The organism is Phyllobacterium sp. 01N428 (assembly GCF_056399405.1).
In genome coordinates, this window is sequence record NZ_JBFTRH010000003.1 from 57672 (window position 1) to 114138 (window position 56467).

Sequence of the window (56467 nt, forward strand, 5' to 3'; positions counted from 1 at the left end):
CGAAGGCATTGGGAACGCCCGGCATCGGCCCGATCAGCGGATTGCCATCCGGCGCATAGGGGATGGGGCCGTTGATGATCTTGGAAAGGCCGGCAGTGCCGAGGATCGGCACCCGGGCAATGGCATCGTTCAAATACCAGTCGAGACGTTCAAGATCGTCCGGAAAGAGCTGGAACGAGAAATCGTCAGGCATCGGATCATCCGGCGTCGCCCAATGCGCGCGGCAGTTTCGCTCATAGGGCCCGAGATTCATGCCGTTCTTTTCCTGGCGCAGATAATAGGACGAATCGACGTCGCGCAGCAGCGGCAGCTTGTGGCCATTCTCGCGCGTCCAGGCGGCGATCTCGGGAATTTCGTCGAATAGCAGATATTGATGGCTCATGACCATCATCGGCACGTCACGGCCAAACAGCTTGCCGATTTCCTGCGCGCGGTAGCCGGCGGCGTTGACGACATATTCGCAGCGGATCTCACCCTGCGGTGTCGCGATCACCCACTCGTCCTTGTCGCGGCGCGCACCCGTCACGGGGCAGAAGCGGATGATCTTCGCGCCCATGTCACGCGCGCCCTTTGCAAGCGCTTGCGTCAGCTGCGCCGGATCGATGTCACCGTCGTTCGGATCGTAGAGTGCGCCGGCAAGTTCATGCGTCGCGATGAACGGATAGCGACCGTTGATCTCATCGACGCCGAGCACATCGATATCCATGCCCTGATAACGGCCCATGCTCTTGACGCGTTCGAACTCGCGCATGCGCTCCTTGCTATGGGCAAGGCGCAGAGAGCCGGTCACATGATAGTTCATGGGATAATCGACTTCGGCGGCCAGATTGCGATAAAGCTGCGCCGAATAGCGCTGCATGTTCATGACCGACCACGAAGCCGAGAAGGTTGGAACGTTGCCGGCGGCATGCCATGTCGAACCCGAGGTCAATTCATTCTTTTCGAGCAGGACGCAATCGGTCCAGCCGGCCTTGGCGAGGTGATAAAGCGCGGAAACGCCGACCGCTCCGCCACCGATGATGACGACGCGCGCCGACGTTGGAAACTCAGACATGTAAATTCTCCCGTGGTCTCATGCCATTTTCGGGGCCGGGTTCAAGCCCGGCCGATTTCATCGAGGTACCACTGGATGTACCGCAACTCGTTATATTCCATTGGCGCGATCGGGCCCGACACGAAATAGTTCGACCGCACGCCCCGCGCCGTATGTTCGATGATGGTCTTGTCCTCGGCTGTCGTCACTTTCCACAGCCAGGTCAGCTTTTCGAGATCGTAGTCCTTGCCTTCCTCGGCGTCGCCGCGCACCAGCCAGATCAGTTCCATCTCGCAGGTATCGACCGTCTTCGGGATGAAGCGGTAAATCATTCCATGATCGGGATAGCAGACGAGGAAGCTGGTGCCGCCGAGGTGAATGGAGGTCACGCCGCCATCGAACTCGGTGAAGCGGCCCATGAGCGGCGCAACGGGTGATCCGTCTTCGCTGCCGCTCTTGACGCCGTCGTAGAGCGCATAGCGGAACGTGTGGATCGCTTCCTTGCCCTGCGCGGAATTCTGCCAGTTGTCACCGGTCGCAATGTCTATACCGAGCGCGCAGGTGCGCTGCTCCATCTTGGCATTGAGTTCGACGATCTTCTCCGCCGGCTGTTCGAGCGCATGGGTCTGCGAGTATTCCGGATGCGCCGGACCGCAGTGGTAGCATTCCACATAGTTCTCGACTGCAAGCTTCCAGTTGGCATCGACGGTATAGGTTTCGCGATACGCCACCTTGGCGTCGCCCCAGCCATATTGACCGCAGGTGGTGCGCAGCGACTGCTCGATGATCGAGAAGTCCAGAGGTTCGTCGGCAAAGCAGATGAAAATCAGGCCATCCGCAACGCGGACATGCAGCTTCTTGAGACCGTGCGCCGTCCGGTCGAAGTCGCGCGGCATCAGGCGCGCGGCGCGAAGGCTGCCGTCATTGGCATAGGTCCAGGCATGATAGGGGCAGACGAAGAATCGGGCGTTGCCCTTCTGCTTGGTGCAAACCTCCGCCCCGCGATGGCGGCAGACATTCAGGAACGCATGGATTGAACCATCTTCGGTGCGCGAAACGATGATCGCTTCGGCGTCGATCTTGAACAATTCGAAATCACCCGGGTTCGGAATGATGCTGGCATGGCCGATGCAATGCCAATGACGCCGAAAGACCCTCTCCATATCACGGACATAGACGTCCGGATCCATGTAGAAGGCGCGCACGAGGCCATGCCCTGGTCGATGATCGGCCACCAGACGATCAATCTTGTCCAGAGCCGGTGCAAGTTCTGCAAAAGCCTGTTCCGCCGCCATTTCATTCTCCGAAAAAGATTGTTTCTGGACGCTTATTGTTTCTCAGGTGCGTCGCAGTTTAGAATGATTCCGCATTGAGCGGCATTCAAGCGATGGTTGCTCATAAAGACATGAATTATTCTCACGCATCTGAGTTCGACAAGGTTTCTCCGCCATGATGTCCAAACCCCGGATACCCCCGCTCGGCTCCTTGCGGGCATTCGAGGCATCGGCGCGGCTGCTGAGCTTCCGTCTGGCAGGCGATGAACTTGGGGTCACGCAGTCGGCGATAAGCCACCGCATCTCGGAACTCGAGACGATCCTCGGGGTCAAGCTTTTCGAGCGGCTGCCGCGGGGCGTTTCGCTTACCGACGCCGGTACGCTCTACTACCCCTACATGCGCGATGCCTTCGAGAAGATCGCGCGTGGCAGCGCGCTGATCAATCGGCTCGGCACGACGGACGATCTTGCGATCGAAACCTACTCGACCTTCGCCATACGCTGGCTCATCCCGCGCCTTTCCGATTTCCGCAAGGTCAATTCCAATCTGGCCATCCGCATCGGCACCAGCCAGCTCGATTGGGAGCTCAACATCGACAGTTCCGATATCGGCATCATCCATACGACGCGGCCGGAGCGGCTCAATCTGCACTACCGGTTGCTGGCCAAGGCGGAGATGTTTCCGGTCTGCAATCCGCAGGTGGCGGCGCGCATGGGTGGAGGAGACGCCAAGGCATTGAGCAATGTACCGCGCCTTGCACTCTATACCTCGCCGGAAGATTGGGGGACATGGCTCGAGGCTGCGAACATCGCCGATACGGGCCGCGCTGTCACATTGAAATTCGACACCTACCTCGCCGCCTTGCAATCGGCCCTAGACGGCCAGGGCGTGTGCGTTGCACCGGATTTCCTGGTCGCTGACGACCTCAAGGCCGGGCGCCTCGTCGCGCCGTTCGCGCTGAGGGTGCCGCAGCCCGGCGCATGGTACATGATCTGCCGCAAGGAGCGGGTCGGCGAGGCCAGAATCCGACAATTCGAACGCTGGCTCGTCGAACAATTCGGCGGCGAACCTATTTCTTCTTGATGCCGATCGCCCGGCCGACGCGATCCGGCACCGGCAGCTGGGCGTGTTCCTTCATATAAAACTCAAGCTTGGGCAGCACGTCTTCCGGAAACGGCGTCACTTTCGGTCCGCTCATGTCGACATGCAGCGAGAGCACCTCGCACGTTGCCGCAACCCAGCCATCCTTATGGATGATTTCGAGATAAGTGTGCAGTCGCTTGCTGTCATAATCGATAAGCTGGTTGGTTACAGTCACGACATCATCAAGGTGGAGCTCCTGCACGTAGCAGATGTGCACCTCGGCCGTGTAGATCGTCAGCTTCCGCTCGGCCGCGTATGTCGGGCCAAAACCGAGCTCAGAAAGGAATTCGTCGCCGCCCCTGTCAAAGACGACATTGTAATAAGCCATGTTGAGATGGCCGTTATAGTCGATCCATTCCTTCTCGATCGGGATGGGCGCCGAATGATAGAGTTCAGCGTCTCGATTGGTTGCTAACATGTTATGGTCCTCGTTCTTGGCGAGCCGACGCCTGTCGATCGCTGGATTTGAAACATGGGTGCCTCGCCTTCCGCTGTGCCAAAAGCGACGAGCCATGGCGGTTCCCGCATCAATGGTTCGGCCGGAAAGCGCTTGGCGGCTTACCCTCGAAACGCCTGAATGTCCGTGTGAATGCAGCAGCCGAGGAAAATCCTGTCCGCGCAGCGATATCCGCCAGCGGCGATTTCGTGTCGGTAATGAGCCGCCGCGCCACCTTGAGCCGCAAGCGCAGATAGTATCGTCCGGGCCCCTCGCCGACCGCTTTTGCGAAGATTTTCTCAAGGCTGCGCGCGCTGAGCCCACAACGCCGGGCGATGGCGCCGACTGTCAGGGGCGCATCGATATGAGCTTCCATGAGGCGGATCGCGCCCGCAAGCTTAGGATGAACATCGTCGAGCCGTCCAAGCGAAACCAGCGGCTGCGCATCGCTCGACGTATGCGCCTCGTCATAGATGAAGACGCTGGCGACATCGAGAGCGACCGACATGCCATAGCGCGAGCGAATCAAATGCAGCATCAGGTCGAAGGTCGGCGAGGCGCCGCCACTGGTGAAGACAGGACCGTCGATGACATAGCGGTCGGGCTTGATATCGGATTCCGGGAACTCCGCCGTAAACTCCTCCATGTCCTCCCAGTGGGTGGTCGCCTTGCGCCCGGCGAGAAGACCGGCACGGCCAAGCAGCCAGGACCCTGCCTCGATGCCGCCGATCATCTGATAGTGATGGACGGCACGCCGCAGGTTGGCGGTAAAGGTCGTGCGCGCAATGTCAGAGGTACCAAAACCACCGATAACCAATAACATATCGCCTTTTACGGAAGCATCGAATGAACCAGAAACCGCAATCGGCAAACCGCATGTCATCATGGCCGGCTCGCCGTCCAGCGAGACGATTCGCCATTTGAAGAGTATGCTTCCGGAGACGCGGTTGGCCGCGCGCATCGGATCGATTGTCGATGCAACACACATAAGCGAAGCGCCGCTGAAAACGAGGACGGTCACATCCAGCGGTTTGGTGTCGGGCAAAAAGACTGGCGAAGTTTCGCTTTTCATCAATTTCAATTCGTATATCGCAAAGCATCGCTTGGCAATCGGGGCATGATCACGGCAACGAAAAATATGGGAGCAGAGCTATGGGACTTACCCCCAATCGCGAAGTATTCATCACCTGTGCCGTGACCGGCGCGGGCGATACGACAGGTCGTTCCGACAAGGTGCCGGTCACGCCGCGCCAGATCGCCGACGAGTGCATTGCCGCAGCCAATGCCGGCGCTGCAATCGCTCACATCCATGTGCGAGATCCGAAGACCGGCAAGGGTTCTCGCGATGTCGCGCTCTATACCGAGGTCGTCGAGCACATCAAGGCGTCGGGCGTCGACATGGTCTTGAACCTGACCGCCGGCATGGGGGGCGACCTGACGCTCGGCAGCGTCGAGCAGCCAATGCCGCCCTCCGCGATCGGCACCGACATGGCGGGCGCGACCGAGCGCCTCGAACACGTCGCCAAGCTTCGTCCGGAAATCTGCACGCTCGACTGCGGCACGATGAACTTCGGCGAAGGCGACTACGTCATGACCAATACGCCGGCGATGCTGAAGGCAATGGCGGCGCAGATAACGGCACTCGGCGTTCGCCCCGAGGTTGAAATCTTCGATACCGGCCACCTGCTTCTCGCCAAGTGGCTCTATGACCAGAAGCTGCTTGAAGATCCGGTCATGGTCCAGCTCTGCATGGGCATTCCATGGGGCGCCCCCGACGATATCAATACGCTTTTGGCCCTCACCAACAATCTGCCAAAAAACTGGACCTTCTCCGCTTTCTCGATCGGCCGCAACCAGATGCCCTATGCGGCGATGGCCATGCTTGCCGGCGGCAATATCCGTGTCGGTCTTGAAGACAATATCTGGCTCGACAAGGGCGTGCTTGCCACCAACGGCCCGCTGGTCGAGCGGGCAGTAAAGGTTGCCGAAGGCATCGGCGCAAAGATTCTTGGACCGAACGACGTCCGCGAGCGCATGAAACTCACAAAGGGCTGGTGATAGAATGGCTGGAATTCGCAAGGCTGCGGCGGTTGGCGGCGGCGTAATTGGTGCGGGCTGGGTGGCGCGCCTTCTTCTCAACGGCATCGACGTTTCGATCTACGATCCGGATCCCGAGGCTGAGCGCAAAGTCAGCGAGGTGATGAAGAATTCTCGCCGCGCCTATAAGACCATGGTGCCGGACGGCTTGCCGAAGGAAGGAAAGCTGACATTCGCCAAATCCATAAAGGAAGCCGTCGACGGCGCTGACTTCATTCAGGAAAGCGTTCCCGAACGGCTCGAACTGAAGCACAAGGTACTTGCCGAGATCGACAAGCATGCCGCGACGGATGCTATTGTCGGTTCATCCACCTCGGGCATTCTCCCGTCCGACATGCAGACCGCGATGAAGCACCCGGAGCGTCTTGTCGTCGGGCATCCCTATAACCCGGTCTATCTGCTGCCGCTCGTCGAAATCGTCGGCGGCAAGCTGACCTCTCCAGACGCTATCGAAAAAGCGCGCGAACTCTATGCCTCCATCGGCATGAAGCCTGTGGTCATCCGCAAGGAGATCGAGGCTTTCGTCGGCGATCGCCTGCTCGAGGCGGTCTGGCGCGAGTCGCTTTGGCTGATCAAGGACGACATTACCACCGTCGAGGAACTCGACGATATCATGCGCTATTCATTCGGCATTCGCTGGGCGCAGATGGGCATGTTCCAGGTCTATCGCGTCGCCGGCGGCGAAGCGGGCATGCGCCACTTCATCGCCCAGTTCGGTCCGTGCCTGTCCTGGCCGTGGACCAAGCTCATGGACGTGCCCGAACTTACCGAAGAACTTGTGGACAAGATCGCCAACCAGTCGGATGAGCAGGCGCACGGCCTTTCGATCCGCGAACTCGAACGCATCCGCGACGACAATCTCGTGGCGATCATGGAAGCGCTGTCGCGCCAGAACAAGGGCAAGGGCTGGGGCGCGGGCGCCCTCTACAAGGATTATACGAAGCGCCTCTCGAAGCTCGCCCAGAAGCCGGCGACCTCCAAGGCCGCCGAGAAGGCCAGAGCCAACAAGCCCAAGAAAAAGAAGGACTAACGCACATGGATTTCGGTCTTTCGGAGGAGCAAAGGCTGATCGTCGAAACGACGCGCGCCTTTGTCGAGAACGAACTCTACCCGCACGAAGCGGAGGTGGAACGCACGGGCGTCTTGCGCAAGGAACTCGCTGACGAGCTCAAGCAGAAGGCGATGGAAGCCGGACTTTATGCAGCCAACATGCCCGCGGAAGTCGGCGGCGCGGGGCTCGATACCGTCACCTGGCTGCTCTACGAAAAGGAACTCGGCCGCGCCAATTATGCGCTGCACTGGACCTGCGTCGGGCGCCCGTCGAATATCCTGCTTGCAGGCACCGATGCGCAGAAAGAGAAATACCTCTACCCCTGCATTCGCGGCGAAAAGTCCGACTGCCTGGCCATGACCGAACCCGGCGCGGGCTCGGACTTGCGCGGCATGAAGGCGACCGCTGTCGAAAAGGGCGGCGACTGGGTCGTCAATGGCACCAAACATTTCATCAGCCATGCGCTCGAAGCTGATTTCGTCATACTCTTTGTTGCATCGGGCGAAGAAGAGACGCCGCGCGGCAAAAAGAAGAAAATCACCGCCTTCTTCGTGGACAAGGGCCATCCCGGCATGACGATCCGCGAAGGCTACCGCAATGTCTCGCATCGCGGCTATACCAATGCCATCGTTGAATTCGACGATTGCCGCCTGCCGCAGGATGCGATCCTCGGCGAAGTTCACAAAGGCTTCGAGGTCGCCAACACCTGGCTTGGCGCAACCCGCTTGCAGGTTGCGGCGACGTGCCTTGGCCGCGCTGAACGTGCGCTCGGCCACGCCATTGAATATGCTGCCCAGCGCCAACAGTTCGGCCAGCAGATCGGCAAGTTCCAGGGCGTTTCGTTCAAGCTCGCCGACATGGCGACGGAGCTCAAGGCGGCGGACCTTCTAACCTTCGAAGCCGGCTGGAAATTCGACCAGGGTACAGTGACCGACCAGGACATGGCGATGGCCAAGCTGAAGGCGACCGAGACGCTTGCCTTCGTCGCCGACGAGGCGATCCAGATTCACGGCGGCATGGGCCTTATGGATGACCTGCCGCTCGAACGCATCTGGCGCGATGCCCGCGTTGAGCGCATCTGGGAAGGCACGTCCGAGATCCAGCGGCACATCATCTCGCGTGCCCTGCTCCGCCCGCATGGCGCATAACGGAGCATTGCATGGCATCGCATAAGCTCGACCGGCTGCTTCGGCCAAAATCCATTGCTGTCTTCGGTGGCCTCCAGGCCATCGAAGTCATCAAGCAATCACAGAAAATGGGGTTTACCGGCGAGATTTGGCCGGTCCATCCCAAGCATGACGAGATCCTCGGCCTCAAGGTCTATCGCTCGGTAGCCGATCTTCCCGGAAGTCCTGATGCCGCCTTTGTTGGCGTCAACCGTTTCGTCACGCTCGATATCGTGCGGCAGTTGCGCGACGCCGGCGCTGGCGTCGCGGTCTGCTATGCCTCGGGCTTCCTTGAAGCCGGCGCGGATGATGCCGATGGCGCACGCTTGCAAGAGGAGCTCGTTGAAGCGGCAGGCGACATGCCGATCATCGGACCGAACTGCTACGGCCTTATCAATTATTGCGACGGCGCCCTGCTGTGGCCGGACCAGCACGGCGGCCGCCGGCTTGGTTCTAACGAGCGCGGCGTTGCGATCATCACGCAATCGTCCAACATCGCCATCAACATGACGATGCAGAACCGCGGATTGCCGATCGCCCACGTCATGACCGCGGGCAACCAGGCGCAGACCGGCCTTCCCGACATGGCGATCGCACTTCTCGAAGACGACCGCGTGACTGCGCTCGGTCTGCATATCGAAGCATTCCAGTCGGCGCCGAAATTCGAGGCTCTGGCAAAACGGGCGCGCGAACTCGGCAAGCCGATTGTCGCCATGAAGGTCGGCCGGTCGGCGCAGGCACGCGCGGCGACGGTCTCGCACACGGCATCGCTAGCAGGGTCGGACGCTGCATCCGACGCGTTCCTGAAACGGCTCGGCATAGCCCGCGTCAACTCGATCGCCTCGTTCCTCGAAACGTTGAAGTTCCTCCACGTCCATGGCCCTCTCGATGGCAACACACTGTGCTCGATGAGCTGTTCAGGCGGCGAGGCATCGGTGATGGCAGACAGCGCCGAGGGCCGCTCGGTGGAATTTCCGGCGCTCACGCCGGAACACAGGGCGCGCGTCAAGGCAACGCTCGGGCCACTCGTCGCCGTGGCGAACCCGCTCGACTATCATACTTTCATCTGGAACAACGAACCGGCCCTGACAGAGACCTTCACCGCCATGGTTTCCGGCGGCTTCGCCTTAAGCTGCCTCGTTCTTGATTTTCCGCGCAAGGATCGCTGCTCGGACGTGGATTGGTGGTCGACGGTGCGCGGCTTCGAAAGTGCGCTCAAGACCAATCGCGCCAAGGGAGCGATTGTAGCGTCGTTGCCCGAAAACATTCCCGAAGAATACATGGCCGGGCTGATGGAAAGCGGGATCGCGCCTCTTTGCGGCATCACCGAAGCGTTCGACGCCGCCGAGGCCGCCGCGTTCATCGGCCGTGCCTGGAAGCGTAACGCTTCCGCACCCGTCGCAGCACCTGGCAGTTCAAACGCTTACGAACCCGCCACTCCCGATGAGGCGGACGCCAAGGCGCTGTTGCGCAGGCTGGAACTCCCCGTGCCGGAGGGTCGCCGTTGCCAGACAGCCGATGAGGCAGTCCTTATCGCCAACGGTCTCGGCTATCCGGTTGCCTTGAAGGCGCTCGGCATCGCCCACAAATCCGAGCATAATGCGGTGCGCCTGAACCTTAAAAGCAGCGATGAAGTTCGAAGCGCGGCGAATGACCTTGCCGGCCTTGGAACAGGACTTTACGTGGAGCGCATGGTAACGGGTGCTGTCGCCGAACTCATTGTCGGCATAGTCGATGATCCGCAGTTCGGCCCGGTCATGACGCTTGGAACCGGCGGCGTTCTCGTCGAACTGCTGCAGGATACGGCGACGTTGCTGCTCCCACCGAGCCGTGAAGATATCGAGGCGGCACTGCGTTCGCTCCGCATGTTCCCGCTACTCGACGGCTATCGCGGCAGGAAGGCGGCGGATCTTGATGCCGCGATTGATGCCATAGCGGCAATTGCCACGTTTGCCGTGAAGAATGCAGGCCGCATAGCCGAGCTGGATGTCAATCCGCTGCTCGTCTGCGGCAAGGGAGACGGCGCGTGGATTGCCGATGCGCTGCTGGTCACAAAGGGAGAGCTGAATTGAACGACGTTATAAGGACAAGGCGCGAGGGCGGCATTCTCGAGGTCACGCTCGACCGCCCGAAGGCGAATGCGATCGATCTGATCACGAGCCGCCTCATGGGCGAAACGTTCAGAGAATTCCGCGACGATCCCGAATTGCGCGTCGCCATCGTCCAGACCGCCGGAGACAAGTTTTTCTGCGCCGGCTGGGACCTGAAGGCAGCTGCAGGCGGTGACGCCGTCGACGGCGACTATGGGGTCGGCGGTTTCGGTGGTCTGCAGGAGTTGCGCGACCTGAACAAGCCGGTCATCGCCGCGGTCAACGGCATGGCCGTCGGCGGTGGTTTCGAACTCGCGCTTTCCTGCGACATGATCCTCGCATCCGATCATTCGAGCTTCGCCCTGCCCGAAATTCGCGCCGGTACCCTGGCCGACGCCGCGACGGTCAAATTGCCCAAGCGCATTCCCTATCACGTCGCGATGGACCTGCTTCTGACCGGTCGCTGGATGGATGTCGCCGAGGCGCATCGCTGGGGTCTCGTCAACGAGGTTCTGCCCAAGGACAAGCTGATGGAGCGTGTTTGGGAGATCGCCCGCCTCCTCGAAAGCGGTCCACCGCTCGTTTTCGCCGCGATCAAGGAAGTCGCCCGCGAAGCAGAGAACATGACATTCCAGCAGGCAATGAATATGATCACCAAGCGGAAGTTCCGCACGGTCGATATCCTCTATGCCTCGGAAGACGGACAGGAAGGATTCAAGGCCTTTGCCGAGAAGCGTGAACCTGTCTGGAAGGGTAGATGAGCACAGACTATTCCGTCCTGATCGATAAAGAGACCTGGGCGTTCATCGACAGGACCAACAGTTTCTATCCCCCGGACGCGATAGACCTGACTATCGAAGAGCAGCGCGGCGTCTATAACACGATGTGCCGCGCATTCTTTGCCGGCTATCCACAGGCAGTGTCATCGATGGATGCGTTCATCGATGCGCGCGACCACCGTATACCGGTCCGTGTCTATGACAAAAGCGGCTCAAAGCCCGAAGCTGTCTGCCTCTATTTCCACGGTGGCGGCTTCGTCGTCGGCGGGCTCGACAGCCATGATGACGTTTGCGCCGAGATTTGTGATGGAACGGGCTTTCGCATCGTGTCGGTCGATTATCGCCTCGCACCCGAGCACCTGCACCCCACGGCGTTCCGCGACTGCCTCGCAGCCTTCGAACACGTGGCCGCCACCTCGGATCTTCCAATTATTATTTGCGGAGACAGCGCCGGCGGCAATCTGGCGGCAGCCGTCACCCATCACGTCCGCAGCCATGACCGCGCACCGATCGGCCAGGTTCTCATCTATCCGGGGCTCGGTGGCGCGACCGATCAGGGCTCGTATCTCACTCACGCCGAAGCGCCGATGCTGTCGACCCGTGATACCGTCTACTACGCCAATATTCGTGGCGGCGGCTTCAACTGGTCCACTGATCCGCGTTTCTCGCCCCTCAACGATCCGGATTTTGGCGGGTTGCCGCCGACAATTGTCATTTCCGCCGAATGCGATCCGCTCTCGGACGATGGCCGGCACTACCGCGACAAGATTCTCGCAGCTGGCGGCAAGGCTATCTGGAACAATGAGCCGGGCCTGATCCACGCTTATTTGCGCGCCCGCCACAGTGTCGAGCGGGCGCGGTCAAGCTTCCGGCGGATCGTCACCGCCGTGCATCTGCTCGGGCAAGGCCGCTGGCCCGGCCAGCTTTGATTCATCTAATTCCCGGCGCTCGCCATGCGCCGGTTCTTCATGGCGCCTTCGAGCCAGCCAAGCTCCATTTCCGGCACCGACGACAGCAGCAGATCCGTATAGGCGTCGAAAGGCGGCTTCAGCACCTCAGTCTTCGGACCGTAGCGCACCACTTCGCCGCGATACATGACTGCGATCGCATCGGCGATGGATTTTACCACGGCAAGATCGTGGGTGATGAAGATATAGGCGACGTTCTCGTCCTTCTGCAGATCGAGCAGAAGCTTGAGGATGCCGTCCGCCACCAGCGGATCGAGCGCGCTCGTCACCTCGTCGCAGATGATAAGCTTGGGCTTGGCGGCAAGCGCGCGCGCGATGCAGACACGCTGCTTCTGTCCGCCTGACAGCTCGGCCGGGTAGCGATCGGCAAAGCCCGTCCCCATCTCGATCTTGTCGAGCAGTTCGCGAACACGAGCGTCGCGCTCCTTTCCTCTCATGCCGAAATAGAATTCGAGCGGACGGCCGATAATCGTGCCGATGGTCTGGCGCGGGTTCATCGCGACATCCGCCATCTGGTAAATCATCTGCAACTCGCGCAGATCGTTGCGCGTGCGGTTGGCGAGGCGCGGCGACAGTGTGCGCCCGTTGAACGTGATGCTGCCTTCCATCGGCGGCAACAGCCCGGTGATGGCCCGAGCCAGCGTCGACTTGCCAGAACCGGACTCGCCGACGACGGCCAGCGTCTGGCCGAGATGGACGTCGACGGTAACGTTCTTGAGCACCTTGACCAGTCCGCCCCCATAGGCCGCGGTAATGTTGTTGACCGCCAGCACCGGCGCATCGTTCGGGTTCTTCTGCTCGTGCGGAATGTGGTGCACGGAAACAAGCTGGTTGGTATATTGCTGGCGCGGCTCCTTGATGATCTGGCGTGTATCGCCATATTCGACGAGCTTGCCATGGCGCAGCACCATGATGTCGTCGGCGACCTGTGCCACGACAGCAAGATCATGCGTGATATAGAGCGCGGCGACATTGGTGTCGTGAATGGCCTCCTTGATCGATGCCAGCACATCGATCTGGGTGGTCACGTCCAGCGCCGTCGTCGGTTCATCGAAGACGATGAGGTCGGGCTCCGAGCACAATGCCATGGCAGTCATGGCGCGTTGCAGCTGGCCGCCGGATACCTGATGGGGAAAACGCTGACCGAAGGTCTCGGGATTCGGAAGTCCAAGCTTCTTGAACAAGCCAATCGCACGCTTCTCGGCTTCTGCCCTCGAACAAATGCGGTGCAGAAGCGCAGCTTCTATGACCTGTTCCATGAGCTTGCGGGCGGGATTGAAAGAGGCGGCAGCCGACTGTGCGACGTAACAGACCTCCTTGCCACGGACCTGGCGCAACAGGCGCGGGCCGCCTTTGACAAGATCGCGGCCGTTGAGGATCACTTGCCCGCCAGTAATGCGCACGCCTCCCCGGCCATAGCACATGCTTGACAGGCCAATGGTGGATTTGCCGGCGCCGGACTCGCCGATAAGGCCGAGCACCTTGCCGCGCTCGAGCTTGACTGACACGTCGTCAACGATGACGACGTTGCGCGGCGGCTCACCGGGTGGGTAGCTGGTGGCCTCGATGCGCAGGTTCTGGATATCGAGCAGGAGACCGGTCTTGTCCTTCCTTGGTGCCTTAGCCATTGCGACCTCCCTTCAGACTTGTCGTCCGGTTCAATATCCAATCGGCAACGAGGTTGACCGAGATCGCGAGAACGGCAATCGCCGCTGCAGGAATAAGCGCCGCCGGCACGCCGAAGACGATGCCTTCCTTGTTTTCCTTGACCATGCCGCCCCAGTCGGCATCCGGCGGTTGCACGCCGAGGCCGAGGAAGGAAAGCGCCGACAGGAAAAGCACGGCAAAGATAAAGCGCAGCCCGAGTTCAGCGATAAGCGGGGTGAGCGCATTGGGCAGGATTTCGCGAAATATGATCCATACCCGGCCCTCACCGCGCAGCTTTGCGGCCTCGACAAAGTCCATGACGTTGATATCCACCGCGACGGCCCGCGCCAGTCGATAGACGCGGGTGGCGTCGAGCAGGCCCATGACGAAAATGAGCGTGACCACATTGGCAGGCAGGACCGAAAGCACGACGAGCGCAAAGATCAGCGTCGGAATTGCCATGATCAGATCGACAAAGCGTGACATGAGCTGGTCGAACCATCCGCCGACGACGGCGGCGGCGAATCCCAGCACCGATCCGAGAATAAAGGAAAGGGCCGTCGCCATGGCGGCAATGAAGATCGTGATGCGTGCACCGTAGATCATGCGCGACAGGAGATCACGGCCGAGATTATCGGTACCGAGCAGATACTTGGCCGACGAGGGCTCCCACACATCGCCTACCGTCTCGCCGACGGGATATGGCGCGACCCATGGAGCGAATATAGCCGCAAACAGGAACACGGCGGTAATGATGAGGCCGATCCATGCACTGATGGGAATAGCTTTGACGTTCAGCATGGCGCGCCCCTACTTCGGATGCCGGAGGCGGGGATTGGAAACAATCGCCACGATGTCAGCAATGATGTTCAAACTTATGTAGACGGCCGCGAAAACCAGCCCGCATGCCTGCACGACCGGAACGTCGCGCTTGGCCACGTGGTCGACAAGATACTGGCCCATGCCCGGATAAACAAAGATCACCTCGACCACGACGACGCCGACCACAAGAAATGCGAGGTTGAGCATCACGACGTTGACGATCGGCGCAATCGCATTGGGAAACGCATGCCGGGTAATGATCTGAAGCGGCGAAAGCCCCTTCAGTTCGGCCGTTTCTATATAGGCAGACTGCATGACGTTGAGGATTGCCGCGCGCGTCATGCGCATCATATGCGCGAGAACGACAAGCGTTAGCACTGTCACCGGCAAGGCAATCGCGCTCAGCCGCTCGCCGAGCGGCATGCCCTCATAGACGGTCGATACGCTCGGGAACCACTGCAGCCGCACCGCAACGAAATATATGAGCAGGTAGCCGGTGAAGAACTCGGGCAGCGAGGTCGAAGCGAGACCGAGGCCGGAGATCAACTTATCGACGAAGCCGTTGCGGTAACGCACCGCCAAGAGGCCGAGCATGATGGCAAGCGGAATGGACGCCACCGCCGCCCAGAATGCCAGGAACAGCGTATTCCATAGCCGCTCTTTCAGCGACGTCGCGATATCCTGTCCGCTGGAAAGTGCCGTCCCGAGATCGCCGGTCAGGATCCCGCCGAGCCAGCGCAGGTAGCGAATATAGGCAGGGTCGTTCAGACCCATGTCACGCCGCAGGTTTTCAAGCGCCTGCGGCGTGGCCGATTGGCCGAGGATGGATTGGGCCACGTCGCCCGGCAGGATTTGCGTGCCGGCAAAGATGAGCACCGAGACCGCAAGCAGGAGCAGAAGGCCCATCGCAATGCGCTGGGCCACCAGTTTCAGGACAGGTGCACTCATCCGCCCGCCGCCGATCAGGCGTTCAGCCAGCAGCGCGACAGAGCATAGCCGCCGCTCATCTCCTGATTGCCGTCCGGCACCCAGCCGCCGACCTTGGCGCTGGTCGCGTCAATGAAGTCGTTGAACATCGGCACGATGACACCGCCTTCATCGCGAACGATGATGGCCATGTCGCGGTACATCTGCTTGCGCTTGCCCTCATCGAGTTCGCCGCGCGCGGTGATCAGCATCTGGTCGAACTTGGGATTGAAGAAGCGCGTGTCGTTCCAGTCGGCCTTCGAATAGTAGGCCGTGGAATACATCTGGTCCTGTGTCGGACGTCCGCCCCAATAGGATTCCGAGAAGGGCTGCTTGTTCCAGACTTCCGACCAGTAGCCGTCGCCAGGCTCGCGCTTGACTTCGATCTTGATGCCGGCCTTTGCAGCGCTCTGCTGATAGAGCTGCGCCGCATCGACTGCGCCCGGGAAGGCGACATCGGATGTGCGCAGGAGAACGGTGCCGTCATGGCCGGACTTCTTGAAGTGGAACGCGGCCTTGTCCGGATCGTAGGTGCGCTGCTCGATATCATCGGAGAACAGCGGATAGGCCTTGTTGATCGGGAAGTCATTGCCGACGGAGCCGTAGCCGCGCAGAATCTTCTGCACCATCTCTTCGCGGTTCATGGCGTATTTCAGCGCAAGACGCAGGTCGACATTATCGAAAGGCGCCGTGTTGCAATGTGCAATGAACACGTAATGCCCCTTGCCGGCCACGTTCTGGATGGTCACGCCGGGTACGCGCTTGACGAGATCGACAATCTTCGGCTCGACGCGGTTGATCATGTGAACCTGTCCGGACTGAAGAGCCGCGGTACGGGCGGTCGCATCGTTGATAACGATGATTTCGATCTGGTCGGCATGGCCGCGCTTGTCGCCGTTCCAGTAGTTGGCGAACTTTTCGCCAATGTGACGTACGCCCGGCTGATCGGTGACGACCTTATATGGTCCCGTCCCGATACCTGCGGTGGGCTTGTCCTTGCCGCCGTTCGGCTGGATCATCAGGTGATAGTCGTCCATCAGGAACGGCAGGTCGGCGTTGGCTTCTTTCAATGTGAAAACAACCGTATCGCCGTCCTTCTTCACGTTCTCGATGCCGCCCATGATACCAAGGGCGCCCGACTTGGAGTTCGCGTCCGAGTGGCGTTCCATGGTGGCGACAACGTCGTCCGGCGTCATTTCCTTGCCGTCGTGGAACTGCACACCCTTGCGGATCTTGAAGGTCCATACCTTTGCGTCGTCCGATGAGCCCCACTCTTCGGCGAGTTTCGGCTCAAGCTTGCCATCGGGCTGAATCTCGACAAGCTGCTCGCCCCACTGGCGGCCGAACTTGTAGGGCACCTGGCTTTGCCAGGTCGCAGGGTCAAGACTGTCCGTGGATGCACCGCCCTGCATGCCCGCCTTGAGCGTGCCGCCCTTTACAGGCCCTTCGGCAAGTGCAGCACTGGACAAGAGGGAGTTGGCAAATACGGTCGTAACACCAAGTGCGGCTGCCCGGCCGAGAAAGTCGCGGCGGGAGATGTGACCGCGTGCGACCTTGCGGCTGAGATATTCGAGTTCTTTAGACATACCAGTTCCCCTTCTTGCTCCGGCGCAACGCGCCCGGATTGGTTTTTGTGATAATGTGACTTGATACCCGTGGATTACAACTGTTGATTGCTAAATAGTCCTCCCCGGCTCATTTGATATTCAAATGAAGCTTCGTTTGATCGTTTCCGCGAAGTCGTGCTCGAAGACGACATTGTCGTTTTCGTAAGCCTCGATACGCCCCGTCAGGTAGAAATTGTGTTGGTCCGATCGCATCGTCGTGTAGGTCTCGGTGCGCGTACGCCAATTATCGCGTCCGGAAATCTCGGTCCAATGCGTCGCGCCATAGGCCGATAACGGATCGTCAGGATGGATTTCCCAGCGCTCGCGCGCTACGCCGCCATGGATCAGCCCATGATCCTTGTCACGCGCCTCGCCAAAATCATCCTCGATCAGCAAGGTGATCTTGCCGCTTACCTGATCGTGTTCGATCGTCCGGCTATTTCCACCTTCGCGCAATGTTTCAATTTGCCATGGCGATGCGCCTTCCGGCTCGGGGAAAGTCCACTCGTCGCCGGTCGTAAGCGGGCGCGAGGGAATTGCCACGCTGCCAGCGTGGATGCTGAGGCTGACATGGGATGGCGACGGCCAGACAAGCGGCCAATAAGACGTCGAAACAGCCACGCGCAAGGTGTGCCCGGCCGGGACCCTATAGGCAATATCGTCGAGCTTGAAGGTAATTGTCACTTGCTCGCCGGGCACCAGTGGCTCGGCATTGTCATGGCCATGGCGATGACAGAGATTGAAGACGCCATAGGTGATGCGGGTCGATGCGCCATCCGCATGGACGTCACACAACCGCACCGCAACCATGGCCACCGGCTTGTTGCTCGAGAGCGTAAGCGTGATTTCCGGCGCTCCGACAATGTCGATTGCCTCGTCGAGGGACGTGTCATAGCAAAGCGAAAGCGCGTCGTCGCGGCGCTGGTCGCCGGGCATTTCCGGTCCGAGCCAGATCGCACAATATTCGCCGCTCATCATGCCGCAATCCTGCGGCGACGCGACCAGATGCGAAAAGCTTTCGCTCGCTTCCGGCGCCAGTGACCGGTCGCCCGCAAGGTGAAGCACCTTGCTGCCGATACGTTGCGAAGGCCACTCGTTTTCGGCAATCCAATAGCCGCTCCGTTCCGTGTACCAGCTTTTCGGACGAACCGAATCCATCAGGTAGCCACGGTACGCCGGATCGTTCTCGACGCCGGTATCGATATCCTTGAGCCAGCGATCCCACCAGCGCAGCGCCTCCTGCAGGAAGCCGATACGCGGTTCCGGCACGGCAAAGTGCGGGTATTTGTGTACCCACGGACCGATAATTCCTTTGACCGGCGCGGTTATACCTTCCATCAGGCGCGGCACGACGTTCTTATAGGCATCGCCCCAGCCGCCGATCGCCAAGGTCGCAGCCTTGATCGCCGAAAACTCCTCGCAGACGGAGCCACGCCGCCAATAGTCGTCGCGCGTCTGATGCTTGAGCCATACAGCTGGCAGGAACGGCTCGTTGTGCAGACGTTCCAGCCACATCTCCCGCCATTTTGCGCCGGCATGCGCCGGATCTGGCGGGCGCGAGGAATAGGCAAGCATTGTTGCGCCCCAGCCGAGATTCTCATTGAGCAGCAGGCCGCCCTTGTAATGGATATCATCGGCGAAGCGATCGTCGGTCGAGCACAACGTGATAATGGCCTTGAGCGGCTCGGGCTGGAGCGCTGCTACCTGCAACGAATTGAAGCCGCCCCAGGATATGCCCATCATGCCAACCTTGCCGGTCGACCATGGCTGCGCGGCGATCCAGTCGATCACCTCGCACGCGTCGGCAAGTTCCTGTTCGGAATATTCATCCTCCATGAGCCCTTCGGAATCGCCATTGCCGCGCATGTCGACACGCAGGCAGGCATAACCGTGGCCGGCAAAATACGGATGGGTGAGATTGTCGCGCGCCGTCGTTCCGTCACGCTTGCGATAGGGCAGGAATTCGAGAATGGCGGGAACCGGACTATCGTTGGCATTTTCCGGCATCCACACCCGCGCCGAGAGCCGGCAACCATCAGCCAGGACGATGCCCATATCGGCATGCTCGATGACATTATGAGGAAACGTTTCGACTGTCCGCATTATCGCCTTTCATCTCGCGCAGAGTTGAAAACAGACAATGCCCGCCGAAGGCGTGACGCCCGGCGAAAGCCAGAATCCCATTTTCTCGTCTTTGCGAGGTGTTCCTTTGCCCACACTATGCGCATCTGCTCGCGAGCAGGCATAAAACAGCTGCGACATAACTCACACAATTTGCGCCACACCCGAGTTTTTCATCCGAGCTTCGAGGGGATCATTCTTTCAACGCGCCTGAAGAGCATCACGATAATGCCGGTGATCACGAGATATCCCGCGGCAAGGAGGAGCAACGGCTCGTAGGTCAGGAACGTATCCTGCCTGACACGCGAAGCGACCGCGTAGAGATCGACGACGGTGATCGTGGCAACGAGCGGCGTCGACTTCAGCTGCAGGACAGCCTCGCCGGCAAGCGTCGGCAGCGCCCGATGGATCGCCTGCGGCAGCCATATCCGCCTGAAGATCGTGAAGCGAGGCATGCCGAAGGCACGTGCGGCTTCCAATTGTCCCTTGGGAACGCTGGCGAATGCGCCCCGCATTACCTCGCCCTCATAGCCCGCGTAGGACAAGGTCAGCGCCAGCACTGCATAGGGCCAAGCCTGCCGCAAGTAGGGCCAGAGTTCCGATCCGCGTATCCACGGATATTGCGGGAAGAGCGAACCGAGGCCGTAATAGAGCAGCCAGAGTTGCAGCAGCAGCGGCGTGCCGCGGATGACGGTGCAAAACATTTTGGCCGGAATAGCGAGAATCGCCGGCCCGGACGCCTGGGCGAGTCCCAGCGGCACCGCCAGCAGGAAGCCCAGGATAACCGTCACGATCAGGATCCAGATCGTCCGCCACAGGCCCTGAGCGATAAGGTCGCCGTAGTTTTGCAGCCAGTCCCAGCGCATGAAGAAAACGGCGGACGCAATCAACGCCAAACCGATCAGCATCATGACGATGCGATGCGGCTGCAGCAGGCTTGCGATGCGGATCCCGCCGCTTTCCTTGTGGATCGGAAATGTCTCGATCGGGACTTCAATAGGCGTTTCGGACATCAATGCGCCTCCTTAACGGAGGGCATGCCGCGTCGGGCCCAGATTTCGACCCGGCCGATGATGGCGTTTGAAAACAGCGTGATGAACAGATAGAGCGCGCCTGCTGCCATATAGAAGAGGAAATAGGCCTTGGTCGCACCCGCCGCCTGGCGCGTTTCGAGCGTAAGCTCGGCGAAACCGACGACGGCCAGAAGCGATGTATCCTTGGTGGCGATCAGCCACAGATTGGCTAGTCCCGGGAGCGCATGCGGCAGCATCGCGGGCAGCGTGATGCGCCGCATCATCAGGCTCGGCGACATGCCATAGGCCCTCGCCGCTTCGATCTCGCCTTGCGGAATGGATTTGATTGCGCCGCGCAAGACCTCAGTTGCATATGCGCCCTGGACAAAACCGAGGACGACGATACCGGCGACAAGTCCGCTAATATCGACCCGGCTGTAACCGAGGGCCTCGAACAGGCGATTGATGAGGTCCGTGCCGGCATAATAGAGCAGCAGAATCAACACCAGTTCGGGTATTGCTCGCACCATAGTGGTATAGATTGCGGCAATGTCGCGGACAATCGGGCCGCCATAGAGCTTGCCGTAGGCGCCGAGCGTTCCGATGATCAGCCCAATGCCGAACGAACCAAGTGCGATCTGCAGCGAGTGAAAGAGCCCGCGAAGCAGATTGCCGCCCCACCCCGGTGGATTTGGCGACAGGAGCCCGAACATGCCGGATATGGCGGCGGGAAGGATCGATGCGTCGGCCAAGCCGTCCTCGATTCAGTATCGGATAGAGTTTTGAACAAATTGGCCGGAACGGGCTGTCCCGCTCCGGCCGGACAGCTTAGCCGCCATAAATATCGAAGTTGAAATACTTCTTCGAGATCTCGTCATATTTGCCGTCTGAGCGGATCGCCTTAATGGCAGCGTTGATCTTGTCCTTCAGCTCGGTATCGCCCTTGCGCATGCCGACGCCGACACCGGGGCCGAGGATCTCCAGATCATCGGCTACCTTGCCCTTGATCTCGCAGCACGCCTTACCGGCATCTGTCGCAACGAAGGTTTCCAGCGCGAGCGAGTCGGCCTGCGTCGCATCGATGCGGCCTGCGGCCAGATCCTGGTTCGCCTCATCCTGCGTCTGGTATTCCTTGATTTCGGCTGCGGTCGAAGCGAAATACTTCTTGGCGTAGGCCTGGTGCACCGTCGACACCTGCACGCCGATGATCTTGCCCTTAAGGCCTTCCGGCGTCGGCTGCATCTCGACGCCCTTGGCGCCCATGATGACAGTCGGGGTGTTGTAGTACTTGTCGGAAAAATCGATCGTCTTCAACCGCTCGTCGGTAATCGACATGGAGCTGGCGATCATGTCGATTTTCTTCGTGGTCAAGGCGGGAATGATGCCGTCCCAAGCGACAGGCGTAATGACGCAATCAAGCTTGGCCTGCTCGCACAGCGCGTTGATGATATCGACTTCCCAGCCGTTCCACTTGCCCGATGCGTCGGGCGACGTGAATGGCGGATAGGGCTCGGCAGCGATGCCGACTTTCACCTGCTCGGCGCTTGCAGCGCCCATGCCAGCGACGACCAGGACAACGGCGGCTACCGTTGTTTTCAAAAACGACTTCATTCTCATCTCCATTCTTTCAATGTTCCCCAGGATTGTTTCCTGTTGCTTGCTTATTTTATGAAACAGTCCGGATAAACTGCTTCAAACGTTCGGATTTTGGCGATCCGAACAATGCTTCCGGCGGACCCTCTTCCTCGATGATGCCGTTGTGCAGATAGATGACGTGGCTCGCGACCTCGCGTGCGAATTTCATCTCGTGCGTGACGAGAAGCATGGTCCGGCCTTCCTCGGCGAGATCGCCGATCACCCGCAGCACCTCGCCGACAAGTTCCGGATCAAGCGCGGAGGTGGGTTCGTCGAACAGCATGACGCGCGGCTGGATTGCAAGCGCCCGCGCAATTGCGCCGCGCTGTTGCTGGCCACCGGAGAGATAGGCTGGATAAACGTCGCGCTTGGCCGACAGGCCGACGCGCTCGAGCAGTTGCTCGCCGATGACCATGGCCTCGTCGCGCTTCATGCCGAGCACATGGACCGGGACTTCGATGACATTCTGGATGAGCGTCATGTGCTGCCAGAGGTTGAAGTTCTGGAACACCATGCCGAGACGGCTGCGGATGCGCTCGATCTGGCGCCGGTTGGCGGGATGCAGGCCGCCATGGCCATCGCTCACCATTTTTACGTCTTCACCATTGATGCGAATGATGCCGCTGGTGGGATTTTCGAGAAAGTTGATGCAACGCAGGAAGGTGGATTTACCGGAGCCACTGCCGCCGATCATGGCGACCACGTCGCCATCCCGCGCCGTCAGGGACACGCCCTTCAGAACTTCGAGCGCTCCGAAGCGCTTGTGAAGCTTCTCGATATGAATGGCTTCAGCTTGTTCGCCTGTCGCCCGTTGAAGTGGATCCGTCGAAACGGTTGCCGCTTCCATCGCCGTCATTCCGGGATACCTGCTCGTATTGGGCTTGCACGTCTTGTCATGACAGCCTTTGATCCGCCTCATTATCTGACAGGGTCTAAATTGCCCTCTTTGGCTGCATCACACCACTTGCGCTCTATTTATGCAAGCGTATAAATACTCCCAGAAACAATTTTTTGAGAGCAGCGCAGATGCAAGCATTCGGTTCCCAGTCCATGGCCCTCCCCTTGAAGCGCGTCATCATGCGCAAGCCGGACCACGTCATGGCAGGGGCCGAACGCGACGTTTGGCACTATGGGCCGCAATTCGATCCACGCAAGGCTTCCGAGCAGCATCGCGTGTTTGCCGATCTCGTTGCCCGTTCGGGCGCGGAGATCACGTGGATACGCGACGGCAATGACGGCCTGTCCGATTCGATCTTCACCCACGATCCCTCGTTGGTGACCGACAAGGGCGCCGTTATCCTGCGCATGGGAAAGTCCCTGCGCCTCGAGGAAACGGACTTGCACCGCGAGACCTATCGGCAGATGGATGTGCCGGTCCTCGGCCGCATTGAGGCGCCCGGCACCGTCGAGGGCGGCGATTGCGTCTGGGTCGATGAAAAGACCCTGGCGGTTGGACGCGGGGTCCGTACCAATCAGGCGGGGATCGAGCAGCTCGCCGATATTCTCAAGCCGCTTGGCGTCACGGTTCTCGGCTTCGACCTGCCGCTCTGGCACGGAGAAGAAGCCTGCCTGCACCTTATGTCGATCATATCCCCGCTCGCCGAAGACCTTGCGCTTGTGCACATGCCGCTGTTGCCGGCAGCGTTCTACCAACTGTTGAAAGAACGCGGCATTCGCCTGGTTGCCGCTCCTGAAGCTGAATTTGCAGCAAGCAATGGTCTCAACCTCAACGTACTGCCGACAGCACCCTATGAGGTCATTGCCGTCGCAGGCTTCGAGGGCACGAAGGCCGCTATGGAAACAGCAGGCTGCACAGTCGCAACCTTCGAGGCCGATGCGCTCTGCATCGCCTGCGAAGGCGGCCCGACCTGCCTCACCCGCCCTGTCTGGCGCCAATGAACGCTGAAACCGCCACCCGTAAGAGCTTTCGCCGCGAGGGCGAGGACAAGCGCCGCGAGGATCTTATCGCGGCAACGCTCGAATGCGTGGCCGAACGCGGCCTTGCGGGTGCGACGGTACGGGAGATTGCGCAACGCGCCGGAGTCACCGCCGGGCTTATCCGCTATTATTTTCCGACCAAGGATGAACTGATCGGCGCTGCCTACCGTGCCGTCATGCAACGCATGACCGTGCAGGCGAGCGACGCTCTCAGAAGCGCGAATGACGATCCCCGCGCCCGGCTCTACGCCTTCGTGACGGCCAATCTCGGCCAGCCGATCATGGATCCGCACAATCTTTCGCTCTGGGCGGGTTTCATTGCGCTCGTCCACGCGGATCCGGCCATGGCAGCAGCACATCGCGACGGCTATCTCGGCTTCCGCGACGAACTCGAAATCCTGATACGCGATGCACTGCTGTCGGCAAGCGCACCGGCCGAGTCGCGCAACACCCGCAGCCACGCCATTGCCATCAATGCGATCATCGACGGGCTGTGGCTCGAAGGCTGCCTGGCCGGCGATATTTTCTCCGATGGCGAGTTGGCCGAAACCGGCATAAGCGCTATCGAAGCCGTACTTGGAATTTCTCTCAAAGCTGAAGGAGGCGCGCCATGATGCGCTATGCGTCTGTTACGAATCGTCTCGCGGGGCTTGGCTCTGACAAGTGGGCGGTGCACATGCGCGCCCGCGAAATGAAGCATGCCGGCGAAGACGTCATCGAGCTCACGATCGGCGAGCCGGACATCCCGACGCCAAACGATATGATTGACGTCGCAGAACGCTCGATGCGCGCGGGACGCACCGGCTATTCCAATGGCCGCGGTGAACCCGCAGTTCTGGCTGCGCTTTCGGCCAAATATACCGCCCGCACCGGTCGCCCGATCGATGCCGAGCAAATAATGTGCTTTCCCGGCACCCAGACCGCCCTCTCCCTCGTCATGCTTGGCATTGCCGAGGAAGGCGACGAGATCATAACCGGCGATCCGCTCTATGCGACCTATGACGGCGTCGTACGGGCAACCGGCGCAATGCGCGTCTCGGTGCCGCTGCGTCCGGAAAAGGGTTTTCGCATGCAGGCGGCCGACCTTGAAAAGGTCATTACGCCGCGCACCAAGGTGCTGCTGTTGAATACGCCGCACAACCCGACCGGCGCGGTACTCAGCGCCAGGGAAATCGCTGAAATCGGCGAAGTCTGCCGGAAACACAATCTCTGGATTGTCTCCGACGAGGTCTATGAGCAGCTCATATTCGACGGTACCTTTGCTTCGCCGCTCGATCAGCCGGAACTTGCGGACCGCACTGTCGCAGTCTCCTCCATTTCCAAGTCGCATGCGGCGCCGGGCTTCCGCAGCGGCTGGTGCGTCGGGCCGAAGGACTTTACCCGCCGCCTGCTGCCGCTATCCGAATCGATGCTCTTTGGCGGCCAGCCCTTCATCGCGGATATGACCGCCTATGCGCTCGGCCAGCCTTCAGCCGCCGCATCGACGATGCGTGAAAGCTATCTTCGCCGGGCGCGTTCGATCGCCAGCCGCCTCGATGGCGTTGCGGGCATCGACTGCAAGATCCCACAGGCCGGAATGTTCATTCTTGCCGATATCCGCGCCACTGGTCTCAGCGGCGATGAATTTGCGATGCGGCTCCTCGAAGAAGAACTCGTCGCGGTCATGCCGGGCGAATCGTTCGGGGAAAACCTTGCCGGTTATCTTCGCCTTAGCCTCAGTGTCGCCGACGACAAGATCGACGCAGCCTGTGCCGGCGTCGTCCGGCTCGCATCACGCCTTCAGAAACGGAAATCCGCATGACCACGGTTGGTGAAGCTCTCGTTCATTTGCTCGAATCCTATGACGTCGATACCGTCTTTGGTATCCCGGGCGTCCACACCATCGAACTTTATCGCGGCCTTGCCGGCTCCAAGATACGCCACATTACCCCGCGCCACGAACAAGGTGCCGGGTTCATGGCCGATGGCTACGCACGCGCGACTGGCAAGCCGGGCGTCGCATTCGTCATCACCGGACCGGGCATTACCAACACGATCACTGCCATGGGACAGGCGCGTGCCGATTCCATTCCGATGCTGGTCATATCCGGCGTGAACCAACGCGACTCGCTTGGCAAGGGCATGGGTTTCCTGCACGAACTTCCGAACCAGCGCGCCATGCTGCAAACGGTTGCAATGTTCTCGCACCGGATCGAAAAGCCCGATGAACTGCCCATCGTGCTTGCCCGGGCCTTTGCTCTTTTTGCGTCTCGTCGTCCAGGCCCCGTTCATATTGAAATTCCTCTCGACGTCATGGCGCTACCGCTCGAAGGCGCGCAGCGCGAGCCCTCCGATGCGCCGGTGCCGCATGCATCGACCGAAACCATAGCCGAGTTGGTCCGTCACTGCCTGTCAGCTGAGCGGCCCGTCATTCTCGTTGGCGGCGGCGCAAAGTCTGCGGCGGACGGCCTTCAGGTTCTCGCCGAGAAGCTCGATGCGCCGGTAGTCGCCACCACGAACGGTCGCGGCATCATGCACAAGCATCCGCTGCTCATCCCGGCAAGCCCTAGCCTCAGAGCCGTGCGCGAGCTCCTAGCCGACAGCGATCTCGTCATCGCCATCGGCACGGAAATGGGACCGACCGACTATGACATGTATGCCGACGGCGGCTTTCCGGAATTGAAGCGTTTCGTGCGCATCGACATCGATGCCGGACAGCTCGATCGCTGGCCCGCATTCATGCCTATCGAAGCGGACGCGAAGGAAACCGTCGCGTCGCTTTCTGCAGCCCTGCCGGACCGCAGAAACGGCCGAGGCGGCGAAGAACGCGCAAAGCGCGTACGCGACGCGGCCTGGGCCGATGTCGGCGCGCGCATCCAGGGTCAGGTGCGTTTCCTCAATACGTTGCGCGATACGCTGCCCAATTCGCTCATCGTCGGCGATTCGACGCAGACGATTTACTCCGGCAACCTCTATTACGATCACGACCGCGTCGGCGGCTGGTTCAACGCAGCCACAGGTTTCGGCGCGCTCGGCTTCGGGCCTCCGGCGGCCATTGGCGCAGCACTTGGCAAGCCCGAGACCTCGACGGTTTGCATTGTCGGCGATGGCGGCTTCCAGTTCGTCCTCGGTGAAATCGGCGCAGCCGTCGATGAAAACGTGCCGATGATCTTCATCGTCTGGAACAATCAGGGCTATCAGGAGATCGAACGCGCAATGGTCGATGTGAATATCGACCCCGTTGGTGTTCGCCCCTCCGCTCCGGACTATATCAAGATTGCCGAAGCCTATGGGGTACCGGCCGAGCGTCTCAGCGATATCGAAGAGCTCCCGGCTTCGCTGTTGCGAGGCAAGGCGAGCAATAGCCCGTACCTGATTGAAATTGATGAAAAATTGGTTGGCTGACGGCTTGCGGCCGTCAGCCATTCTTCCGTCTTATGGACGGTGGATCGTCTTCACTTCAAGGAAGTCCTCGAGGCCGAACCTGCCACCCTCGCGGCCATTGCCGGACTGCTTGTAGCCTCCGAACGGACTGCCGTAGCGGTGCGGTCCGCCGTTGATATGAACCATGCCGGCCTTGAGCCTTGCAGCAACACGCTCGGCACGCTTGGCGTCGCCGGTCTGCACGTAGGCCGCGAGACCATAGGGCGTATCATTGGCAATGGCGATCGCTTCTTCCTCCGTGTCGAAGGGTATCAGCGCCAGCACGGGGCCGAACACCTCTTCGCGCGCAATGCGCATGGTATTGCTGACATCGGCAAAGATGGTCGGACGCACGAAATAGCCGGTCTCGTAGCCTTCCGGCTTGCCCGCGCCACCGACGACGACGCGCGCGCCCTCGGCGATCCCCGCCTCGATGAGGTTCTGCACCCTCCCATACTGGATATGGCTGACGAGCGGGCCGATATGTTCACCCTCCTCCTCCGGATTGCCGACGCGCGCCTGCTTTCCGGTTTCTTCAGCAATTTTCACTGCCCGATCATAGACCGAGCGCTGGACGAGCATGCGCGTCGGGGCATCGCAGGACTGGCCGCTATTGTTGAAGCATTCCAGCACGCTGCCGGCGACGCGATCCTCAAGATCCGCATCCTCAAAAACGATGTTCGGCGATTTGCCGCCAAGTTCGAGGGTAACGCGCTTCACCGTTTCCGCCGCGTCCTTGCTGACGGCGATGCCGGCGCGGGTCGATCCGGTAAAGGACATCATGTCGACGTCCCTGTGCCTGGAGAGCGCCGCTCCCACAGTCGCGCCATCGCCATTGACGAGATTGAACGTGCCTGCCGGGAAGCCTGCCTCGTCGATCATTTCGGCGTAGAGTATGGCGTTGAGCGGCGTGAATTCGCTCGGCTTCAGCACGCAAGTGCTGCCCGTTGCGAGCGCCGGGATGACCTTGAGCGCAATCTGGTTGATCGGCCAGTTCCACGGCGTGATCAAGCCGCAGACGCCGATGGGCTCGCGCACCAACAGGTCTCCATTGGGCAGTTCCTCGCGCATGTGGAGATTCTTCAGCGCATCAATGAAGCCCTGAAGATGACCGACGCCGACGTCTGCCTGCTGCTGCGTGCTCATCGTGATAGGAGCGCCGAGTTCAAGGGTGATCGTTCTGGCCACCTCGTCGTAGCGCCGCTTGTAGATAGCGAGCAGCCTTTCGAGCAGCGCAATGCGCTCGTCCACCGACGTCTGGCTATAGGTTTGAAACGCCTTCTTGGCCGCAGCCACCGCGCGATCGATATCGGCGGCCGTGCCCATGGAAATAACCGCAATCGGCTGTTCAGTCGCCGGATTGATGACTTCCAGATCGTTTGGCTCAAGCGGCTTTACCCATTCGCCATCGATATAGAAGTTGCGTTTGTCGAGCATGAAACTTTCCTCCGAGAACTTAGCCGTGGGCCCATTCTGACCAACAATCGGACGAAGGCAAGAACTTTATACGGTTGTATAATTAGATGGCGCGGAGAGCGGAATCATCGTTAAGGCGGCCGAGTGTGAGCGCTACGTCTAGTCCGCGAAAAATTCGGGCGCACAATTCATGATGGTTGTTCTCGATCCACAAATTGGCTAGAGGAGTGAGGCATACTTTTTATATTTTGAATTAAGGAAAATACTATGATCTCCCAGTCCACGTTGGGCCTCCGCCCAGGGCCTTTCCTTGTCGCTGAACGCTTCCTGCCGTCCCAAGTTTGGAGGATGGCATGACCGACGGCGACACTTTTGATCAGGAATTTGTCGATCTAATTGTCAAATTCGGAAAACGCGCAGTTCGCGCATCGGGATACATGATCGTTAGTTGGTTGCTTCTGCACCATAATCAGTTGGGCTTGCAGAGCAGCTGGGGCCTGCCTATAGCCTTTGGAATTCTGGGCTTCGCGTCGTCAAGCGCCCGGTTGGCTCAATTGGGGCTAGCTGCGTTACTCTGTATGGCTCTGTTGCCGATGAGTGAAATCAAGTCGATTATAAGCACGTTCATGTGACCAAGATTCGATCATTCGCCAAACTCTGCCTCATGGGTGGCATCTATAAGCAATATGGCGGCCGAGGCCGCCATATTTTGCTTAAGATTCAATTATTTGAGAGAAAATGGTGCGGTCGAGAAGACTCGAACTTCCACGTCTTGCGACACAGCGACCTCAACGCTGCGCGTCTACCAATTCCGCCACGACCGCACTCTGTGGTAGAAGCCGAACCAGTCGGCTCGCGGCATGTAGCAAATAGGTTTCGGTGAAACAAGCCCTATCTACCGATAATCCGATTGTTTTTTAGAAAGCCGGCATAAACCTTCACGCAGCCGCGCAAGACTGGAAATTCCGCCCGAAAAGGTCCATATGCGGCACACCCAACGCAATCGTTGAAACGAAGCCACGCCGGCTAAGCGAACTACGATTCTGGCGCAGGCAGAGATAACCGGACCGGCATTCATACCATGAGAACCATTCGCGACGACCTCGTCCCCGATTTCCTGCCCGAGGGCGAATCGTCACCCGTCGAATGGCTCGTTACCGATGGACTGACAGACTATGACACCGCCCTCGGCTTCATGGACGAGCGCGTGGCAGCCATTCGCGACGGCAGGGCGCGAGAACTGGTCTGGCTCGTCGAGCATCCGCCGCTCTATACAGCCGGCACCAGTGCCAAGGCGGCCGATCTACTCGTCGCCGATCGCTTTCCGGTCCATGCAACCGGACGGGGCGGCGAATACACCTATCACGGCCCCGGCCAGCGCGTTGCCTACGTCATGCTCGATCTGAAGCGACGGCGTGAAGACATACGCGCCTTCGTGACCGCTCTCGAACAATGGATCATCACCACGCTTGCCTCATTCAATGTTCGCGGCGAGCGCCGCGAGGATCGGGTCGGCGTCTGGGTCACCCGGCCGGAGCGCCCGCCCCTGCACGATGGTTCGCCCGCTGAAGACAAGATCGCCGCCATTGGCATTCGCCTGCGCAAATGGGTGAGTTTTCACGGCATTTCGATCAATGTCGAACCGGATCTCGCACATTTCGACGGGATTGTTCCTTGCGGCGTGCGGGGCCACGGCGTAACCAGCCTCGTCGATCTTGGCCTGCCGGTCGACATGCACGATATTGATCGCGCCTTGCTGGACGCCTTCGAGGATGTGTTTGGACCAGTCGTTAAGGTCGCGGCGGCCTAGCCGGACCTCACGCGAATTCCATAATGACGGCATCGACGGCGAGACTGTCGCCGATTCTGGCGTTGATCGCCGAAACAATGTGGTCGCGATCGGCACGCAAAACGTTCTCCATTTTCATCGCCTCGACGATCGCGAGCGTTTCGCCGGCCTTCACTTCCTGCCCCACGGTAACATTGATCGACACGATCAGGCCGGGCATTGGGCAAAGCAGCAGCTTAGAGGTGTCAGGCGGCACTTTCACCGGCATCAGCTTCTCGAGTGCGGCGACGTGATTTTGCATGGCGTGGGCGGTAACCGACATGCCCTTCCAGTCAATGCGCATGCCATTCAGCACCGGGCGAAGCTGCGCCTTGACAGAACGCTCGCCGATATAGCCGTCCCAGACCGCATCGCCGGGCTGCCAGTTGGCGCGAACCGTAAACACTTTCTCGCCATGCAGCCTGAATTCCATTTTTGATGGCGGATGGGCCGTGCAAGCATCGATATGGACAGGGACGTAGTCGTCGCCGATGCGGACTTCCCAGTCGGCCCTGATTTTGCCTGTGTGTGGACGCAGGCGGTCGTTGAGGCGGTCGAGGCGCTCCTTGCGCACGAGTTCAACGGCAAGCGCCACGCAGGCAAGGACATCACGATCCTCGTCCGCCGGGACCACTGGTTTGAAGCCATCGGGGAATTCTTCGGCTATGAACCCGGTGGAAAGTCGGCCCTCGCGCCAGCGGGGATGCTGCATCAGCGCGGCAAGGAAGGGAATATTATGCTCTATGCCGTCGACGACGAACGCATCGAGAGCATCGGCCATTGCGTCGATAGCCTCAAGTCGCGTCGGCGCCCATGTGCAAAGCTTGGCGACCATCGGATCGTAGAACATGGAGATTTCCGACCCTTCGGTGACGCCCGTGTCGTTGCGGATGATCGTCTTGCCCACTGGGCCTTCGCTGGGCGGCCGGTAGCGTGTGAGCCGGCCGATCGACGGCAGGAAGTTGCGATAGGGGTCTTCGGCGTAAAGGCGGCTCTCCACCGCCCAGCCGTTGAGTTTGACATCGGCCTGCTGAAGACCAAGCCTTTCACCGGCGGCAATGCGGATCATCTGCTCGACAAGATCGATGCCGGTGATGAGCTCGGTGACGGGATGCTCCACTTGCAGGCGCGTGTTCATTTCGAGGAAATAGAACTTGCGGTCCTTGTCGACGATGAATTCGACGGTCCCGGCGCTCTGGTAGTCGACCGCCTTTGCCAACGCTACCGCCTGTTCGCCCATGGCCTTGCGGGTCGCCTCGTCAAGGAAGGGCGACGGCGCCTCCTCCACGACCTTCTGGTTGCGCCGCTGCACGGAGCATTCGCGTTCGCCGAGATAGATGCAGTTGCCATGCGCATCGGCCAGCACCTGGATCTCGATATGGCGCGGATCGACGACGAATTTCTCGATAAAGACGCGATCATCACCAAAGGAATTGCGCGCCTCGGAGGTCGCCCGCTCAAAACCATCGCGCACCTCGGACTTGTCCCAGGCGATGCGCATGCCCTTGCCGCCGCCGCCTGCTGAAGCCTTGATCATCACCGGATAGCCAATCTCGCCGGCGATCTTTTCCGCATGCGAGGCATCCTTGATGATGTCGAGGAAGCCCGGGACAGTGCTGACCTTCGCCTCGTTGGCGAATTTCTTCGACTCGATCTTGTCGCCCATGGCGATGATCGCCCTGGGCTTCGGCCCGATGAAAATAATGCCCTGCTTTTCCAGCGCTTCGCAGAAGGAAGCGCGCTCGGAAAGGAACCCATAGCCCGGATGTACGGCTTCGGCCCCGGTGGCCTTGCAAGCCGCAATGATCTTGTCGGCGACAAGATAGCTTTCAGATGCGGCCGAAGGCCCGATATGCACGGCCTCGTCGGCCATCTCCACATGCACCGCATCGCGATCGGCGTCCGAATACACCGCTACTGTGGCAATACCCATCTTGCGTGCGGTCTTGATGACGCGGCAGGCGATCTCGCCGCGATTGGCGATCAGGATTTTCTTGAACACGTAAGTCCTCCCCGGAGCATGTTCCTGTTTCTATTGCCAATCGCGCACTTGCTCAACAGGTTCTTCGGCAGTCGCTCCGGTTGCGCTGCGCTTCTTGCCCTCGCGCCAGACCACATAGGCGCCAGAACCGATAATGATGGCAATGCCCAGCCACTTCGAGGCGGAAGGAAATTCGTTGAAGACGACAAGCCCGATGATTACGGCCATGACGATTTCGAGATATTGAAATGGCGCGAGCAGCGACGCCGGCGCAAGACGCGATGCATGCACGACGAGCAGGTGCCCGCCGGTTGCAATCGCGCCGATCGCGAAAAGAAGCAGCCATGAGAGCCCGGCCGTCGGTCGGCCAAGCGTCATGTCGCTCACGCCAAAGATTTGGCCGAGCACGAGTGCAATGATAACGGTGATCGTGCCGCCGATGCCGGCGTAGAGCTGCATGACGAGCGGCGTGTCGGCATCGCCATAGCGCCGGTTGAGTATCAGGTAGAAGGCAAAAAGCGTCGCTGTGGCGAGCGGCAGCAACGACACCCATCCGAAGAGTTCCCAGCTCGGCTGGATGACGATCAGGGTGCCGACGAAACCGATCGCGACAGCGCTGCGCCGGCGCCAGCCGACCTCTTCCTTGAGGATCAGTGCTGAAAGCAGGGTCAGCATCAGCGGTTCGACGAAAAAGACGGCCATTGCATCGGCAAGCGGCATGTATTTCACGGCTGCGAAGAAGCAGAGGCTGCCGATGCCCATCAAAACCCCACGAAACATATTGCCCCAGAGCTTTGCCGGTTTCAGCGAACGGGCGCCACTGAGCGCGACGATAATCAACAGGGTCAGGAGGGTTTGGACGACGAAGCGCGACAGGGTTACGGTCGCCGGCGGCATGCTGTCGACGGTCGAAAGCCATTTGGCGATCGCATCCATCATCGGCAGGAAAAACATGGCTGCGGCCATTGCTGAAACGCCCCTCAACTGTTGCGAGGTCGTGTTTTCCATGGCTTTGACCTTTCCGGATGAAGCAGGTGGGCGAGATGACTGCTGGCATATCGGCTCCGCAGAAAAAATCAATCGCTGGAGTGCCCCGGATACGGTGGTTCTTGGACCTCCTGACGCGCGCTGGATCCGAAAAGGTGAGTTTGAGGTGAAAGTTGCTTGATACGCCCGCGCGCATAGCATAGTCCTGTGGGTGAACACCAGAACAGACAGCGAACTCCCATCGCCTTTCCCCTCGTGGCATGCAAGGATTGCAGGTGATTCGAATTGGGATAGAATTGGCCGATCAAGACTATGGATGACAGCAACGATCTATTTTCTGCAGTCGTAAAGACAGCCCGCGAACGCCAAGCGGCGGTACAGTCGCGTCCGGAAACGAGCGTGCCTGCATCATCCGAGCGATCAGCGCCAAGCGCGAAACTGCCGCAGAAGCAAGCCGCAGACAATAGTTACAGCGCTGCCGACATCGAGGTTCTCGAAGGGCTGGAACCGGTACGTCGGCGTCCCGGCATGTATATTGGCGGCACGGACGAGCGGGCGCTGCATCATCTCTTTGCCGAGGTCATAGACAATGCGATGGACGAGGCGGTGGCGGGCCACGCCAATTTCATCGATATCGAGCTCGACGAACACGGCTATCTGTCGGTAACGGACAACGGCCGCGGCATCCCTGTCGACCCGCATCCAAAGTTCAAGGACAAGTCGGCCCTTGAAGTGATCATGACGACGCTGCACTCGGGCGGAAAGTTCGACTCCAAGGTCTACGAGACCTCCGGCGGCTTGCATGGCGTCGGCGTCTCGGTCGTCAACGCGCTCTCCGATCATCTCGAAGTCGAAGTAGCACGCAATCGCAAGCTCTATCGCCAGCGATTTTCGCGCGGCAAACCGCTCGGCCGGATCGAAGAAGTTGGCGACGTTCAGAATCGCCGTGGCACCAAGGTGACGTTTCACCCCGACGCCGAGATTTTCGGACAAGGCGCCAAATTCGATCCGGCGCGCATCTACAAAATGGCGCGCTCCAAGGCCTATCTTTTCGGCGGTGTTGAAATTCGCTGGAATTGCGCGCCCTCACTGCTCGATCCGAAGGACCCGACGCCAGACAAGGCGGTTTTTCATTTTCCGGGCGGACTCAAGGATTACCTCAGCAACTCGCTTGGCAAGGAATTTCAAGTCACCCGCGAAATGTTTGCGGGGAAGACTGAAAAGTCCGGAGGACACGGCGCGCTCGAATGGGCTGTGACCTGGCATGGCGGCGACGGCTTCGTCCACTCATATTGCAACACCATTCCGACCGGCGAAGGCGGCACCCATGAGGCGGGCTTGCGCATCGCCCTCACCCGCGGCCTGAAGGCCTATGCGGAGCTTGCCGGCAACAAGCGCGCCTCGATCATCACCACCGACGATGTGATGATCTCCTCGGCGGCAATGCTCTCCGTTTTCATCCGCGAGCCGGAATTTGTCGGTCAGACCAAAGACAAGCTCGCGACGGTGGAAGCGCAGCGCATCGTCGAGAACGCCATTCGCGACCCGTTCGACCATTGGCTTGCCGCCTCGCCGCAAGAGGCGTCCAAGCTGCTCGACTGGGTAATCGACCGCGCGGACGAGCGGGTCAAGCGCCGGCAGGAAAAAGAGGTCAACCGCAAGTCGGCGGTCAAGAAGCTGCGGCTTCCCGGCAAACTTGCCGATTGCAGCCAGACTGGAGCGATCGGCGCTGAACTTTTCATCGTCGAAGGTGATTCCGCTGGCGGATCCGCAAAGCAGGCGCGTGATCGCGCGACGCAGGCCGTCCTGCCCCTGCGCGGCAAGATCCTCAATGTCGTCAGCGCCGGCCGCGAGAAGATGACCGCCAACCAGCAGATCAGCGATCTTATCCTGGCGCTGGGCTGTGGCACGCGATCGAAATATCGCGACGAGGATCTGCGCTATGACCGCGTCATCATCATGACCGACGCCGATGTCGACGGCGCGCATATCGCATCGCTGCTCATCACCTTCTTCTATCAGGAAATGCCGGATCTCATCCGCAACGGCCACCTGTTCCTCGGCGTGCCGCCGCTCTATCGCATCGCGCAAGGCGGCAAGGTCGCCTATGCCCGCAATGATGCCCATAAGGACGAACTCCTGAAGACCGAGTTTACCGGCAAGGGCAAGGTCGAGATCGGCCGGTTCAAGGGCCTCGGCGAAATGCGCGCCGACCAGCTCAAGGAAACGACGATGGACCGGCGCAAGCGTACGCTGCTTCGGGTCCAGATCGACGAGGAGTGGATCAACGAGACCAAGCTTGCTGTGGACGATCTCATGGGCACGCGCCCCGACGCCCGTTTCCGCTTCATTCAGGATCGCGCGGCATTCGTCGAAGAACTCGATATTTGAGCTGAACCGATCTGGTTCTACTCTTTTTGGCCTGCGTCGCGGGCCCTCATGTACTGCGACGCATCTTCGATGCTTGTCACATATCTATTTTATAACAATGCAATATTCATCGTCTCGGAGCTCATATTCGCCGAGCAACAACTTAATCGATCACAATTTTACTTAAGGAAATTGCCATGGGCCAGAAGATTGATCAATTCACCGAAAGCCTCCGTCTCAAGCTGACCGCTGCCAGCGAAAATCTGGATGGTCTCAAAGCCAAAATTGACGGCAAAGTTGACGATGCCGAGCAGGATGTGCGGGCTCGTCTCGATGAAGTGAAAGGGCGTATCGACGAGGGCAAGGCCTCGGTCGCAGCGGCAAACTCCCGAATCAAGAACTGGGTCGATGCCAAGAAGGCGGCAACGGACGAGCAGATTTGCGCGTGGAAGACGCAGCTCGAAATCGACTGCCTCGAGGATCGCGCCGTATTGGCCGAAGAATATGCGCTCGCCTCGCGCGAAGTTGCCGCCGCTGCGATCGACGACGCGGAAGAAGCGTCACTCGAGGCATGGCTTGCCCGCAAGGACGCTGACACCGCAGCCGGCAAGTAATGCTCGTCAGGTTGAGCCTAAAGAGCTTCATCCGGCGCTGACGTGCCGGGTGGGGCCTACCTAGCGTCGCAGGTTACCGGAAAACCTGCGATCCTTCGAGCGGGCGGGCTCCTGTTTATATATGCAATGCGTGCCCGAGCGCCTTCAGGCAAGCTTCGTGGAAGCCCTCGCTCTGCGTCGGGTGCGCATGGATCGTGCCAGTGATGTCTTCGAGGCGAGCGCCCATTTCGAGTGCCAGCGCAAACGCTGCCGAAAGCTCCGACACGCCCCTGCCAACCGCCTGGATGCCAAGGATGAGGTGATTGCCTGCGGCTGCCACCACGCGCACGAACCCTTCCTCGCCTTCCTGCGTCATGGCGCGACCATTAGCAGCGAAGGGAAACAGTCCCACCTTGACCTCGTGACCGGCCGCCTTTGCCTCGTCCGGCGAAAGGCCGAGCGATACGATCTCCGGATCGGTGAAGCAGACTGCGGCAATGGCCCGCTTGTCCCAGCTGCGATTTTCGCCGGCAACGATCTCGGCCACCATTTCACCCTGCGCCATGGCGCGGTGTGCGAGCATCGGCTCGCCGGTCACGTCGCCGATTGCATAGATGCCACGCATCGACGTGCGGCATTTGTCATCGATGCGGACGAAGCGTCCATCCATGTCGATGTCGATCTCCTCAAGCCCCCAACCCGAGGTCACCGGCTTGCGGCCGACAGTCACCAGAACCTTGTCGGCCGGGATCTTGTCGTCATTGCCATCGGCGGTTTCGATTAGGAGCGCATCGCCCTTGGCGCTCATGCCCTTGGCCTTGGCGCCGGTCAGCACCATGACGCCAAGTTCGGAAAGGCTGCGCGATACCGGCCGTGTCAGTTCCGCATCATATTGCGGCAGGATTTTTGGCAATGCCTCGACGACAGTGACCTTCGAGCCGAGTTTTGCATAGGCCGTGCCGAGCTCAAGCCCGATGTAACCGCCGCCGACCACGACAAGCTTCTCGGGCACGTCGCGCAGGGCGAGGGCCTCGGCCGAGGAAATGATGTTTTTGCCAAACGGCAATGACGGAATCTCCACGGACGCCGATCCGGTGGCGATCACGATATTTTCAGCGCGAATGATCTGCTGCCCGGTCAAGGTCTCGACTTCGACCGTCTTGCCGTCGCGGAATTTTGCCTTGCCGGTAACAATCTTGACGTTGGCCTTCTTCAAAAGTCCAGCGACGCCATTGTTGAGGCGGCTGACGATGCCGTCCTTCCAGGCAATGGTCTTCGAGAAATCGATGGATGGCTCTTTCAGCGAAATGCCGAGCGGGGTTTGTCCGGCGGCAAAATGCGCCACCTTGGCAAACTCGTCTGCTGCGTGGATCAAGGCTTTCGATGGTATGCAGCCGACGAGCAGGCACGTTCCGCCCACCTTGACCGCTTCTACGATCACGGTATCGACGTTAAGCTGGCCGGCGCGAATGGCGCAGACATAACCGCCCGGCCCTGCCCCGATCACCAGCAATTTGCAGGAAATGTCCTTCATAGGTCAGCCCTCCACGAAGATCAGCGCAGGCGTTTCGAGCAGCGTCTTGATCCGCTGGATAAAAACGGCGGCATCCCAGCCGTCGATGACGCGATGGTCGAAACTGGATGACAGGTTCATCATCTTGCGCGGAATGAAATTGGTCCCGTCCCAGACCGGACGTACCATGATCTTGTTGACGCCGATGATCGCGACCTCCGGATAGTTTATAACCGGGGTCGTCACCACGCCGCCCATGCTGCCGAGCGACGTTATGGTAATGGTCGAGCCGGTCAGTTGTTCACGCGTGGCAGAACCCGTCTTTGCAGCATCCGCAAGCAGATTGACCTCAGCCGCGCAGTCCCAGAGCGTGCGCGCCTCGGCATGCTTCACCACCGGCACCACCAGTCCGTTCGGGGTCTGCGCCGCAATGCCAATGTGCACGCCGCCATACTGGTTGATGATGTTGGCCTCGTCGTCATATAGCGCATTGAGGTTTGGTTGGTCGACGATGGCCTTGACCATTGCCCGCATCAGGAACGGAAGAATCGTGAGCTTCGATTGCTCGGCGCGCTTCTTGGCATTGAGCGTCGCGCGCAGTTCCTCAAGCGCGGTGACGTCGATCTCCTCGACATAGGTAATGTGCGGGATGTGAGACTTGGCGATCGCCATTTTCTCGGCAATCTTGCGCCGAAGACCGACAACCTTGATCTCCTTGATCGAATTGTCCGGAGCGAGCTGCGCAGCGCCCGGACGCTGCGAGCCACGGGCGAAGAAAGCCTCCAAATCCTCATGGGTGATGCGTCCGACAGGTCCGGTACCGCTTACCTGCCGCAGATCGACGCCTGCTTCCCTGGCGCGCAGCCGGATTGCAGGCGAAGCGAGCGGCTTTTCGCCCTCGCCGCGCGGCGCAACTCCGCTGACGGGCGGCGCCATCACGCGGGGCGGCTCGGCGACTGCTGCCGGCTTGGGCTTGGGCTTTTCTATCTCTGCCTTCGCGGGTTCGGACTTCTTTTCCGGCGGCGGGGCTGCAGCGTCGCTCTTGGCGGGCTTGGCCGGTTCAGGTGCATGACCCTCACCTTCAATCTTAAGGCGCACCAGCGGCGAACCGATGGCTATCACCTCGCCGATTTCACCGCCGAGCCAGAGGATTTCGCCATCCACGGGCGAAGGGATTTCGACGGTTGCCTTGTCGGTCATGACGGCGGCAAGCACCGTATCCTCGCGGACGAGATCGCCGATCTTTACGTTCCATTCGACGAGTTCGGCCTCCGCAACGCCTTCACCGACATCCGGCAGCTTGATGACATATTCACCCATCTTCTGCTCCTATCCTTCCAGCGTTTCGACCAGGGCGCGACCGACACGCGCTGGCCCCGGGAAATAGTCCCATTCCTGCGCATGCGGATAGGGCGTATCCCAGCCGGCGACGCGAGCAACCGGCGCCTCCAGCTTGTAGAAGCAGTGTTCCTGAACCAGCGCCGCAAGTTCGGCCCCAAAGCCGGATGTCAGGGTCGCTTCGTGAATTATGACACAGCGCCCCGTCTTGCTGACCGATTCGACGATCGTTTCGAGGTCAAGCGGCAGCAGCGTGCGAAGATCGATGATTTCGGCGTCGATGCCATGCTCCTCGGCAGCAGCTTCGGCGACATAGACCATTGTGCCGTAAGCGAGGATCGTCATCTGTTTGCCCTCGCGCCGCTTGATAGCCTTGCCAAGCGGCACGGTATAATGACCGTCCGGCACGTCGCCGAGATCATGCTTGGACCACGGCGTGACGGGACGATCATGGTGGCCGTCAAAAGGTCCGTTATAAAGGCGCTTCGGCTCGAGGAAGATCACCGGGTCCGGATCCTCGATCGCGGAGATGAGAAGTCCCTTGGCATCGTGCGGGTTGGACGGGACAACAACTTTCAGCCCCGATACGTGCGTGAAAAGAGCTTCCGGACTTTGGCTATGCGTCTGCCCGCCAAAGATGCCGCCGCCTGTCGGCATGCGGATAACGATGGGGCAGGTAAAGCCGCCATTGGACCGGTAGCGCAAGCGGGCTGCTTCGGAGACGATCTGGTCATATGCCGGATAGACGTAATCGGCGAACTGGATTTCGACGCAGGGCTTCAAGCCATAGGCGGCCATGCCGATCGCAGCGCCGACGATGCCGGCTTCACTGATAGGCGCATCGAAGCAGCGTGTCTTGCCGTACTTCGCCTGCAGCCCTTGCGTACAGCGGAAAACACCGCCGAAGAAGCCGACATCCTCGCCGAAGACGACGACGTCATCGTCGCGTTCCATGGTGATATCCATCGCGTCGCGGATGGCTTCGATCATCGTTTTGCGGGCCATGGATCAGACTCCTGCCTGCTGGCGCTGACGACGCAGATGCGGCGGCATGGTTTCGTATACGCCCTCGAACATATCGCGCGCCGAAGGCTTGCCGCCTGCATGCAACGTGCCGTGGCCTTCAGCCTCCTTCTGCGCGGCAATAACCGTGTCGAGGATTTCGGCTTCCGTCTGCTTGTGACGCTCTTCAGTCCACGCGCCGCGCAAAATCAGGTGATTCTTCAATCGCATGACCGGATCGCCGAGAGGCCAGGCATCGGATTCCGTTTTGGGTCGATAGGCGGAAGGATCATCCGAGGTCGAGTGCGCGCCGACGCGATAGGTAACGTATTCGACAAGCGTCGGACCGAGATTGCGCCGCGCCCGTTCGATCGCCCATTTCGCCACCGCATAGACCGCGAGATAGTCATTGCCGTCAACGCGCAGCGCCGGGATGCCGAAACCAAGGCCGCGTGCGGCAAATGTGCCCGATCCGCCGCGCGCTATGCCCTGGAAGGTCGAAATCGCCCACTGATTGTTGACGATGTTGAGGACGACTGGCGCCTTGTAGGTCGACGCGAAAACCAGCGAGGCATGGAAATCCGACTCGGCCGTGGAGCCGTCGCCAATCCATGCTGCCGCAATCTTGCTGTCGTTCTTGATGGCAGACGCCATGGCCCACCCCACCGCCTGGATATATTGCGTCGCAAGGTTGCCCGAGATCGAGAAGAACCCATGCTCCTTAGACGAATACATGATTGGCAGCTGGCGGCCTTTTAGCGGATCACGCTCGTTGGAGTAGATCTGGCACATCATCTCGACCATGGGATAGTCGTCCGCGATGAGCAGGCCCGCCTGGCGATAGGTCGGGAAATTCATGTCGCCCGGCGCAAGCGCCTTGCGAAAAGCACAGCTTACCGCTTCTTCACCAAGATGCTGCATGTAGAAGGACGTCTTGCCCTGCCGCTGCGCTATCTGCATGCGGGCATCGAAGGTGCGCAGTGTCATCATGTGGCGCAAGCCCTCGACGAGTTGCTCGTCGGTCAGCATGCCGGCCCACGGACCGACCGCCTCGCCCTCGCGGGTCAGTACCCGGATGATCGAAAAAGCGAGATCGCGGAAATCCTCGGGATTGGCGTCCACCTCGGGCCGCCTGACCGATCCGGCCTCCGGAATATTCACGTTCGAGAAGTCCGGCTCGCCGCCATGCCGCACGGCCGGCTCCGGCACATGCAGGCTTAAAGGACCAAATTCTCCAAGGGGACCGTCATTCGACATGCCATCGCCTCCCAACCACTGACATTTTCCACGCAGTCTACCATGAATTATTAGGTCAGTAATACTGTCTTAAAACAGCAGGCTCCAGATACGGCATCGTGCTTTGCTTCAACATGCGATCACATCATTTTGAAAAGGTTGGGCATCCATGCATCAGATGCGGCCCAAAGGCCCGTCACGTCAGAGCAAAAAAGCAACAATGCTTCAATTCGGGTCGGGACCTCCTGCCTATTCGTTCGCAGGCGGCCGCGATTTTGCAATCAAATGCAGACGATGCTCCATTCGCCTCCTACGCGGCAGTGATAGCGAGCACCTGTTCGCGCGCATTTTCCCGGATGGCATCGAGGTGGATGCGTTTGAGCAGAGACAGCATATCGTCATTTGCGGCGGCGGGAATTGTGCCGATGTCTCGCCCCATTGGCTCCAGATGCTCGATCATGCGCCGGATGATTTCGGGCGAACCAGCGTCCTGTCTGCCGTTGGCAACGTTACGCCAGCCCTCGAGCGCCACCTTTAGCGGAAGATGCGTGCTGACCGGCAAACCCGCTGCGCTGAGCAAAGCGCCGAGCGCGGCCGGCCGGCCGTCGATGATGAGGCTGCGTACACGCGCAAGACTGTAGCCCGAGAGCGCAACGAGAACGGCGGCAAAGAAATCGATCTTTCCAGCCGCGACAATCCGAATAACGAAGGCGGTGGTAAGGTCGCCGCGCAATTGCAAATGCTCGATGAGCGCCGGATATTCATCGATGCGCGTTGCCGCGACGAGGCTGACGGATGCCCGCACGCAGGCATCCAGGGTGATGCGCCTAGCGCGGCGCTCTCCCATAAGAGCCATGACCATATCCATCTGACACAGGGCTTCGGCAATACGAACTGCGAGTGCATGCCGGCAATCGGCAGGAAGGCGGTTGTCATCAATCAGGAGCGTCCTGATTTCCGCGACATGGCCGAGGCGCTCGACAAGCCTGCGAAAGCTTATGTCGGCGATCTGCGCCTGGCTGTTGGCGAGCAATGCTGCGACCGCCTCGACCTCGCCGATCTCGATAATGGCAGCGCTCACCGGATAGGACACCTTGGCGCGCGCCGCCACCAGGCGCTGCGCTTCGCCGCTGCCGCCGGCGACGCAATCGATAAGGTCGGCGTCACTCAACAATACGGAACGGCCGAGAATATAGGTTGCGACCTCGATCTGGTCACGCGCGAGGCTGGCAACGATGTGAGCCGGCGCATGGGCGCTCGTCGAAAAAGCTTCAGCAAGAGCAAGCCGCACTTTCGGCGAAGGATCATCGAGCAAGAGTGTCAACACCGCTTCGGCGGAGCGCCGCTCGTCGAATTCGAGGTCGGGCTGCAAATAGATATGCGCCAAGGCCGCTGCCGCATGGCAGCGCTGCGCCACCGAGGCATTGTCGATCATCTTCACATAATGCTGAACGGACATTCTGTCTTCGCCCCCGAGTCCCCTGATTGGACACAACTCTAAGGGGAAAAAGTTTACGATCCGTTCACCATGCGCGTTAACCATGCATGTCCACGCGACAGGTTGCGAACTCAAGCAAGCAGCCCTAGTCTCTGGCAAAAACATAGGGGAGACACGAGGCGTATGGCCGGGCTTTATCTGGAAGAGTTTGAGATCGGGCATGTGTTCCAGCATGCGCTACGCAAGACGGTCACCGAGAGCGACAACATGCTTTTCTCGGTCATGACGCTCAACCCGCAGCCCCTCCATATCGATTTCGATTACGCTTCGAAGACAGAGTGGGGAAAGCCGCTGGTGAATTCGCTGTTCACGCTGGGGCTGATGATCGGCATATCGGTGAATGATACGACGGTCGGCACGACCATTGCCAATCTCGGCATGACCGACGTGACATTCCCCTCTCCGCTCTTCCATGGCGACACCGTGCGCGTCGAAACGCAGGTCATTTCGGTCCGCCGGTCGAAGTCCAAGCCCGACCGCGGCATTGTCGAATTCGAGCACAGGGCCTTCAACCAGCACGGTATTCTCGTCGCCAAATGTACGCGGCAGGCCATGATGAAATCGAAGGGTGCGGCCTGATGCGTTCACTTCTGTTCGTACCCGGCGACTCGGAAAAGAAGCTGGAAAAGGGTCTGGGAAGTGGCGCCGACATTTTGCTCATTGATCTTGAGGATTCGGTCGGCGGCGCCCGCAAGGAAGCGGCGCGCGACATCGCGTCGACATTCCTGCGGGCGCATCGGAGCGAAAGCTCACCCCGGCTTTTCGTGCGGATCAACGACCTTGCAAGCGGGCTTGCCGATGATGATCTCGCGGCGGTGATGCCCGCCATGCCTGAAGGCATCCTTCTGCCGAAATCCAATAGCGGCAAGGACGTAACGCGGCTTTCCGCCAAGCTCAATGTGCATGAAGCCAACAGCGGCGCAGAAGAAGGGGCGACGAAGATCCTTGCGCTCATAACCGAAACTGCCATCGGGACGCTTTCTGCCGCCAGTTATCCGGGCTGTTCAGGCCGTCTGGCGGGGCTCAGCTGGGGCGCTGAAGACCTATCGGCGGCAATCGGCGCGCGATCGCCGCGCAACGAGACCGGAGCCTATACGGACGTGTTTCGCCTCGCCCGCGCCGTGACCATCCTAGGCGCGTCGGCCGCAGACGTCGCCGCCATCGATACGGTTTATATCAATTACCGCGACGATGCCGGCCTTGAACGCGAATGCACCGAGGCGGAGCGCGACGGCTTTACGGCAAAGCTCGCGATCCACCCGGCGCAGGTGCCCATCATCAACAGGGTCTTTACGCCATCGGCCGACGCTGTCGCCCAGGCGCGGAAGATCGTCGATGCCTTCGCGGCCGAACCGTCGGCAGGGGTTATCGGCATTGACGGGTTGATGTTTGACCGGCCGCATCTCAAACGCGCTGAGCGCCTCCTGGCCCGGGCCCGGTCAGCATCCTGATACTTTCCGTCTCAGCCCTCCCAGGGACCGGAATATTCGGAAAGAATGTCCTCTATCTCGGGCCGCGGACGCTCCGGAACCTTCTGGGCGCAGGTCCCGATATGAACGAAGCCGGCGACACGCTCATGCGGCGCCAGCCCCAGCAAGGCCCGGCCCTTCTCGTCAGAAGCATACCAGTTGCTGATCCAGTTCGTGGCGTAGCCGAGCGCATTGGCCGCCAGCGAAAGGTTCATGGCGGCGGCGCCGGAGGAAAGAAACTGTTCCCACTCAGGAATATGGTGATCGACCGGGGAGAAGATCACGCCGATGACCAGCGGCGCCCGGGCGAAGCGCTTCAATTCCTGCTCGCGCCGCTGTTCGGTGAGCGGCCCCTCCCGCTCCTCGGCCAGCGCCGCAAGATAGGTGCCAATCCGTTCGCGCGCCTCGCCGCGATAAACGATGAAGCGCCAGGGTGTCAGGCGCCCATGGTCGGGTACCCGCGAAGCTATGCGGATCATCGTTTCGATCTCGCCGTCGGAAGGAGCCGGAAGCCCGATCGCTGAAATGGGCGTCGAGCTGCGCGTCGACAAGAATTCGATGACGGAGTGGGGCACAGATGTATCCATGATGATCCTGCTTTTGCGATGCGCCGACAATGTGGTGGTTTCTCGGGCCAAGTAAAGGTGCGGCATAGCGAAAAAGCCTTGAAATTGCCATCGGCTTCGGATCAAACCATCACATGGGTGCAGCCAATAATTCCCGGGTGGGGCGGAAAGCTTTCAAATGCGGACATGTCCGCATCGCGATCCTGTTTGCCGCCCTGGCGATCAATGTTTCAGACGCGCTGGCCCAGGCACTGGCGCCCGATCTGCCGCAGACGCCGACGGTTGAACTTCCAACGATTCCCAATCTGCGCGAATATGCCAATCCCAAGGCTCCCGCCAACAACCCGCTTGCCAACGAACCCGAGCTCATGCTTTCGGCCAAGCTTTCCGACGATGGCGGCGCCATCAGCCGCGGATTGGTTTGGCGCGTCTTCGCTCCCGAGCCCGGTGCTGACGGCAAGCTCGCCTTGCTTGCAACAGCCAAGGGCGGCACGACCTCTTTCAACCTCGCACCCGGCAGCTATCTCGTCCATGTTGCGTTTGGGCGCGCTGGCGCAACCAAGCGCATCACCATGACGCGTGCCAAACGCTCGGAGACGATGATCCTTGACGCCGGCGGCGTCAAACTCAATGCCGTCCTTTCCGGTGGCGGTCGCATCCCGCCCGATCAGCTGCGGTTCTCCATCTACGAAGACCACGAAGATTCAAACGGCGAGCGCGCGCTCATCATTCCCGATGTGAAGCCGGACACGGTCGTGCGTCTCAATACAGGCACCTACCAGATCGTTTCCAACTATGGCACGGCCAATGCCGTGATCCGCGCCGATATCCGGGTCGAGGCCGGCAAGATTACCGAGGCGAATGTCGAGCACAGGGCGGCGCAGCTGACGTTGAAGCTTGTGCGCGAGCAAGGCGGCGAGGCGTTGGCCGATACGGCCTGGTCCGTGCTCACCACGTCTGGCGATATCGTCAGGGAAAGCGTCGGCGCGTTTGCGTCCATCGTCCTGGCCGAGGGCGACTATGTGATCATCGCCAAGAACAAGGACAAGATCTATCAGCGCGACTTCAAGGTCGTCGCCGGCCGCAACCAGGATGTTGAAGTCGTCGCGTCGGAAGGTGCGGCGACCGCCACCAGCGCCAGCCAACCCGCAGATGGCGAAGAGCCCTTGGATTAGACCGCGCTTGTCGCCAGGCGGAACTTGGGATCAAGTGAGAAAACGGCGTTGTAGAGGTATTCGAGCATCTGCTTGCGATCCTCGAGGCCCTTCAATTCATCCCAGCCGATAATCCTGCCGACGTGCGCTTCGATGGATTTTCCCGACAGCCGCCTGAATTCACGAATGAGAAGCGAAATGCGCAGCGTCATCGACACCTTGCTGGCAAGGTGGAAGACACGGCCGTTCTGGCCGCCGAAATAAACCGGTATCACCGACGCCTTGGCCTGCTGCACGAGCTTGGCGGGAAATATCTTCCACGGCAGGTCTTCGGCGCGCCCGAAACCCTTGGGCGCAGTTGCAACGCCGCCTGCCGGAAAGACGACGATGGTCACGCCCTCCTTTAAAAGCCGCACCGCCTCATGGCGTGTCGCCATGTTCATTGTGATGGCTTCCTTGGTTTCATCGAAACAGACCGGCAAGGCGTAGGGGCGAATTTCCGGCACCTTCAGAAGATCGTTGTTGATGAGCACCCGAAACGGCCGGCCAAGCTGCTCAGCAAGTGCAAGAGCCGCGATACCATCGCCAATGCCGTATGGGTGATTGGCAATCATGACGAGCGGCGTATCAGGCAGATCGCGCGGCGGCCACTGGTCCTGAACGTCCAGACGGACATTGATCAGATCCATCATGCGGCAGAAGACATCGATGCCGGCAGGCACAATGTCCCGGCGCCAGATATCATAGAGGCCGGCATAGTAGTTGCGGCCCGATATGCCCTCGATGGCCCGGATCAGCCACTGGGTCAGGCGCGACTGGGTGTCATTGGCATAGGAGAGTTCGGGAAAGTGCACGGTAGACCTTTGGCTGAAACAAATTTGAACAATTTTCTCGTAATCATGTGACAGCGCGATGAACGTCACCGCGCCGTCATATTTCGACTTTTAGCCTATTGCGCGGCAAGTCGCGCCAGGTCAGGCGGTGTTGCTTCGGCGGTGAGTTGCGCAATGGCTTCATCCAGCGACAGCGATACCTGGTTCTGCGAGCCAAGGCGACGCATATTGACCGAACGCTCTTCCGCTTCCCGCATACCGCAGACGAGAATGACCGGCACTTTCTGCAAGGAATGCTCGCGCACCTTGTAGTTGATCTTCTCGTTGCGGAAGTCGGTGATGACCTGCAGGCCGGCGGCCTTCAGCTCCTTGGCGACCTGCGCACCGTAATCGTCGGCCTCGGAGGTGATCGTCGCTACCACGACCTGTACTGGCGCAAACCACAGCGGCATGTGTCCGGAATAGTTCTCGATCAGGATGCCGAGGAACCGCTCCATGGAACCGCAGATGGCGCGGTGGATCATTACCGGCTGCTTCTTCTCCGAAGTCGAGTCGATGTAGAAAGCGCCGAAGCGCTCCGGCAGGTTGAAATCGACCTGCGTGGTTCCGCATTGCCAGTCACGGCCGATGGCATCGCGCAACACGTATTCGAACTTGGGGCCGTAGAAAGCGCCCTCACCCGGATTGATCGCCGTCTTGATCTTGCCGCCCGACTGCGCCTCGATCGTGTTGAGCACCTTGCTCATCACTGCTTCGGCGCGGTCCCAAAGCTCATCTGACCCAACGCGCTTGTCGGGACGCGTCGACAGCTTCACCGTAATGCCCTCGAAGCCGAAATCGGCGTATGTCGTCAGGATCAGGTCGTTGATGCGCAGGCACTCGGCCTCCATCTGCTCGTCGGTGCAGAAAATGTGGGCATCATCCTGGGTAAAGCCGCGAACGCGCATCAAGCCATGCAGCGCTCCAGAAGGTTCATAGCGATGCACATTGCCGAATTCCGCAAGTTTTACCGGCAGATCGCGGTAAGATTTCAAGCCATGCTTGAAAATCTGCACGTGACCTGGGCAGTTCATCGGCTTCAGCGCGAAAACGCGCTCATCGTCCGTTTCATCGCCGGCAACCGTGACCTTGAACATGTTGTCGCGGTACCAACCCCAGTGACCCGACGTCTCCCACAGCGATTTGTCGAGCACCTGCGGAGCATTAACTTCGCTGTAGCCATGGCTGTCGAGACGGCGGCGCATATAGCTGACGAGGTTCTGGAACATGCGCCAGCCCTTCGGATGCCAGAATACAACACCCGGGCCCTCTTCCTGGAAATGGAACAGGTCCATTTCCCGGCCAAGACGGCGGTGGTCGCGTTTTTCGGCCTCCTCCAGCATGTGGAGATAGGCGTTGAGATCGGTGTCGTTGGCAAAGGCCGTTCCATAGATGCGGCTCAGCATTGGATTGTTGCTGTCGCCGCGCCAGTAGGCGCCCGCCACCTTCATCAGCTTGAACGAATTGCCGATCTGGCCTGTCGAGGCCATGTGCGGGCCGCGGCAGAGATCGTACCAATCGCCCTGCGCATAGATCTTCAGATCCTGGCTCTCGGGAATGGCATCGACGAGCTCGACCTTGTAGGCCTCGCCCTTCTCGGCAAAAACCTTGCGGGCCTTCTCGCGCGACCAGACTTCCTTGGTGAACGGCTTGTTGCGGGCAATGATCTCCCGCATCTTCTTCTCGATCACCGGCAGGTCGTCGGGCGTGAACGGCTCGTTCTTGGCGAAGTCGTAGTAGAATCCGTTTTCGATGACGGGGCCGATGGTGACCTGAGTCCCGGGAAACAATTCCTGGACGGCTTCGGCAAGGACGTGGGCACAATCATGCCGGATAAGTTCGAGCGAACGCGGATCGTCGCGCGTCAGGATCTCGACCGCACCGCCCTTTTGCAGCGGATCGGAAAGATCGCGCACGACGCCGTCGACCGCATAAGCGACCGCCTTCTTGGCCAGTGATTTGGAAATCGATTCTGCAAGTTCCGTCCCGGTCAGATGAGCGTCGTAGTCGCGCTGGGAGCCATCGGGGAAACGCAGGGACACAGTCTTTGCAACTGCCTCGGACATATAACCACTCCTATCCAGTCCCGCCAACGATTGCGGGTGGTGTTGAACAACCGGACTTCCTGCCGGCGAGCGGACTTCTAAAGCCTGTTTCGGCTGGCGTAAAGTACCCCTCAGCTTTTGCGTGAGGCGATCGCCCAGTAGCGCCAGGGCATGTACCAGACATAGCGGCTTTCGAGCGTCGTCGGTACGGGATCGAGGCCATGGGTTCCGCCTGGTCCGCAGCGCATGAGCCGGAAGAGTCCCATCCAGCTGCCCGACCACAGTCCATGGCGTGCAATCGACTCGTAGGCATATTCCGAACAGGTCGGCAGGTGGCGGCAGGAATTCCCGATGAAGCCGGACAGTGTGAGCTGGTAAAGCCGCACCAAGCTGGTTCCGACCAGCCGGCCGGGCGTTTTTCGCCAGGCTCCGTTCCAGTTCCTGCTATAGCGGGATGAAGGTCGCGTTTGATCGCGCAGCTTTTGGTCGCACATGGCGCTGGTCAGGCCGCAGCCTCTGCGGTCTTCTTTTCAATCTGGTTGATGCAATCGACGACCGCGTCGAATGTCAGCATGGTGGAATTGTGGCGCGCCTTGTAGTCGCGGACGGGTTCGAGAAACTTCAGGTCCTCGAAGCGGCCCTCGGGCGGTACTCCGTTTTCCTTGAGCATCCTGAACATCGTATCGCGGACGTCGCGTAATTCCTGCGCCGTCGCGCCGATGACATGTCGCGCCATGATTGAAGACGAGGCCTGGCCCAAGGCGCAGGCGCGAACGTCATGGGCAAAATCGGAGACAACGCCATCCTTCATCTTCAAATCAACGATAACCGTCGAGCCACACAGTTTCGAATGTGCCGTCGCGGTGGCATCGGGATCTGCAAGGCGGCCAACCCGTTGAATATTCCCGGCGAATTCTAGAATCCGCCCGTTATAAACGTCATTGATCATGATGGATGCCTGTCCTCGACACAGTGTTCATCGCAATTGCGTCAATCCGTATCGTTTTACCCTATGAATTCCATACTCGATCTCTATATAGTATGTGAGTAGGCCAGCACAAAGTCGAATAGATTAAATTCTCTCTTTCGATAACATGCTGGTGGCGTTGGCAAATCCGTCAATGCTAGCTTCAATACACCGTCCGTTCGCCAGAACGACTATCGTGTATTGCCGTTTAACTCGTCGCTCCTTTGAGGGCGGCTACGGGAGATCGCGATGGATGCGGTAATTAAGAACTTGCAGTCGGCAACGGCCAAGCAGGACAATTCGAAACGCCCCACTCAACAGGAAGCTGAAGACGCAGTGCGTACGCTGCTGCTGTGGGCCGGCGACAATCCCGACCGCGAAGGATTGCTCGACACGCCGGAACGTGTCGCCAAATCCTACAAGGAACTGTTTTCCGGTTATGGACAGGATCCGGCCGAGGTCCTCGGCCGCACGTTCGAGGAAATCGCCGGCTACGAGGATATTGTTCTCATTCAGGACATCCCGTTCTTCTCGCATTGCGAGCATCATATGGTACCGATCGTCGGCAAGGCCCACGTTGCCTACCTGCCCGATGGTGAGAAGGTCGTTGGCCTTTCCAAGATCGCGCGCGTCGTTGATATTTATGCACATCGCCTGCAGACGCAGGAGAGCATGACCGCGCAGATCGCCAATGCCATCCAGAATTCGCTGCAGCCGCGTGGCGTTGCCGTCATGATCGAAGCTGAACACATGTGCATGTCGATGCGCGGAATCCGCAAGTCCGGTTCGACGACGACCACAACAACCTTCACCGGCACCTACAAGTCCGATGTCAATGAACAAGTCCGGTTCATGACACTCGTCAAAGGCCGATAGTCCGAACACGTTTATGAGTGACTTCTCGGAACCGCTCGCTGACAAACATCAGAACGAAGAGGGCGCGGCGTTCGCGCCGCGCTTCGATGCGTCCGGGCTGATCACCGCCATCGTTACCGATATAGGCGATGGCCAGCTGTTGATGGTTGCGCATATGAATGCTGAGGCGTTGCGCCTTACCCTCGAGACAGGCATTGCCCATTATTGGTCGCGTTCACGCGGCACGCTCTGGAAAAAGGGCGAAACGTCGGGAAATCTGCAGACCGTCGTCGAGATGCACACCGACTGCGACCAGGACGCACTTTGGCTCAAGGTTCAGGTCGCCGGCGATGGCCCGACATGCCATACGGGTCGCCGTTCCTGCTTCTATCGTCAGGTGGTGAGCGCAAATGGAACATCCGCATTGGTAATGCAGTTAGAGACAAAGTAGAGCTTACTTAGCCATAGGGCCAATATGGCCGCGATATCCTCTATGCCTCGTAACCGCCATTATCGATCTTTGTAATCCTATTTCCTTGGTTGGCTAAGGGGTCACAATTCCGCAATATTTATCCTTTGGATACCAATGCAGAGGGATAATGAGCCAGTACGACGTCAGGAGTGTGTGCCATGCTCGAATGGGCATCGCGCCGGTTGCGCGCAGCAGAATCAATCGGCATCAGTGATAGCCCGGGCGTGCAGTTGATCGCACCAGAGAAGCCGCGAGAGCGGAAGACACCCATTGCCTTGGCGCTGGGCGGCGGCGCGGCGCGCGGCTGGGCGCATATCGGTGTACTTCGTGCGCTCGACGAGGCCGGCATCGAGATTTCCATGATCGCCGGAACCTCGATCGGCGCTCTCGTCGGTGGCTGCTATCTCGCCGGCAAGCTCGACCAGCTCGAGGATTTTGCCCGCAGCTTGACCAAGCGCGGCATTTTCAGCCTGCTCGACCTGCGGTTCCGGGGCAATGGCCTGTTCGGCGGCATGAAACTCGACAGGCGGCTGCGCGACCACCTCGAAGAGCTTTCGATCGAAGAACTCAGCAAGCCCTTCATCGCCGTCTGTACCGAAATCAACACAGGCCACGAAATCTGGCTGACACGCGGTAGTCTGATTACGGCGATGCGCGCCTCCTATGCACTACCCGGCGTGTTCGAGCCGGTGGATTGCAATGGCCGCACCCTGGTTGATGGCGCATTGGTCAATCCGGTGCCGGTGTCGGTGTGCCGCGCGCATGAGCAACCGCTCGTCGTCGCGGTCAACCTGCACTACGATCAATTCGGACGCGCTGCCGTCATCAAGCACGCGGCAGAGGGTCCTATCTCGCCACGGGGCGACGGCGAAATCGCAGCAAGCCGTCCCGCGTCCAAGAGGCTCGGAATTACCGGCGTGATGATGGAGGCATTCAACATCATCCAGGACCGCATCTCGCGGGCGCGTATGGCGGGCGATCCACCTGATATCGCGCTCCTGCCGAAAATCGGCCATGTCGGCCTCGCCGAGTTTCATCGCGCTGACGAAGCGATCAAACTCGGCTATGAAGAGACCATGGCGCGCCTCGGTGAACTCGAGCGCATGCAGAAGCTGGTGTTCTGAGCCTTATCAAGCCGTTGCGATGTAGCTGCGGATCTCTTCAGATTCGCGCTCGACCTCTTCGATACGAAGCTTCACGACGTCACCAATCGACACAAGCCCGTGCAACTGCCCGTCTTTCTCGACCGGAAGGTGGCGGAAGCGTCCGCGTGTCATCATCTCCATGACCTGATTGACCGTGTGGCGTTCGCTGCACACGCTGACCTTGACGGTCATGATCTCCGAAATGGGCTTCGCCAGTGCGTCGGCGCCTTCCGCGGCAATGGCCCGCACCACGTCGCGCTCGGAAAGAATGCCTTTGATCGCTCTCTTGTCATTGCAGACGACAATCGCACCAATCTTGTGTTGGGCAAGCATGGCGACCGCTTCACCGAGGGTGGTCTCCGGATTCGTGTTGAAGACGTCGTAACCCTTGCGTTCGAGTATCATTTTGACTGTCATGTACATCCTCCTTGCACAATCGACATTCGACCGCCGAAAATCCCCCAATTACATCCGATGGTCTAGGTTCATCGTGCGCGTAAGTCGCGCTTATTGCAACTACTGAGCAATTATACCAACAGATCTACGTCCGTACGACCACGATCAGGCTTGTCAAACAGGGATATGCCGAAAAAACCCACCACAAAGCCGCCAATATGAGCTTCCCATGCGATTGTCGCGGAATTATCCACCCCGACGGAAAGCAGGCCCGTGACTATGTTCGTAACGAACCAGACGCCCAGGAACACAATGACCGAGCGCATGCGCAGGGCGACGCTGATGGGCAGGATATCGCCGACGAATGCTGCGGAATTGCGTGAGTCCGAACGGCGGAAACCGAAGCGGGCCGCCGCGCCCATCATTCCCGAAACCGCACCTGAAGCACCGACGAGCGGCGTCATGCTGTCGGGATAGACGGCAAAATTGGTCAGGACGGCCGCAACGGCCGTGGCAATCCAGAACAATGTTGTGCGCAAGGGCCCTATGCGGGCGGCCAACGGCGAGCCGAATGCGGCAAGCCAGATCATGTTGAGCGCAATATGGGCGAAGCTGCCATGCATGAACGAATAGGTGACCATCGTCAGCCAGGCCGAGGGAAAATAGAACCCGCCATATTGCGAGAAGCGCGCGGGAATGAAGGCAAAATTCAGCAGCAGACTGTCGGCCTGCTGCTCATCAAGGACATATGCCTCGGCGATATAGACGAGCGCGCACAAGCCCATGATCGCGAGAATGATGCCAGGAATATTGAAAACGGGCTCGCGTCCGCTGGTGTTTTTTCGGATGTATCCTCGCTCGCTCATGCACCGCCTCGTTATTGTTGCCGGGGCAAGCTATCCGGTTCACAGCGCATCGCCAAGGCGAGCACCAAAAGAAAAGGCCGCTCAGCTGGAAGCGAGCGGCCGTAGTTACATGAGCATTCGTATCTGCAATCTCCAATGGGGTCTTTGTCTCACAGACAGGGCCAGCGCTCAATCGAAACCAATTGTTAACGTTAATTGCCGGCCGCGGTGGACCTTGCCACTTCCCAGGTAGCACCTTTCACGGGCGCCTGTCAGAGTCGGGCGGACAGAAGCAGAATCGCTTCGGCGTCTGGAAAAATCGATCTCATGCGGCACGACGATATTGGCAGGCTTTTCGCCTATTGGGACAGGCTGCGCGGACCGCGCGCGGCTCCTGAGCGACGGGAAATTGTACCGGCTGCCCTCGGCGCGCGGCTTCCAGACACGTTCATACTGCAGTCGAGTGGTTCGGGCGAACCCCGTTTTCGGCTGGCCGGCACCCGCATTTGTGCGATCTACGGCAAGGAACTCGGCCGCCAGCCCTTTGCGTCACTATGGCAGCCCAAAGATCGCAACAGCATCCTGCGCCTCGTCAAGAATTGCATGACCAGCAAGACGGCGGTTCAGATCGACTGCGAGGGCCGCAGCGCACGCGGCCGCAAGACCTTGTTCAAGTTCGTCCTTCTGCCGCTCGCCAGCGAGGCAAACGAACGTCATCTCATGGGAATAATTACGGTTGTCGGTCGGCCATTCTGGCTTGAATCCGATGCAATAGTTGAAAATCACATCCAAACGGTCTCCCTTGTGGACCCGCGCCAAACCCGGCACGAGACTGATTTGGGCATAGCGCCGGAGGCAGCTGTCCCGCCTTCCGCCTCGCGGACACTGGTTAGTCGAAAGGTCGGGCATCTGCGCGTCATCGAAGGCGGCAGGATCAAGTCGTAGCAATTCTACTTCCGCGGTTCGCTCCGTTAATGGGCGAGGTTAGCAATTTATGAGCAACCACCAGTTGTTGTTACCTTGGCATTAAGACTTGTGTCCTAGTCTATGAGCACCACCCACCTCCTAGATTCCGCTATCTGGACACCTTTATGCAACTCCACCGTGACGTTCCGAGCCATAGCCCTGCCGCCACGGGCAAATTCTTCAGTGTGAAGGTGCAGCTTTATGGCCGCTTCATGCTCGAAGACCGGACCGAGCACGCCTGCCAGATCGAGGAAATGTCACCCGGCAATGCCATCCTCACCACGGATGTCATGGCGCATAATGGCGAGCGCGTCATCGCCTACATCGATCACATCGGCCGGATTGAAGGTACGGTCGAGCGCGCGGTGCGTGGCGGGTTTCTGATCTCCCTTGTGGCGTCCGACCGCAAGAAGAACAAAATCGCGGCGCAGTTGACCTGGCTTACCAACAAGCATGAACTCGACATGCCGGAAGACCGCCGCCACCAGCGTGTTGCGCCGCGCAATCCGATCAGCACGCTTTCTATGGCCGACGGGCGCCAGTACCCCTGTCGCATCATCGATCTCTCGATCTCCGGCGCTGCCGTGGAAATTCGCATACGCCCTGCCCTCAACAGCGAAGTCGTGCTCGGGACGATGCGTGGCCGGGTCGTCCGGCATTTCGAAGAAGGCATCGCCATCGAATTTGCCACGGTGCAGAGCCGTGATACCATTGGCTTGGCCCTCGAGCACTGAGTTCATTTCCTCAATCTGACGGCTAATGGAGCGCGGCATTCCGCGTATGCACAACCGCCATCTCGACCTGCCCTGCGAACAATTCTACCGATATGGTTCATCATCGGTGAACATTATTGGCGAGATTGCGGCCTGTTCACGGCGCTGGCCCGCGCCCTTTCCCGAACACATTAATCGATTTTCAATCACGCTCTTCTCACAATAACCGATGTTTAATTCTATTATACTTTCAAAATTTCATTTATAATCTACCTTAAATAAAACAATAATAAAACTTAATACATGGTTATAGTCAAATTCGTTTATTTTTTGCTACCGATTTGATTCATATTTACTCACATGCATTTCCGGTCGATCAAACTCTCTCTGTCATTGTCGTCTCAACCGGGGAGACGACGGTATGATAAAAAAGACAATCTTGGTTGGAGTAGCGCTGTTGGCTTCCTGCCTGGCAGCTAGTGCGGATCCAGTCAGTTCCAATGCGCCGTTCATGAAGACCGGCTCGCGCACATCGCAGCCGATCGGGCATTACGAATTTTGCCAGACCTACAAGAATGAGTGCAACATCAAGAGCAGCAATCAGCAGCCCGTTGCGCTGACGTCGAAGACATGGGCCCTGCTCGTGCAGGTCAACAGCAGCGTCAACGCCAAGATCGAACCTGCAACGGACATGGATATGTGGGGAAAGGCCGAGGTCTGGTCCTATCCGACAACCAAGGGCGATTGCGAGGACTACGTTCTTTTGAAACGCAAGCTCATCAATGAGGCTGGCGTCCCGCTGAGCGATCTCCTCATCACCGTCGTGCGGCAGATGAACGGCGAAGGCCATGCGGTACTGACGGTCCGCACCGATCGCGGCGACTATGTCCTCGACAATTTGGAGCCGCGCATCAAGGCCTGGAGTGAAACGAGCTATGACTACCTGAAGCGCCAGGCCACGAACAATACCGGCGCATGGGTTTCGATCAACGACGACCGACAGGTACTCGTCGGCAGCATCGAGCAATAACCAACACCTCGACGCAGAACG

52 protein-coding genes, 1 tRNA gene and 1 pseudogene (1 of these 54 running past the window's edge) are annotated in these 56467 nt (G+C 59.6%); 25 read left to right on the forward strand and 29 right to left on the reverse strand.

Annotated features, from left to right (window positions below):
• Positions 1-1054 carry the start of a GcvT family protein gene (locus AC1DNI_RS10315; RefSeq protein WP_477691826.1) on the reverse strand. Its footprint begins 1394 nt before the window's first position, so 1054 of the gene's 2448 nt are visible here — the first part of the coding sequence; its start codon is at positions 1052-1054; the stop codon falls past the left edge of the window.
• Between the two features lie 41 nt (positions 1055-1095).
• Positions 1096-2328 carry an aromatic ring-hydroxylating oxygenase subunit alpha gene (locus AC1DNI_RS10320; RefSeq protein WP_477691827.1) on the reverse strand — a complete coding sequence of 411 codons (1233 nt, stop codon included), beginning with the start codon at positions 2326-2328 and terminating at the stop codon, positions 1096-1098.
• 154 nt (positions 2329-2482) lie between these two features.
• On the opposite strand from AC1DNI_RS10320, the gene AC1DNI_RS10325 reads away from it, so the two are divergent.
• Positions 2483-3391: a LysR substrate-binding domain-containing protein gene (locus AC1DNI_RS10325; protein WP_477691828.1), complete on the forward strand. Its 909-nt coding sequence runs from the start codon at positions 2483-2485 to the stop codon at positions 3389-3391.
• Here AC1DNI_RS10325 and AC1DNI_RS10330 read toward each other — a convergent pair.
• Complete coding sequence (locus tag AC1DNI_RS10330) at positions 3378-3869, reverse strand: thioesterase family protein (protein ID WP_477691829.1); 492 nt, start codon at positions 3867-3869, stop codon at positions 3378-3380. The two genes, AC1DNI_RS10325 and AC1DNI_RS10330, sit on opposite strands and share 14 nt — an antisense overlap.
• A gap of 109 nt (positions 3870-3978) precedes the next feature.
• The gene (locus AC1DNI_RS10335; RefSeq protein WP_477691830.1) at positions 3979-4962 is read right to left on the reverse strand and encodes a GlxA family transcriptional regulator; all 984 of its coding nucleotides are present in this window, start codon (positions 4960-4962) and stop codon (positions 3979-3981) included.
• 77 nt (positions 4963-5039) lie between these two features.
• Between AC1DNI_RS10335 and AC1DNI_RS10340 the strand changes: the two genes are divergently transcribed.
• From AC1DNI_RS10340 to AC1DNI_RS10365, 6 genes are read left to right on the forward strand one after another with little or no spacing between them, the layout of a single operon-like run.
• The gene (locus AC1DNI_RS10340) at positions 5040-5945 is read left to right on the forward strand and encodes a beta-keto acid cleavage family enzyme (RefSeq protein WP_027232572.1); all 906 of its coding nucleotides are present in this window, start codon (positions 5040-5042) and stop codon (positions 5943-5945) included.
• Positions 5946-5949: 4 nt separating this feature from the next.
• The gene (locus tag AC1DNI_RS10345) at positions 5950-7014 is read left to right on the forward strand and encodes a carnitine 3-dehydrogenase (protein ID WP_477691831.1); all 1065 of its coding nucleotides are present in this window, start codon (positions 5950-5952) and stop codon (positions 7012-7014) included.
• 5 nt (positions 7015-7019) lie between these two features.
• Entirely contained in the window at positions 7020-8183 is a 1164-nt protein-coding gene (locus AC1DNI_RS10350; RefSeq protein ID WP_477691832.1) for an acyl-CoA dehydrogenase family protein, read from the forward strand.
• Between the two features lie 11 nt (positions 8184-8194).
• Positions 8195-10273 (forward strand): acetate--CoA ligase family protein, encoded by a 2079-nt coding sequence (locus AC1DNI_RS10355; RefSeq protein ID WP_477691833.1) that lies wholly within the window; start codon positions 8195-8197, stop codon positions 10271-10273.
• Positions 10270-11052 (forward strand): carnitinyl-CoA dehydratase, encoded by a 783-nt coding sequence (locus tag AC1DNI_RS10360; protein WP_153667542.1) that lies wholly within the window; start codon positions 10270-10272, stop codon positions 11050-11052. Before AC1DNI_RS10355 ends, AC1DNI_RS10360 begins: the two co-directional genes overlap by 4 nt.
• A complete protein-coding gene (locus AC1DNI_RS10365; protein WP_477691834.1) occupies positions 11049-11999 on the forward strand; it encodes an alpha/beta hydrolase in 951 nt (316 codons plus the stop codon). The genes AC1DNI_RS10360 and AC1DNI_RS10365 overlap by 4 nt, the downstream gene beginning before the upstream one ends.
• 5 nt (positions 12000-12004) lie before the next feature.
• Here AC1DNI_RS10365 and AC1DNI_RS10370 read toward each other — a convergent pair whose 3' ends face one another.
• The 9 genes from AC1DNI_RS10370 to AC1DNI_RS10410 all read right to left on the reverse strand — a co-directional run bounded on the left by AC1DNI_RS10370 (position 12005) and on the right by AC1DNI_RS10410 (position 22696).
• Positions 12005-13666, reverse strand: a complete 1662-nt coding sequence (locus AC1DNI_RS10370; protein ID WP_477691835.1) for an ABC transporter ATP-binding protein — start codon at positions 13664-13666, stop codon at positions 12005-12007.
• Positions 13659-14486, reverse strand: coding sequence for an ABC transporter permease (locus AC1DNI_RS10375; RefSeq protein ID WP_027232565.1), 828 nt, complete (start codon positions 14484-14486; stop codon positions 13659-13661). Before AC1DNI_RS10375 ends, AC1DNI_RS10370 begins: the two co-directional genes overlap by 8 nt.
• Before the next feature lie 9 nt (positions 14487-14495).
• Complete coding sequence (locus AC1DNI_RS10380; RefSeq protein WP_477691836.1) at positions 14496-15455, reverse strand: ABC transporter permease; 960 nt, start codon at positions 15453-15455, stop codon at positions 14496-14498.
• 14 nt (positions 15456-15469) lie between these two features.
• Entirely contained in the window at positions 15470-17059 is a 1590-nt protein-coding gene (locus AC1DNI_RS10385; protein ID WP_027232563.1) for an ABC transporter substrate-binding protein, read from the reverse strand.
• A 120-nt stretch (positions 17060-17179) separates the two neighbouring features.
• On the reverse strand, positions 17180-19183 hold the full coding sequence (locus AC1DNI_RS10390; protein WP_477691837.1) for a CocE/NonD family hydrolase: 2004 nt from the start codon (positions 19181-19183) through the stop codon (positions 17180-17182).
• Between the two features lie 191 nt (positions 19184-19374).
• Entirely contained in the window at positions 19375-20214 is an 840-nt protein-coding gene (locus AC1DNI_RS10395) for an ABC transporter permease (protein WP_477691838.1), read from the reverse strand.
• Positions 20214-20927 (reverse strand): ABC transporter permease, encoded by a 714-nt coding sequence (locus AC1DNI_RS10400; RefSeq protein WP_091923007.1) that lies wholly within the window; start codon positions 20925-20927, stop codon positions 20214-20216. The genes AC1DNI_RS10395 and AC1DNI_RS10400 overlap by 1 nt, the downstream gene beginning before the upstream one ends.
• Before the next feature lie 115 nt (positions 20928-21042).
• Entirely contained in the window at positions 21043-21825 is a 783-nt protein-coding gene (locus tag AC1DNI_RS10405; protein ID WP_091922647.1) for a transporter substrate-binding domain-containing protein, read from the reverse strand.
• A 55-nt stretch (positions 21826-21880) separates the two neighbouring features.
• Positions 21881-22696, reverse strand: a complete 816-nt coding sequence (locus tag AC1DNI_RS10410) for an ABC transporter ATP-binding protein (RefSeq protein ID WP_051615153.1) — start codon at positions 22694-22696, stop codon at positions 21881-21883.
• A gap of 179 nt (positions 22697-22875) precedes the next feature.
• Between AC1DNI_RS10410 and AC1DNI_RS10415 the strand changes: the two genes are divergently transcribed.
• From AC1DNI_RS10415 to AC1DNI_RS10430, 4 genes are read left to right on the forward strand one after another with little or no spacing between them, the layout of a single operon-like run.
• Entirely contained in the window at positions 22876-23748 is an 873-nt protein-coding gene (locus AC1DNI_RS10415; protein ID WP_477691839.1) for a dimethylarginine dimethylaminohydrolase family protein, read from the forward strand.
• Entirely contained in the window at positions 23745-24401 is a 657-nt protein-coding gene (locus AC1DNI_RS10420; RefSeq protein WP_477691840.1) for a TetR family transcriptional regulator C-terminal domain-containing protein, read from the forward strand. The genes AC1DNI_RS10415 and AC1DNI_RS10420 overlap by 4 nt, the downstream gene beginning before the upstream one ends.
• Positions 24401-25588, forward strand: coding sequence for a pyridoxal phosphate-dependent aminotransferase (locus AC1DNI_RS10425; RefSeq protein WP_477691980.1), 1188 nt, complete (start codon positions 24401-24403; stop codon positions 25586-25588). Before AC1DNI_RS10420 ends, AC1DNI_RS10425 begins: the two co-directional genes overlap by 1 nt.
• Positions 25585-27171 (forward strand): 5-guanidino-2-oxopentanoate decarboxylase, encoded by a 1587-nt coding sequence (locus tag AC1DNI_RS10430; RefSeq protein ID WP_477691841.1) that lies wholly within the window; start codon positions 25585-25587, stop codon positions 27169-27171. The genes AC1DNI_RS10425 and AC1DNI_RS10430 overlap by 4 nt, the downstream gene beginning before the upstream one ends.
• Positions 27172-27201: 30 nt before the next feature.
• Here AC1DNI_RS10430 and AC1DNI_RS10435 read toward each other — a convergent pair whose 3' ends face one another.
• Positions 27202-28626 (reverse strand): aldehyde dehydrogenase family protein, encoded by a 1425-nt coding sequence (locus tag AC1DNI_RS10435; protein WP_477691842.1) that lies wholly within the window; start codon positions 28624-28626, stop codon positions 27202-27204.
• 332 nt (positions 28627-28958) lie between these two features.
• Between AC1DNI_RS10435 and AC1DNI_RS10440 the strand changes: the two genes are divergently transcribed.
• Positions 28959-29237, forward strand: a complete 279-nt coding sequence (locus AC1DNI_RS10440) for a hypothetical protein (protein ID WP_091949422.1) — start codon at positions 28959-28961, stop codon at positions 29235-29237.
• Between the two features lie 107 nt (positions 29238-29344).
• On the opposite strand, the gene AC1DNI_RS10445 is transcribed toward AC1DNI_RS10440, so the two are convergent.
• Positions 29345-29429, reverse strand: a tRNA-Leu gene (locus AC1DNI_RS10445).
• Positions 29430-29686: 257 nt separating this feature from the next.
• Here AC1DNI_RS10445 and lipB point away from each other — a divergent pair.
• Positions 29687-30415: a lipoyl(octanoyl) transferase LipB gene (lipB, locus tag AC1DNI_RS10450; protein ID WP_477691843.1), complete on the forward strand. Its 729-nt coding sequence runs from the start codon at positions 29687-29689 to the stop codon at positions 30413-30415.
• 7 nt (positions 30416-30422) lie between these two features.
• Here the strand turns inward: lipB and AC1DNI_RS10455 are convergent, their stop codons facing one another.
• Positions 30423-32435, reverse strand: coding sequence for an acetyl-CoA carboxylase biotin carboxylase subunit (locus AC1DNI_RS10455; RefSeq protein WP_477691844.1), 2013 nt, complete (start codon positions 32433-32435; stop codon positions 30423-30425).
• 30 nt (positions 32436-32465) lie between these two features.
• Positions 32466-33422: a DMT family transporter gene (locus AC1DNI_RS10460; protein WP_477691845.1), complete on the reverse strand. Its 957-nt coding sequence runs from the start codon at positions 33420-33422 to the stop codon at positions 32466-32468.
• Here AC1DNI_RS10460 and AC1DNI_RS10465 point away from each other — a divergent pair.
• From AC1DNI_RS10465 to AC1DNI_RS10475, 3 genes and pseudogenes are all read left to right on the forward strand, one after another.
• Complete coding sequence (locus tag AC1DNI_RS10465) at positions 33367-33582, forward strand: hypothetical protein (protein ID WP_477691983.1); 216 nt, start codon at positions 33367-33369, stop codon at positions 33580-33582. The genes AC1DNI_RS10460 and AC1DNI_RS10465 overlap by 56 nt on opposite strands.
• 293 nt (positions 33583-33875) lie before the next feature.
• Positions 33876-35792, forward strand: a pseudogene (parE, locus tag AC1DNI_RS10470) (DNA topoisomerase IV subunit B); the annotation flags it as partial.
• Positions 35793-35968: 176 nt separating this feature from the next.
• A complete protein-coding gene (locus AC1DNI_RS10475) occupies positions 35969-36385 on the forward strand; it encodes a hypothetical protein (protein WP_477691846.1) in 417 nt (138 codons plus the stop codon).
• 115 nt (positions 36386-36500) lie between these two features.
• Here the strand turns inward: AC1DNI_RS10475 and lpdA are convergent, their stop codons facing one another.
• From lpdA to AC1DNI_RS10500, 5 genes are all read right to left on the reverse strand, one after another.
• Positions 36501-37898: a dihydrolipoyl dehydrogenase gene (gene lpdA, locus AC1DNI_RS10480; protein WP_477691847.1), complete on the reverse strand. Its 1398-nt coding sequence runs from the start codon at positions 37896-37898 to the stop codon at positions 36501-36503.
• 3 nt (positions 37899-37901) lie between these two features.
• Positions 37902-39197, reverse strand: coding sequence for a dihydrolipoamide acetyltransferase family protein (locus AC1DNI_RS10485; protein WP_477691848.1), 1296 nt, complete (start codon positions 39195-39197; stop codon positions 37902-37904).
• A gap of 9 nt (positions 39198-39206) precedes the next feature.
• Complete coding sequence (locus tag AC1DNI_RS10490; RefSeq protein ID WP_027232545.1) at positions 39207-40220, reverse strand: alpha-ketoacid dehydrogenase subunit beta; 1014 nt, start codon at positions 40218-40220, stop codon at positions 39207-39209.
• Positions 40221-40223: 3 nt separating this feature from the next.
• Positions 40224-41474, reverse strand: coding sequence for a 3-methyl-2-oxobutanoate dehydrogenase (2-methylpropanoyl-transferring) subunit alpha (locus tag AC1DNI_RS10495; protein ID WP_113280065.1), 1251 nt, complete (start codon positions 41472-41474; stop codon positions 40224-40226).
• A 289-nt stretch (positions 41475-41763) separates the two neighbouring features.
• Positions 41764-42912 (reverse strand): DUF2336 domain-containing protein, encoded by a 1149-nt coding sequence (locus AC1DNI_RS10500; RefSeq protein ID WP_477691849.1) that lies wholly within the window; start codon positions 42910-42912, stop codon positions 41764-41766.
• 69 nt (positions 42913-42981) lie between these two features.
• On the opposite strand from AC1DNI_RS10500, the gene AC1DNI_RS10505 reads away from it, so the two are divergent.
• Both AC1DNI_RS10505 and AC1DNI_RS10510 read left to right on the forward strand, forming a co-directional pair.
• A complete protein-coding gene (locus tag AC1DNI_RS10505; RefSeq protein ID WP_477691850.1) occupies positions 42982-43530 on the forward strand; it encodes a MaoC family dehydratase in 549 nt (182 codons plus the stop codon).
• Positions 43530-44402 carry an HpcH/HpaI aldolase/citrate lyase family protein gene (locus AC1DNI_RS10510; RefSeq protein ID WP_477691851.1) on the forward strand — a complete coding sequence of 291 codons (873 nt, stop codon included), beginning with the start codon at positions 43530-43532 and terminating at the stop codon, positions 44400-44402. Before AC1DNI_RS10505 ends, AC1DNI_RS10510 begins: the two co-directional genes overlap by 1 nt.
• Positions 44403-44413: 11 nt before the next feature.
• Here the strand turns inward: AC1DNI_RS10510 and AC1DNI_RS10515 are convergent, their stop codons facing one another.
• On the reverse strand, positions 44414-45007 hold the full coding sequence (locus AC1DNI_RS10515) for a nitroreductase family protein (RefSeq protein WP_477691852.1): 594 nt from the start codon (positions 45005-45007) through the stop codon (positions 44414-44416).
• 113 nt (positions 45008-45120) lie between these two features.
• Between AC1DNI_RS10515 and AC1DNI_RS10520 the strand changes: the two genes are divergently transcribed.
• Positions 45121-46161, forward strand: a complete 1041-nt coding sequence (locus tag AC1DNI_RS10520) for a hypothetical protein (RefSeq protein ID WP_477691853.1) — start codon at positions 45121-45123, stop codon at positions 46159-46161.
• On the opposite strand, the gene AC1DNI_RS10525 is transcribed toward AC1DNI_RS10520, so the two are convergent.
• From AC1DNI_RS10525 to AC1DNI_RS10540, 4 genes are all read right to left on the reverse strand, one after another.
• The gene (locus tag AC1DNI_RS10525; RefSeq protein ID WP_477691854.1) at positions 46158-46994 is read right to left on the reverse strand and encodes a lysophospholipid acyltransferase family protein; all 837 of its coding nucleotides are present in this window, start codon (positions 46992-46994) and stop codon (positions 46158-46160) included. The genes AC1DNI_RS10520 and AC1DNI_RS10525 overlap by 4 nt on opposite strands.
• Positions 46995-47089: 95 nt before the next feature.
• A complete protein-coding gene (gene thrS, locus AC1DNI_RS10530; RefSeq protein ID WP_477691855.1) occupies positions 47090-49078 on the reverse strand; it encodes a threonine--tRNA ligase in 1989 nt (662 codons plus the stop codon).
• Positions 49079-49188: 110 nt separating this feature from the next.
• A complete protein-coding gene (gene yidD / locus AC1DNI_RS10535) occupies positions 49189-49551 on the reverse strand; it encodes a membrane protein insertion efficiency factor YidD (protein ID WP_477691856.1) in 363 nt (120 codons plus the stop codon).
• Positions 49552-49559: 8 nt separating this feature from the next.
• Positions 49560-50006, reverse strand: a complete 447-nt coding sequence (locus tag AC1DNI_RS10540) for an iron-sulfur cluster assembly scaffold protein (protein WP_091949376.1) — start codon at positions 50004-50006, stop codon at positions 49560-49562.
• Between the two features lie 267 nt (positions 50007-50273).
• Between AC1DNI_RS10540 and folE the strand changes: the two genes are divergently transcribed.
• The 3 genes from folE (at position 50274) to AC1DNI_RS10555 (ending at position 52475) form a co-directional block, all read left to right on the forward strand.
• Positions 50274-50900 carry a GTP cyclohydrolase I FolE gene (gene folE / locus AC1DNI_RS10545; protein WP_027232535.1) on the forward strand — a complete coding sequence of 209 codons (627 nt, stop codon included), beginning with the start codon at positions 50274-50276 and terminating at the stop codon, positions 50898-50900.
• 13 nt (positions 50901-50913) lie between these two features.
• The gene (gene hisI / locus AC1DNI_RS10550) at positions 50914-51330 is read left to right on the forward strand and encodes a phosphoribosyl-AMP cyclohydrolase (RefSeq protein ID WP_477691857.1); all 417 of its coding nucleotides are present in this window, start codon (positions 50914-50916) and stop codon (positions 51328-51330) included.
• A gap of 179 nt (positions 51331-51509) precedes the next feature.
• On the forward strand, positions 51510-52475 hold the full coding sequence (locus AC1DNI_RS10555) for a patatin family protein (RefSeq protein ID WP_477691858.1): 966 nt from the start codon (positions 51510-51512) through the stop codon (positions 52473-52475).
• A 6-nt stretch (positions 52476-52481) separates the two neighbouring features.
• Here the strand turns inward: AC1DNI_RS10555 and AC1DNI_RS10560 are convergent, their stop codons facing one another.
• Positions 52482-52913, reverse strand: coding sequence for a CBS domain-containing protein (locus AC1DNI_RS10560; protein WP_228018520.1), 432 nt, complete (start codon positions 52911-52913; stop codon positions 52482-52484).
• A 110-nt stretch (positions 52914-53023) separates the two neighbouring features.
• Entirely contained in the window at positions 53024-53758 is a 735-nt protein-coding gene (locus AC1DNI_RS10565) for a rhomboid family intramembrane serine protease (protein ID WP_477691859.1), read from the reverse strand.
• Between the two features lie 306 nt (positions 53759-54064).
• Here AC1DNI_RS10565 and AC1DNI_RS10570 point away from each other — a divergent pair, with 306 nt between their 5' ends.
• The 3 genes from AC1DNI_RS10570 (at position 54065) to AC1DNI_RS10580 (ending at position 56446) form a co-directional block, all read left to right on the forward strand.
• On the forward strand, positions 54065-54682 hold the full coding sequence (locus tag AC1DNI_RS10570) for a PAS domain-containing protein (protein WP_477691860.1): 618 nt from the start codon (positions 54065-54067) through the stop codon (positions 54680-54682).
• 146 nt (positions 54683-54828) lie between these two features.
• Positions 54829-55437: a PilZ domain-containing protein gene (locus AC1DNI_RS10575; RefSeq protein WP_027232530.1), complete on the forward strand. Its 609-nt coding sequence runs from the start codon at positions 54829-54831 to the stop codon at positions 55435-55437.
• 400 nt (positions 55438-55837) lie between these two features.
• The gene (locus AC1DNI_RS10580) at positions 55838-56446 is read left to right on the forward strand and encodes a transglutaminase-like cysteine peptidase (protein ID WP_027232528.1); all 609 of its coding nucleotides are present in this window, start codon (positions 55838-55840) and stop codon (positions 56444-56446) included.
• The last annotated feature ends 21 nt before the right edge of the window (positions 56447-56467 follow it).

Coding starts and splice junctions, on each gene's coding strand:
- AC1DNI_RS10320 (WP_477691827.1), bottom strand. CDS start 2,328: ATGGCGGCGGAACAGGCTTTTGCAGAACTTGCACCGGCTCTGGACAAG.
- AC1DNI_RS10325 (WP_477691828.1), top strand. CDS start 2,483: ATGATGTCCAAACCCCGGATACCCCCGCTCGGCTCCTTGCGGGCATTC.
- AC1DNI_RS10330 (WP_477691829.1), bottom strand. CDS start 3,869: ATGTTAGCAACCAATCGAGACGCTGAACTCTATCATTCGGCGCCCATC.
- AC1DNI_RS10340 (WP_027232572.1), top strand. CDS start 5,040: ATGGGACTTACCCCCAATCGCGAAGTATTCATCACCTGTGCCGTGACC.
- AC1DNI_RS10345 (WP_477691831.1), top strand. CDS start 5,950: ATGGCTGGAATTCGCAAGGCTGCGGCGGTTGGCGGCGGCGTAATTGGT.
- AC1DNI_RS10350 (WP_477691832.1), top strand. CDS start 7,020: ATGGATTTCGGTCTTTCGGAGGAGCAAAGGCTGATCGTCGAAACGACG.
- AC1DNI_RS10355 (WP_477691833.1), top strand. CDS start 8,195: ATGGCATCGCATAAGCTCGACCGGCTGCTTCGGCCAAAATCCATTGCT.
- AC1DNI_RS10365 (WP_477691834.1), top strand. CDS start 11,049: ATGAGCACAGACTATTCCGTCCTGATCGATAAAGAGACCTGGGCGTTC.
- AC1DNI_RS10370 (WP_477691835.1), bottom strand. CDS start 13,666: ATGGCTAAGGCACCAAGGAAGGACAAGACCGGTCTCCTGCTCGATATC.
- AC1DNI_RS10375 (WP_027232565.1), bottom strand. CDS start 14,486: ATGCTGAACGTCAAAGCTATTCCCATCAGTGCATGGATCGGCCTCATC.
- AC1DNI_RS10380 (WP_477691836.1), bottom strand. CDS start 15,455: ATGAGTGCACCTGTCCTGAAACTGGTGGCCCAGCGCATTGCGATGGGC.
- AC1DNI_RS10385 (WP_027232563.1), bottom strand. CDS start 17,059: ATGTCTAAAGAACTCGAATATCTCAGCCGCAAGGTCGCACGCGGTCAC.
- AC1DNI_RS10390 (WP_477691837.1), bottom strand. CDS start 19,183: ATGCGGACAGTCGAAACGTTTCCTCATAATGTCATCGAGCATGCCGAT.
- AC1DNI_RS10395 (WP_477691838.1), bottom strand. CDS start 20,214: ATGTCCGAAACGCCTATTGAAGTCCCGATCGAGACATTTCCGATCCAC.
- AC1DNI_RS10400 (WP_091923007.1), bottom strand. CDS start 20,927: ATGTTCGGGCTCCTGTCGCCAAATCCACCGGGGTGGGGCGGCAATCTG.
- AC1DNI_RS10405 (WP_091922647.1), bottom strand. CDS start 21,825: ATGAAGTCGTTTTTGAAAACAACGGTAGCCGCCGTTGTCCTGGTCGTC.
- AC1DNI_RS10410 (WP_051615153.1), bottom strand. CDS start 22,696: ATGGAAGCGGCAACCGTTTCGACGGATCCACTTCAACGGGCGACAGGC.
- AC1DNI_RS10415 (WP_477691839.1), top strand. CDS start 22,876: ATGCAAGCATTCGGTTCCCAGTCCATGGCCCTCCCCTTGAAGCGCGTC.
- AC1DNI_RS10420 (WP_477691840.1), top strand. CDS start 23,745: ATGAACGCTGAAACCGCCACCCGTAAGAGCTTTCGCCGCGAGGGCGAG.
- AC1DNI_RS10425 (WP_477691980.1), top strand. CDS start 24,401: ATGCGCTATGCGTCTGTTACGAATCGTCTCGCGGGGCTTGGCTCTGAC.
- AC1DNI_RS10430 (WP_477691841.1), top strand. CDS start 25,585: ATGACCACGGTTGGTGAAGCTCTCGTTCATTTGCTCGAATCCTATGAC.
- AC1DNI_RS10435 (WP_477691842.1), bottom strand. CDS start 28,626: ATGCTCGACAAACGCAACTTCTATATCGATGGCGAATGGGTAAAGCCG.
- AC1DNI_RS10440 (WP_091949422.1), top strand. CDS start 28,959: ATGACCGACGGCGACACTTTTGATCAGGAATTTGTCGATCTAATTGTC.
- lipB (WP_477691843.1), top strand. CDS start 29,687: ATGAGAACCATTCGCGACGACCTCGTCCCCGATTTCCTGCCCGAGGGC.
- AC1DNI_RS10465 (WP_477691983.1), top strand. CDS start 33,367: ATGGCTGCGGCCATTGCTGAAACGCCCCTCAACTGTTGCGAGGTCGTG.
- AC1DNI_RS10460 (WP_477691845.1), bottom strand. CDS start 33,422: ATGGAAAACACGACCTCGCAACAGTTGAGGGGCGTTTCAGCAATGGCC.
- AC1DNI_RS10475 (WP_477691846.1), top strand. CDS start 35,969: ATGGGCCAGAAGATTGATCAATTCACCGAAAGCCTCCGTCTCAAGCTG.
- lpdA (WP_477691847.1), bottom strand. CDS start 37,898: ATGAAGGACATTTCCTGCAAATTGCTGGTGATCGGGGCAGGGCCGGGC.
- AC1DNI_RS10485 (WP_477691848.1), bottom strand. CDS start 39,197: ATGGGTGAATATGTCATCAAGCTGCCGGATGTCGGTGAAGGCGTTGCG.
- AC1DNI_RS10490 (WP_027232545.1), bottom strand. CDS start 40,220: ATGGCCCGCAAAACGATGATCGAAGCCATCCGCGACGCGATGGATATC.
- AC1DNI_RS10495 (WP_113280065.1), bottom strand. CDS start 41,474: ATGTCGAATGACGGTCCCCTTGGAGAATTTGGTCCTTTAAGCCTGCAT.
- AC1DNI_RS10500 (WP_477691849.1), bottom strand. CDS start 42,912: ATGTCCGTTCAGCATTATGTGAAGATGATCGACAATGCCTCGGTGGCG.
- AC1DNI_RS10505 (WP_477691850.1), top strand. CDS start 42,982: ATGCGCGTTAACCATGCATGTCCACGCGACAGGTTGCGAACTCAAGCA.
- AC1DNI_RS10510 (WP_477691851.1), top strand. CDS start 43,530: ATGCGTTCACTTCTGTTCGTACCCGGCGACTCGGAAAAGAAGCTGGAA.
- AC1DNI_RS10515 (WP_477691852.1), bottom strand. CDS start 45,007: ATGGATACATCTGTGCCCCACTCCGTCATCGAATTCTTGTCGACGCGC.
- AC1DNI_RS10520 (WP_477691853.1), top strand. CDS start 45,121: ATGGGTGCAGCCAATAATTCCCGGGTGGGGCGGAAAGCTTTCAAATGC.
- thrS (WP_477691855.1), bottom strand. CDS start 49,078: ATGTCCGAGGCAGTTGCAAAGACTGTGTCCCTGCGTTTCCCCGATGGC.
- yidD (WP_477691856.1), bottom strand. CDS start 49,551: ATGTGCGACCAAAAGCTGCGCGATCAAACGCGACCTTCATCCCGCTAT.
- AC1DNI_RS10540 (WP_091949376.1), bottom strand. CDS start 50,006: ATGATCAATGACGTTTATAACGGGCGGATTCTAGAATTCGCCGGGAAT.
- folE (WP_027232535.1), top strand. CDS start 50,274: ATGGATGCGGTAATTAAGAACTTGCAGTCGGCAACGGCCAAGCAGGAC.
- hisI (WP_477691857.1), top strand. CDS start 50,914: ATGAGTGACTTCTCGGAACCGCTCGCTGACAAACATCAGAACGAAGAG.
- AC1DNI_RS10555 (WP_477691858.1), top strand. CDS start 51,510: ATGCTCGAATGGGCATCGCGCCGGTTGCGCGCAGCAGAATCAATCGGC.
- AC1DNI_RS10560 (WP_228018520.1), bottom strand. CDS start 52,913: ATGACAGTCAAAATGATACTCGAACGCAAGGGTTACGACGTCTTCAAC.
- AC1DNI_RS10565 (WP_477691859.1), bottom strand. CDS start 53,758: ATGAGCGAGCGAGGATACATCCGAAAAAACACCAGCGGACGCGAGCCC.
- AC1DNI_RS10570 (WP_477691860.1), top strand. CDS start 54,065: ATGCGGCACGACGATATTGGCAGGCTTTTCGCCTATTGGGACAGGCTG.
- AC1DNI_RS10575 (WP_027232530.1), top strand. CDS start 54,829: ATGCAACTCCACCGTGACGTTCCGAGCCATAGCCCTGCCGCCACGGGC.
- AC1DNI_RS10580 (WP_027232528.1), top strand. CDS start 55,838: ATGATAAAAAAGACAATCTTGGTTGGAGTAGCGCTGTTGGCTTCCTGC.